Genomic DNA, 57,671 nt, shown 5'->3' on the forward strand with positions numbered 1-57,671 from the left:
GTAACATCATCATCATCGATAATCGTATTTGTTGCAGTAGTATTCGCTGGAGTCGGATCAAGTGTTGCTATACTTCCACTTACTCCAGTTAAATTAATAATTACAGTCTCATTCAATTCATTTAAAACATCTTCTAAAACAGGAATTGTAATTGTGGCTGAAGTAGCAGGAGCAATAATAGTAACGGTACCACTTAAAGCCGTAAAATCCACTCCAGATGTTGCAGTACCCGCTACTGAATAAGTGACAACTGTGTTTACAGCTGTTGGTAATGTTTGAGTTACTGTAAGTATTCCATCGGTAACTACACCTACTCCATTTTCTGAACCATTTGTTGTATTTGCTATACTAACAGCTTGTCCAAAACTACTAGCAAAACAGAGTATAAAAAAACTTAAGAACGAAAAGAGCCTAGCATTCTCAAATACTGCGGAGATTAGTCTGTTATTCCTCGTGTAGGGCATTGTTATTTTCTTGATTGTCAGAAAAATACTATTATTTTAAGCTTGGTCGTGGGGTCATCAATATTACTAAAAAATCATGGCTTTATTATTTATTAAAAGACTAAATCCATGATTGCTAGATAAACTACAATAATTAACAGTTTTAGAAACTATTCTACGATTCCCGAACTGGTCTCAACATCATTAACAATCTTCCTAACTAATCCTTGCAGTACTTTACCTGGACCAACTTCAACAAAACAATTTGCCCCATCCTTAGTCATATTTTGTATGCTTTGCGTCCATTTTACAGGAGCGGTTAGTTGTGAAATCAAGTTTTCTTTTATCTCTTTAGAAACAGAAACTGCGGTAGTGGTCACATTTTGATAAATTGGACAACTAGGCTCACTAAAATTTGTGTTCTCTATTGCCGCAGCCAATTCTTCCCTAGCTGGCTCCATTAATGGAGAATGAAAAGCTCCCCCAACAGGTAACAACAAGGCTCTTCTTGCTCCAGCTTCTTTAAGTTTTTCGCAAGCAATATTCACCGCTTCAACCTCTCCTGAAATAACTAATTGACCTGGACAGTTATAATTTGCGGGCACCACTATGCCTGATATTTCAGAACATATTTGTTCAACAACTTCATCATCCAATCCCAATACTGCTGCCATGGTACTTTCTTGCTGTTCGCATGCTTTCTGCATGGCCAGTGCACGTTGCGTAACCAATTTTAATCCATCTTCAAAATTCAAGGTTCCATTGGCAACCAAAGCAGAAAACTCACCAAGAGAATGCCCAGCAACCATATCCGGCGTAAAATTTTCTCCCATTGCTTTGCTCAATATTACAGAATGAAGAAAAATAGCAGGTTGGGTAACCTTGGTCTGTTTTAAATCTTCTGGAGTTCCTTCGAACATAATGTCCGTAATAGAGAATCCTAAAATTTCATTTGCTTGTTCAAAAAGTTCTTGGGCTACAGCATGGTTTTCATATAAGTCTAAACCCATACCTACAAATTGCGCACCTTGACCAGGGAAAATATAAGCGTTCATAGTGTTATCTTAAGTTGGCCAAAAATAAGGATTTATCTTATTCTTAATCAATGAATATCCCTAAAGAATCAGGCTGCTAATTATCATCCTTAAACCAACCAGAATACATAACATAAGCATTGGCAATCCTATCTATTTCACCAGAACTTAATTCTGGGCTTACTTCTTTTATTTTTTTTGCTGGCATTCCTGCGTAAATTGCACCAGAGGGAACATGGGTTCCTTTGGTAACCACCGCTCCTGCTGCTATTATGGAGTTGCTCTCCACAACACAATCGTCCATAATTATAGCCCCCATTCCTATTAGAACATTGTCCTTAATAGTACAACCATGAACAATGGCATTATGGCCAATGGAAACATTATTCCCAATAACAGTAGGTGACTTTTTATAGGTACAGTGAACAACGGCCCCATCCTGTACATTTACTTTATTGCCCATTTTGATAAAATGCACATCCCCTCTAATGACTGCATTAAACCAAATACTGCATTGCTCACCAATTGTAACTTCACCAACTATAGTAGCATTCTCTGCTATAAAGCAATCATCACCTATTTCTGGTGATTTTCCATTTACAGGTTTTATCAACATAGTATATTCTTCTATTTAAAATATGAGAGTAAATCTGACTTTTTAGAAGCTGAAACCGAAAGTTCTTTTCCGTTTGATAATATTACACTCCCCCCTTTACCCTTTTTATACTTTTCTACCTCGTTTACATTGACCAAATATGATTTGTGAATTCTGGCAAACGAGAATTGTTTTAAAGCTTCTTCAAAATATTTTAATGTCTTGCTCACTACAATTCTTTTTTCTTCCAAGTAAATCTCGGTATAATTATCATCTGCTTTACAGAAAAGAATATCATTGACGTCCAAAACCTGAAAACCATCCTGCTGCGGCAACGTAATCTTACCATCTGCTTTTTTAAGCTTGGTTTGTAGTACCTTACCCTCCAAAGCATTTTCTTTCTCTTTTATTTCAACTACATAATCCACAGCTTTTACCAATTCATCAATATTAATAGGCTTCATTAAATAGTATGCAGCATGATTATTTAACGCGTCAATAGCATATTGGTTATAAGCCGTCACGAAAACAGTCTCAAAATTTCGATTTGGAACTTGGTCCAACAAATCAAACGCATTTCCAAAGGGCATTTCTACATCCAAAAAAACCAAATCTGGCTTTTGCTTAGCAATTAATTCCAATCCTTCTTTGATTGTCGCTGCTTCTCCTCGAACCTCAACATTCTTACAATATTTATTTAGGTAATCTCTTAGAATTTCCCTACTATTTGCTTCGTCCTCTACTATAATTGCTTTTAATTGCATCAATCTTTTTTAAGCTTTAAAATTACTTTTGTACCGGTCTCATCTTCCAATAAATCTGAAATTGTTACATCAACCTTGTTTTTATACATATCATTAAGAATAGCTATACGTTTTCTAATATTTCCCATTCCCTTTGACTTCTGCTTTTTCTGATTTTCAGTCTTTAATTTTGCTGATTTTTTTCTCCCTATTCCGTTATCTAAAATCTCTATCTGAAGCAAGGTACTCGTCAACTGTTCTACATTAATTTTTAAAAAGCCCTTTTCTTCTTTATAGCGTAAGCCATGCCAAATGGCATTTTCAATATAGGGCTGCAATAGCATTGGTGGGATTTCAAAGGAATCCATATCTATAGCTTCTGCAATATTAACCTCATAATCAAACTTGTCGGGAAAACGCGAATGCTCCAGTTTTACATACAATTCTAAAAGTTCCAACTCTTTTGAAAGTGGAATAAAATCTTCTTCTGAATTCTCCAAAACCGTGCGCATAAGCACAGAGAAATCGCTCAAAAATCGATTTGCATTACGTTCATCACTCTTTGCTATATAATTATTGACCGAATTGAGTGCATTAAAAATAAAATGTGGATTCATCTGCGTTCTGAGCGATTTTAAAGCCAGCAAATTATTTGCTAGTTTTTGTTGTTTATTGCTCCTATAATAAAAGAACGCAGCTAAGGCAAACAATAGCATCGCGAGTAACAAAGAATAAATAATCCATTTTTGTCTTTTGTTACTTTCTTCAAACAATTGCTGCTCCGTTAAGGCCAAACTATACTTACTTTGGGACAGTTGTCTTTCTTGTTCTAAACTGGAAATTCTATTTTGTTTTGTAGCTATTTCACGATTTAAACGTGCTGCCCTAGATATCTCTTGCTCCTTTCTAACATATAAAGTATCCACCAAAGCCACATAATTTTGATACGTATTGTAAGCTTTTGCAAAATCCCCTTTATACTCATATACTTCCGAAAGCTTTCTAGTAGCGTCTTTTTGAACTATTAAATCGTCTTCCGTACCAGCTTCAACAATACTCCTTTGCAAATATGGTATAGCTTCATTCAACTTATCCTGTGCTATGTAAGCACTACCAATTTTATAATTTATCCGCTGAGAGGTTATGGAATCTGCATCAACAATTCCCTTTTTCTCTGCAACTGCTTTTTTGGGCAGTTGTTTTAACTCGTCCAAGCTCTTTTTTCGAAGCTGAATTTCATCTCCAAAACGATTTGAGCTATTATAAAAGTCTGCAACTTTTTCATTTTCTTGGATAGAACGAGCAGGAGTCTCCTTTTTGGCAAGTTTTAAGGAATTATCAAAATACCCTTGTGCTTCAATTTCCCTATCATCTAACGCATAAGCATCCGCAATTTTTGAGTTTAAATCAGTCACCTTAGGAGTGACTTGATTTTTTTGGGCAATAGTCAACCCCTCTTGGTAAAATTCCAACGCCTCAGCTGTATTGCCCAAGCCTTTATGTGCATCACCAAACTGCTCATATAGCTGTATTCTTTGATAAGGCACCATTTTCCTTATCCTCTGTAAAGGTTTTAATTCTTCCAAAGCATTTTCAAATGCCCCGGTCTTTATGTATGCAAGCGCAAGACTTAATGTAGTTTTAGTATTTTTTTGAGTTTTTTGGGCATCTTTAAAATTGGTTATCGCCAAATCGTATTGTTTGTGGTACAAATAGATTTCACCAAGTGTCCTAAGCGAATTCACCAACGCTGTTTTGTTTGCATTACTTCCTAATTCTGATATAGACTGCGCAACAAAATCAATACTCTTTTCAATATCTATCTTTTTATAATGGTTGGCAGAATCCAAAAACATACTATGATTGGACAGTGCTCTAGAGCTTCTACTTTTGTTTTTTGATGATGCTGAATAGTTTTCAACTTGCACCCCAATTTCTTCGTCTGAAGTTATACGATGACGAACTGTTTCAAATTCTGGGCTTTCAAAAATCAACAAGTCACCAATACTTGCTCTGATCTTAAATTCACCTAATGCATTGGTTATGGCAAAACTTCCTTTGTCTGTAGAAACTTGAACTCCAGATATAGGTGCAAAGTCTTCCTTGCCCCTCACATAACCTTCTAATTCAAATGTAGGAGCTTGGTTTCTTACTTGAGAAAAACCACTCAGGGAAACCATAAAAACAACTAATAGTATGTATGTTTTTTTAAACATTTATGAGAATACTTAAAGTAAACTTAGTTGATTTGAGTGGTATTAAAAAATGCCAAACTCATCAAAAGCACTCTATTCTCAGTAGAAATACACCCTTTACGAAACCGAAATCTGATTATACTCATTGAAACACCCTGTTTGCTCATTCCAGATTTTTCTTTAGGCATAACAATCCTAGTTTTATCCCAGAAATTTAAAAGAAAATCATCATGAAAAAATTAAATTACATATTAACGATTGGGTTCTTTGCACTATCAATAGGCTCAACCTACAGTTGCAATTTAAAAGTTAAGGAACCAAAAAATGAGACTTTAATTGCTAAGGCGGTACTACCTGAGGACAAAAAGCCTGCTAAGCAGCATGTAAAAATAGCTTTGCTTTTGGATACCAGTAATAGTATGGACGGACTTATTAATCAGGCTAAATCTCAATTATGGGATATTGTTAATGAATTCACCTATGCAAAATGTGGGAATGAAACTAGACCAGATCTTCAAATTGCGCTTTATGAGTATGGCAATGACAATCTCTCATCTAGAGAAGGCTACATAAGACAAGTAATTAGCTTTAGTAAGGATTTAGATGAAATTTCAAAGAAATTATTCTCTCTAACTACCAATGGTGGTGAAGAATATTGTGGACAAGTAATCAACAGTTCTTTAAAGCAGCTCGATTGGGGTAAAAATCCAGATGACCTAAAAATGATTTTTATAGCCGGCAATGAGCCATTTACCCAAGGCAAGCTTAATTATGCAGATGCAGCAGAACAAGCCAAAGAAAAAGATGTTATTGTAAATACTATTTTTTGTGGAAACTATGACCAAGGTGTTGGCAGCAAATGGAAAAATGGTGCTGAATTGACAGGTGGAGAATATATGGCCATAGACCACAACAGACAAGTTGTACATGTAGCTACCCCATATGATGATATAATCATTAGATTGAACTCCAAATTAAACAAGACTTATATCAGTTATGGGTCGCTTGGAGCATCAAAAGTTGCAACCCAAGCTCAGCAAGATTCTTATGCTTATGAAGTGGCCGAGGAAGTAGCAGTAAAAAGAGCAGTGAGCAAAAGCTCTAGACTATATAATAATTCCAGTTGGGATTTAGTAGATGCAGCTGAAGATAAAGAGTTTGAAGTCTCAAAACTAAAAAAAGAAGATTTGCCAAGCGAGCTAAAAGGCAAAACAAACAAGCAGATTGAAACATATATTGCTGAAAAAAAAGCGGAGCGACAAAAGGTTCAAAAAGAAATTCAAGAACTAAATGCTAAAAGAAAAGCGTATATCGCCAAAAATCAAAAAGAGGAAAAAGGTGAACTCGAAAATGCATTGCTAACAGCAATTAAAAATCAAGCTGCGAAGAAAAATTACAAATGGGAGAAATAATATAAAATTGAATATAAAAACCAAGCCTATCAGCAATGATGGGCTTTCTTTAGTTGTTAGCTGCAGGACAGTAACAATCATATCGTTTTTCGTTACTCTGACCCACATCATATCCTAAAGTAATTTGATGAAAGCCTCCACTATCAAAACGAATGTCACCCGACTGGTAGGAGTAATTGTAGGAGAACATAAAGTTCTTATAGTTAACCCCAATTATTGGGGTGAAAAGTTGTAATCTTTGTTCCCCAAAAGTTCCATTCTGTATAAATTGGGCACCATCAAAACTTCTACGGTAAGATAAACCTCCCCATATAGTGGTATCATCACCTAAATCACGGTATGCTTTTGCGTTTATGTCTACAGATTTCTCTTCGGTAAACTCTGTGAGTTGAAAAAGTACTGAGGGTTCAATTCTTGTTCTTCCTTTCCCAAAAACATATCCTGCGGAAATTAAATAACGTCTTAAATTATCAATTACTGGAACGTTATCAGGGTCTGCCCTACCAATTCTGTATAAATTTCGTTGAGACGCCAATACATTCTGAACAGTAAAATGAGTGTAAAACTCAAAATAATTATAAGATACTCCCAAATCAATATTAAAATAACTCGCCGTGTTTTTAACCCCTGTAACAGCTGGATCTGGGTTTACAGACCTAAATTCTGTTTCATCTAAACTACTCAGCAATATGGTACCACTCAATCCAAAAGACAATTGGTTTAAGGTCCTAAAATCTCCTCCAAGTTGTAAATGGTGCGCATAGGTTGCTTTAAAACCAGATTGTGAATGAAAGCCGTTGGCATCATTAAAAAGAATACCTCCAATTCCACTATTTTGTCCTACTCTGTAATGGGCGTTAAAAGTTTGCAATGCTGGTGCATTTTCTACATCAAACCACTGTTTACGGGCAGTTAACCTTAGTTTTCCTCCCTCGCCAATACCGGCCATGGATGGATAGACTAAATAATAGTTGTCCGATAAATAATCAAAATATACTGGGATACCTTCTTGTGCTTTGGATTCAGCACAAAAAAAAGATATAAAAAGTAAGAGCAGTAGCAGACGTTTCATAAAGTGTTTGGGGCTATATATTCAGTTGCTAGATGATTAATCATATAGATAACGGTATAAAAGCTACATTATTATATCTATTCTAAGTGGCTTTTACTTCGTATTTTTGCTCAAATTTTTGCAATGAAAGAATACCACATTACCGTAATTGAAACTAACAATCCAGCAATACTAAAGTTTGAAGCTAATCATTTTTTAGTGAAGCAGAATTATGAGTTCAAAAATATTGATGAAGCCAAAAACTCTCCATTGGCACAGCAATTGTTTTACTTACCTTTTATAAAGACAGTATATATATCAGGGAATTTTATTGCTCTAGAACGATTTGATATTGTCACTTGGGAAGATGTGAAAGATGAGGTTGCGCAACAACTGGTCGAATACTTAAATGCAAATGAACCTGTTGTTATTGAGGAAGAGGTATCAAAAAAGACTGCAATTACCATTTATGCTGAGGTTACCCCAAACCCAGCAGTAATGAAATATGTGGCAAACAAAGCTATTGTACCGACTATTTTTGAATTTAAAAACATTGATGAAGCTAAAGATTCCGAATTGGCAAAACAGCTCTTTCATTTTCCTTATATAAAAGAAGTTTTTATAGACAAAAATTATGTTTCTGTAACTAAATATGATTCCGCAGAATGGTCGGACATATCTATGGAAATACGTGAATTTATTCGTGAGTACTTAGCTGACGGTAAAGAAGTAGTTTCCGAGGGGGCTTTGGCAAAAGAGGCAGAAAAAAGTTCAGAAACTACCTCTAAAACCATCTATGATGATACTTCGCAACAAATAATCGATATTTTAGAAGAATATGTAAAGCCAGCAGTAGCCAGCGATGGTGGCAATATACTTTTTCAATCTTATGAAGAAGACAGTAAAACTGTTAACGTAGTTTTGCAAGGGGCTTGTAGCGGTTGTCCCTCTTCTACCTTTACCCTTAAAAATGGCATAGAAACCATGCTCAAAAATATGATGGGAGACAAGGTTAATGAAGTTGTCGCCTTGAACGGATGATTTTTGCTTTTCTTTAAGCTAGTTCTTCTCTTTTATTTATTAAATTGAGAAAAATTATAAAATCATTAACTATGGCAATTTTAAAAGTAATAGAGGTATTGGCCAATTCTGATAAGGGTTGGGAAGACGCAGCTGCTAAAGCGGTAGCACAGGCATCAAAATCAGTAAAAAATATTCGTTCTGTTTATTTAAATGAACAAAGCGCAACGGTGAAAGATGGTAAAATCGATGACTATCGCGTAAACGTAAAAATTACGTTTGAGGTAAAGTAAATAGCATTTAAATTAATCAGCGTCCTTTTTTGGGCGCTTTTTTTATGTTTAAAAATAAGTATGCAAAGATTTTCTTCCATAATATTAGTTTTAGTATTCCTATTGAATGGTTGTGCCCAAAAAAAAGAAAAAATGAGCCATAAATACACCAACGCTTTAATTAATGAAACTAGCCCCTATTTATTACAGCATGCCCATAACCCAGTTAATTGGGAAGCTTGGCATCCAGAAGTTTTAAAAAAGGCAGAGGAAGAAAACAAATTATTATTGATAAGTATTGGTTACGCAGCATGCCATTGGTGCCATGTGATGGAGCACGAATGTTTTGAAGATGAGGAAGTGGCCAAAATGATGAATGAGAATTTCATAAACATTAAAATTGATCGTGAAGAAAGACCCGATGTAGATCAAATATATATGGATGCTATCCAAATGATGACGGGCAATGGTGGTTGGCCCTTAAACATCGTGGCATTGCCAGATGGACGGCCATTTTGGGGAGCTACATACCTTCCAAAAGACAGCTGGGTTAAATCCCTGACCAAATTAATAGAGCTTTACTCGAATGATCCAGACAAAATTATTGGTTACGCCAGTAATTTGGAAAAGGGAATACAATCCATAAATCTTATTGAAAATAAAGAGAATTCAGACGATTATTCTCTTGAGCAACTTAATGGTGCGGTAGAAAACTGGTCAACTTACTTTGACACTTTTTTAGGGGGGTATAAACGAGCCCCAAAGTTCATGATGCCAAATAATATGGACTTTTTATTGCATTATGGTACTTCACAAAATGATGAAAAGGTTTTAGAATATGTGAATACTACATTAACAAGAATTGCATATGGTGGAATCTTTGACCATGTGGGTGGAGGTTTTTCGCGCTATTCCGTAGATACGAAATGGCATGTTCCACATTTTGAAAAAATGCTTTATGACAATGGGCAACTGGTAAGTCTATATTCCAAAGCTTATGCTGTTACCAAAAATAAGCTTTATAAAAAAGTTGTAGAAGAAACTATTGCATTTGTACTTGATGAATTAGCTGATGAAAATGGTGGGTTTTATTCTTCTTTAGATGCGGATAGTCTTGATGAAAATGGTGAGTTGGAAGAAGGCGCTTATTATGTTTGGACCAAAGAGGAACTTCAACGATTATTAAATGACGATTTTGAACTCTTTAAAGATTATTTTAATATCAACTCCTATGGGGAATGGGAAGAAAATTATGTTCTAATTCGTGATAAATCTGATGAAGAAATAGCTGAAAAATACAGTATAGGTGCAGATGAACTCAATAAAAAAATTAAGCTGAATCTTAAAACCTTAAAGGAAGAAAGAGCCAAACGCGAAAAACCTAGGTTGGATGATAAAATATTGACTTCTTGGAACGGATTAATGCTTAAAGGCCTTGTAGATGCTTATCGTTATCTTGAAAACGAATCCTATTTAAAATTAGCTTTAAAAAATGCAGCTTTCATTGAAAAAGAAATGAAGAAAGCTGATGGTGGGCTTTATAGAAATCACAAAAAGGGGGAAAGCAACATTAATGGGTTTTTAGAAGACTACGCGACTATTATTGAAGCCTATATTTCACTCTACGAAGTTACTTTTGATATTAAATGGCTTGAAAATGCTCAAAAACTAACCGACTACTGTACTCTTCATTTTCAAGACAATAAGAGTAAGTTATTTTATTTCACTTCGGAAGAAGATGACTCTTTAATTAGAAGAACTATAGAGACCAACGACAATGTCATCTCCGCTTCTAACTCTATTATGGGTAAGAATCTGCTAAAACTACATAAAGTTTATATGAATAAAGGGTATGGGGAATTAGCAAATCAAATGCTTAAAAACATTCAAAGTAATTTTGATGAGAGTGCCCAAGGGTACTCCAATTGGTTACATTTAGTTCTATATGAAAATCTTAATTTTTACGAAATAGCAATCGTAGGGGAAGATTATAAAAAGTTGGGCAAAGAGCTTTCAAAAAACTACTTACCAAACAGTATTTTAGTGGGTTCAAAAAAAGAAGGGGCTATTGATTTGCTTAAAAGCAGGTATAATGAAGGAGAAACTTTAATTTATGTTTGCATAGAAGGTACTTGTAAGCTTCCAGTGCAAACTACCGATGAAGTGTTAAAACAACTTTAAAATTAAGAGAAACATTAACCTAAGTTTAAATCTACTTTTTTGATTTAAGCTTTTACTTTTTCTAAGTTATCCCCATAACTATAAAACAAATATGAAAGAATTAACCAATTACCAAGAACATATTGATAAAGCGATAGATTGGATATGGAATATTATTCCAGATTTAATTCTGGCCACTATTTTATTTATTGTAGGATTATGGATAGTAAGATTTATAAATCGCATGGTCCGTAGATTTTTCAACAAGAAAGATTACGACCCAGCTTTAGAAACATTCCTACAGAGTTTTATAAATATTGCATTAAAAGTAATTTTAGCAATATTAGTTGTCACTCAACTTGGAGTAAAAACATCTTCGCTGGTAGCAATGTTAGGTGCTGCAGGTTTAGCAGTAGGACTAGCATTACAGGGTTCGCTTGCAAATTTTGCTGGTGGTGTGCTCATCCTGTTATTTAAACCATTCAAAATAGGAGATTTTATCTCTGCACAAGGAGTGGACGGTACTGTTAAGGAAATCTCTATTTTCCATACAAAGTTAAATACGTTTGGAAACCAAGTTGCAATATTACCAAATGGACAATTGTCTAATGGAAACGTTATTAACTATAATGCAGAACCCATAAGAAGGGAAAATTATACTGTAGGTATTGGTTATGGTTCCAATATTAAAACTGCAAAAGAAATATTGCTTAAAATCTGTGCTGATAATGAGCATATTTTAGAAGAACCTGCGCCGGAAGTTTATGTCGGTTCTTTAGGAGACAGTTCTGTAAACTTGTCGTTACGCTTCTGGGCTAAAAATGAGGATTTCTGGCCTGCTAAGTTTTTTGTACATGAGGAGTCCAAACTACGTTTTGATGATGCAGGGATTGAAATTCCATTCCCACAGCGGGTTATGCACAGTATAAAAAACTAAGCTTTTTTGGTCTGAAGGATAAAATCTTTTAGATAATAAGGTTCGAAGTAGGCTACATCTTCAAAGTCGTTTACTTCGAATTTTTTTTGCGATAGTTTTGCCATTTCTTTTGAAGATGGAATAACCTCCTTATGGAATTTAAAATTCGGATGGTCTAATAACGTCTCAATTTTTTCCGCTCCACTTCCTAAAAAATGAACTTTTTTGTAGCCAGAAAACTCCTCAAACGAATTTTCATCTATAACCTCAGCTTTAGTTTCTCTTATTTTATGGTGAGAATGATTAAAAACACAAGAATAAACTTCCATCCTTCTAGCATCAAGAACAGGAATAATAACTTCGTTAGGTTCCACTTTTATTTGATGGGACATACTCTCCAGTGTTGGAATAGAAATTAAAGGCAAATCCAATGAAAAACACAATCCTTTAGCTGCAGATACTCCTATTCTTAAGCCAGTATATGAACCTGGACCTTTGCTTACAGCTATGGCGTCAATATCTGCAAATGAAAAAGAAGCCTCTTCTAAGGCTTCTTTTATGAATATGTGTAATTGCTCTGAATGTGAATAATTAGGCGTATTTTCCTCTTTAACACTAACTAGCTTACCATCTACGGAAATGCTAACTGAGCAATTTGTTGTTGCAGTCTCTAAGTTTATTATTTTGGTCATAACGACCGCAAATATAACTTTAGTTCAGTGAAAGTGGAATACCAAAATAGAACTCCAATATTTTAAGTCTAAATATATAGTCATACTTAGTTCTCACAACACTAGCTTCTGCATTATCCAAACGGGATTGTGCTTGGCTAAAGTCAAAAGAGTTCATTAAACCAACGTCAAATCTTTCCTTAGCATAGTCATAAGCCAATCTTCTAGCCTCCAAGGTTTTTTCTGCCGCCTCATAAGCTTTTAGAAAAGTATTAACATCTACATATGCTTGTTGAATGTTAGTTTCCAATTCTAGCTTTTGTTGGTCTAATTGAATCTTTGAAATATCTACGTTAATTTTTGCACGCCTAACATTATTGCGCGCATTCCAACCGTTAAAAATAGGAACGTTCAATTGTGCTCCGTAAGAGATTCCATCAAAAATATATAACTGATCAAAAAAGCCACCTAAAGGAGTGTTCTGGTCAGAATATCTGGTATTGTAGTTAAAGAAACCTGTTATTGTAGGGTATCTTGCACCTTTAGCAATTTCTAAATCCTTTGAAGCTAAATCGACATTTGTTTCGGAGAACTTGATATCATTTCTAAAACCAAGTGCTTTATCAAAAATCACTTTCGGCGAATTGCTCAAAATATCAGAGACTGGAATATCAAAAGACTCTTCTGCAGTATCAAAGTTTTCATAATCCGTAATCTGCATTAACTGAGCTAAGTTGACTCTTGAAATTAAAACCAAGCTTTCATTATTAACAACTTGTTGTTCTTGGCTAGCAGCGGTAGCTTCAATTTCCAACAAATCCCCTCTTGGTGAAACTCCAGATTCCACCAATTCTTTCGTGCGCTTTAAATCTTGTTCAGTCACTGCATATTGTGCCTTAGAAACTTTTAAAGCTTCTTTATTGGATAGCACTTGTAAATATGCGTTTGCTACACTTAATCTGATATCATCTTTTATATCCTCCAAACGATATTGATTTGCTATACCATTTAACTTAGCTCTTTGAATTCGTTTAAAATTTCGAAGCCCATCAAACAAAGTTAAGTTGGAGCTTAACCCAGCACTTACATTAAAAATGGTGTTAGTCGTAGGTTCATTTGTTGCGGGGTTAAATGATAGTCCTGTATTTGAAGATACTGTTGTAGAACCATTCAAATTTGGTATTAATGCACCAAGAGCGTCGGATTCATCAATTTTTGCATTTTCCAAATCCAGTTCAGATTGCTCTACTGTTAAATTATTATCGACCGCATAGATTACACACTCTTCTAGTGTCCATTTTTTCATTTGCCCATTTACGGCAAAGAAGGTCCCTATGATTAGTAGTAAGGTTAACTTATGTCTCATTCGTTTTTTGATTTTTTGGTTTCTAAATTGGTTATTCAGTAGTATCTTCGGAATCATCACCTTCCTCATCATCTAAGCCCTTTTTAATGGGCTCGGTCTTATTCCATTGTTTTACTTCATCATTTTCTTCAAGACCGGATACTATCTCTACATTAACTCCATCCGAAATACCAATTTCGATATCCCTACGTTCAAACTGTTGTTCTCCAGTAGCTACTTCCACATAAGGTTTGTTGGTAGACCTATCAAATTGAAGTAACGCCTCGGATATAACTAGAATACTGTCTTTCTTTTCGAGTGTTAATGAAGCATTTGCACTATATCCAGCACGTACCATCACCGTTTCATCCACTTTAACATCACCTTCAATTTTAAACTGCACCGCACCAGCTTCTTCAATTCCTTTAGGCGCTATAAACTTGAGGTTGGCGTCGAACTTTTTGTCATCTATTGCACCTAAGCTTATTTCCAGAGGCATACCTACTTCCAATTTACCTACTTCACCTTCATCAACTTTTCCTTCGAAAATCATTTTTCCCAAGTCGGCAATTGAGGCAATGGTAGTTCCATCGTTAAAATTATTACTTTGAATAACCTGATCCCCTTCTTCTACTGGAATTTCTAAGATTGTACCATTAACCGTTGCACGGATATTTGTGTTGGCACTAGATGAGCCGCCAGCAGAACCACGCAAGATTATTTGGTAATCGTTTTGAGCATTTTGCAACTCTAATTTCGCCTGATTGTATGTAAGTTCAATATTCTGAAAATCTTGGGCAGATACAACTCCTTTATCAAAAAGCGTTTTATTTCTATTGAAATCAAGTTCAGCATTACTGAGATTTACTTTTGCATTATTAACCCGACCGCGAGCTTGATAAAGTGCTTGTTCATTAGGAACTACTTTAATGGTAGCTATTAACTCTCCAGCTTTTACCTTGGCACCTTCTTCCAGATATATCTTATCTATGATACCGGAAATTTGAGGTTTAATCTCAATTTCATCTTCTGGGATTACCTTGCCAGTAGCTACGGTTTTCTTCTCTATACTAGAGATGAAAGGTTTATGGGTCTCATATTCTACTGCTGACTTACTGTTGGACTTTACAAAAAAGGCTGCTGCCCATAAAGCTCCGAGTATCAATACTCCCAGTCCTACCCATTTTAAAATTTTCTTCATTTTATGTCAATTTAGTTTCTATAGTGGTTATTTATTTATTCTTCTCTTAGAGCATCTATCGGCCTTATACTAACTGCTCTTTGGGCAGGTATCAAACCTATTAAAACACCCAATAGTATCATTAGCAGAAGTGACCCAATTACATAAGGAATTGGCACAGTGGGATTAGCATATGGAAAATCTCCGCCTTGTGTTAAAGAGTCTATTATTTTTAAGGTCAATGCCCCAAATATAATTCCTATAATTCCTGCTAAAAGTGTTAACACCAAGGCTTCAATAATAATTTGGTTTCGTACTTCAGAAGGCGTTGCTCCCAAAGCTCGTCTAACTCCCAATTCTTTGGTTCGCTCTTTTACCGAAATCAACAAGATATTTCCAATTCCTATAATACCAGCTAAAATACAGGCGACACCGACTATGAGTGACAAGAATGTCATACCGCTTGAAAAGCCCATAATTTTATTAAAAATCTCCCCTAAGTTAAAAGAACCAAAAGCCCTCTCATCTTTAGGGTTTACATTATGAATTCCTCTTAAAGTTGATTTTATGTCTTCTTCTACTTTGATAACATCTGCATCGTCATAAGCGGCAATGGTTAACCAAGAAACATTGTTACCAGTATTATACAATTTTTGAAATGTAGCAAATGGAATATAAATATCACTGTCACTTTCAAAGCCACCTCCAGGTGTAAATTTATGTACACCTACTACTTGAAAATAAATATTATCAATTCTTATATATCCTCCAATAGGGTCTTCATCTTCTTCAAAAAGCTCTTTTTGCGTTCGCTCTCCAATGACACATACCTTTCTTGCCTGCTCAATGTCCTCATCGTTAATAAAGCGTCCTCCATCGTAAATTTTCTTAGTTGCTATTTCTGCAAAAGCTGGATAATCACCATAAACGGCATAGTTTCCAGACTTTAATCCTCGTGTTATAATACCAGGGCTGGATCCAAAAATTCCTTTTACGTTTCTTGGCGCTATTGTTTCTATTTCTGGAACCCTATTATACAATACTTCAACATCTCTAAGCTTTAACTGTATTTGGCGACCTGTCTTAAAGCCTGCATATGGCATGCTCGTACGTTGTCCCCAAGCAAAAAGACTATTTTTTGCTATGGTTTCAAATTGACGTTCAAAACCATTGTCCAATCCCTTTGAAGCTCCGGAAAGACCTATATAAATATAGATTCCGACAAAAACCCCAATCATAGTCAGAAAAGTTCTCAACTTATTCTTTCGAATAGATTGAAAAATTTCTTGCCAAGTATTTCCGTCAAAAAGCTGTCTCATCTTATTCGTCCCTTAGTGCTACAATAGGTTTAATTTTCGCTGCTCTTCTGGCCGGAAGGTAACCCGCTACCGCACCAATGACAATCAATAATATAGTTACGAAAATCGCATTCATAGTATTGATTTCTGGATTCGTGATAAAGTAGTCATCCTCAAGAGTTTTACCGCCTATGGACCTTAATACTGCAATACCTATTATCATACCTACAAATCCAGATATAGTAGTGATAAATATTGCCTCAAATATCACTCCATTTGTCACTCTTTTTGGAGTTGCTCCCAATGCTTTACGAATTCCGATTTCTTTAGTTCTTTCCTTGACCATAAACACCATGATGTTGCCAATACCAATCATACCGGAAATAATGACCGCAAAGGCTATTATAGAAACTATAGTTTGCAATACCCCTGCAAACTGTTGGTTTTGCTTAAATTGATCTGCAACGTTTCTAATAAATATTCCATTGGGGTCTTCTGGGCTTATTATTTTTTTATCCCTAATAAATTTGTCCAGTTTTCCTTCAAAAGCCATTGCCCCAGCGTAACCAATCTCCGGCTTAAAGGCAAGAATGATTTGGTCTATCTTATCATTGTTCTTTTCAATTAATTGTCGAGTAGTATATGGGATATAAATGTTACGCTCTTCATTATCACCACCATCATCTTGAAAAACCCCTATAACTTTAAACGCACTGCCAGCAACATCAATAAACTTTCCTATAGACTCCTCACCTTTAAATAAATCTCGTTCTACGAGTCGACCAATTACAGCGTATTTTGTTTTCTTAAGAACATCGGTTTCATTTATATACCGACCTTTCATCATTATAGTTTTTTCTGCAAATAGGTGTGCAGGTCCAACAGCTCTTGTTGTGTAATTATCATATTCTTCTTTATAGCTAACAATTGCCCCTCTAGATATTCTTGGTGTAATATACTCTAAGAACATTGGGAAATTTTCCGTAATGTCTTCTAAATCATCATTTTCAAATTCTATCTGTCTGTTTGCCTTATAGCCTTTAAAAGGTATGGTGGTTCGTCCAGGAAAAACGAAGAAAACATTTTGAGCATCATCATTAAAAAACTTTGCAAAAGTATTTTTTAATCCATTGCCCATTCCAAATAAAACCACATAGATAAAAATACCCAATGCAACCGTGAAACCTGTTAAAAAGGTACGCAGTTTATTCTTGCGAATAGTTTCAAATATTTCTTTCCAAGTATCCCTACTGAACATATTGTGCGGCTCTAACCTGTTTTACCTTTTTATCTTCGACAATCACTCCATCTTTTAGATGTACAATACGCTTACACATATGAGCAATGTCTTCCTCATGAGTCACAACCAAAATAGTGTTACCATCATCATTAATTTTTTGGATAAGATCCATTACCTCATAAGAGGTTGTACTATCCAATGCTCCAGTTGGCTCATCTGCCAATAATACTTTTGGTTCCGCTGCCATAGCACGAGCAATGGCAACACGTTGCTTTTGTCCCCCAGAAAGTTCACTTGGCAAATGTGATGCCCATTCTTTTAGTCCAACTTGCTCTAAATATTTTAAGGCTTTTTCTTGACGCTCTTTACGAGCAACCCTTTGATAGTATAATGGCAATGCTACATTCTCCATAGCGCTTTTATAATTTATCAAATTGAAAGATTGAAAAACAAAGCCCAAGAACTTATTACGATATTGAGCAGCTTTGGTCTCGCTTAAATTTTTAATTGGTACGTTGTCCAAACTATAAGAACCTTCATCCAACTCATCTAACATTCCTAAAATATTAAGTAAAGTAGATTTTCCAGAACCCGAAGACCCCATAATGGCTACTAATTCACCTGCTTCGCAAGAAAAATTGATTCCTTTTAGTACATGAAGGGAATTACTTCCCATTTTATAGGATTTGTGAAGATCTTTAATTTCTATCATGATTGGTTTGTTAGCTATCAGAATTTTGCAATCCTGTGTCAATAGGACTTACAAGTTGTTGATTTGTTACAAGAAAAGTTTAAAAATTTTGTTAAAAGGTTAGTTGTTGTCTTCTTCAGACTCTATGGCATTCCAAACCTTTATTTTATCGTCTGTAGAAATGCCAGATTTTACCTCTACATGGATACCGTCACTAATACCTAATTCGATATCCTTACGTTCAAACTGCTGGTCTCCATTTTCTATTTCTACAAAAGGTTTTTTGGTATCTTCATCAAACTGTACCAAAGCCTCTTTTACAGCTAAAACACTGTCCGCCCTTGCTAATATGATAGATGCATTTGCACTTAAGCCTGCTCTTATAAAAGTGGTATCTTGTTTTTTGAGTGTCCCCTTAATTTCAAATTGGATAGCACCATTTTCTTCTTTCCCTTTTGGTGCTATATAATCAAGAACCGCATCGAAAACCTGATTCTCTATAGCTCCCACCGTAATTTCAAGAGGTAAATCTTCTTTGATTTTTCCAACCTCAGATTCATCAACTTTACCCTCAAAAATCATTTTTTCGACATCTGCAATCGCTGCAATAGTGGTACCCTCGTTGAAATTATTACTTTCTATCACTTGATTTCCTACTTCAACAGGTACTTCTAATACCATTCCACTAACCGTTGCCTTTATCAGCGTATTTGCAGCGTTTCTATATCCACTTGTTGTTCCAGTTTTTACAATATCAAAACGCTTATTTGCCGCATTATAGGCCTGTTTGGCTTGATCATAAGTTAATTGTGCCCTATCCAAATCTGCTTGGGAAATAACTCCTTTATCAAAAATGGACAATTGCCTATCATAATTACGTTTTTCATTAGCAAGGCTGATTTTTGCATCCTCTATTGCGTTGCGAGCATCATTAAGCGCATTCAAATTAGGTACAACCTTAATTTTTGCCAGTAAATCACCAGATTTTACATAATCGCCCCCCTCAACATAGACCTCTTCAATCACTCCTGAAATATTAGGCTTTATCAATACTTCTTCCAAAGGCAAAATACTCCCGGTTGCTACCGTCTTTTTTATAATATTTTGTTTAGAAGCCTGTTCTGTTTCATAAACAACCGGATCTTCTGAATTCTTTTGATACAAATAGTACATAGCCCCTCCAAACCCGAGGATGATGACTAATAAGATGATAATGGTTACTGATTTTTTCATTCTTGATTGATTTAATTTGTGAGGAAAACCTCTAAAATTGTCCCCATAAGGAGAATTCTATAATTAGCTATACTTAGTTATTATTCTGTTCTTAATGCATCTATTGGCCTGACTTTAATTGCACTTTGGGCGGGAATAAACCCAGCCAACAAACCGGATAGTATTAAAATAAGCAAGGCAACTGTAACAACACCTACACTTACACTAGGGTTTAAAAACATATCCACTGGTCCTACATTGTCTAAAAGTGCATTAACGCCATAAATAAATAATGATCCCATAATAATCCCTGCCATTCCCGATATTATTGTTAAAAAAATAGACTCCATAAGAATCTGTTTTTTTATGGACCAAGGATCTTCACCCAACGCTCTACGAATCCCAATTTCCTTTGTACGTTCTTTAACCACAATCAACATAATATTACTGATGCCTATGACACCTGATATTAGTACTAAAGTGCCAACTATAATAGCAATCCAACGCATGGCACTGAAAAGTGTCTCAACTCGATTGTACTGTCTAAAAAGATCAAAAAAACCAATCGCCCTTTCATCATCTGGATGTACTTTTCTACTTTGTTTAACTGTGCTTATTATTTTATCAGTAAGATTGCTGATAGATTTTCCATCTTTAGCTGTGATAGCCATCCAACCCACGTTATCTGCCCTGTTGAATGCCTGGGAAAAAGAGGTAAAAGGTGCATATATTTGACGTTCACTATCTTGATTACCTCCATTGCTCGTCTTTTCTTTATAAGTGCCAACCACCATAAAATTAACCCCAGATATCTTAAGGTAGGTTCCCAAAACCTCTTCACCCTCTTCATATAAATCCTTTCTAATTCCATCTCCGATGACCACTACTTTACGCTTTTCTTTTATATCATTATGATTTATAAATCGTCCGTGTGCAACATACATAGGATTTTGCATAATTATTTCTGGATAATCTCCAAAAATTCGATATGAGCCTGTCTCCGTTCCATAAATTACATTATCAACTCCACTTGGTCCTCTTTGAGCATTTCTAGGTGAAATGATCTTAAGCTCTGGTACGTTTTGACGAAGCAATTCTACATCCTCCAATTTAAAGTTAAATCTTCTTCCTTCTGGAAGTCCTTGATATGCCATCGTGGTGTTCTGTGTCCACATGAACATAGTATTAGTGGCTACGCCGTTAAAGTCTTGTTTTATACCGTTTTCTAGACCTTTACCAGCTGCAAGGAGTATAATTAAAATAAGAATACCCCAAAAGACACCAAAAGCCGTAAGTATGGTCCTAAACCAATTACTGGTAAGGACTTCTATGATTTCTTTCCAACGGTCTTTATTAAACATAGTCTACTCGTCTCTTAATGCTTCTATTGTATGTATTTTGGCTGCATGCCAAGCTGGAAAAAACCCAGCAATAGCTCCTGCAACCACTAAAACTATAACTGTTGTAAATGCTACTGCAAAATTAACTGATGGGTTTACCACATAATCGATTTCTACATTAGGGCCTACAACCTCTAAAATTGCCATGCTAAAAATTAATCCTGTAAATCCAGAAATGGCCGTTACAAATACAGATTCCTGTAAAATCATAGCAACAATTCCCCAAGGTTTTGCCCCTAGAGCTTTTCTAATGCCAATTTCCCTGGTTCGTTCTTTAACCACAATAAGCATAATGTTACTTACACCAACAACACCTGCAATAATGGTACAAACCCCTACGAACCAAAAGAAAAACTTAATGTTGCCTGTGAGTCCGTAGTAACGCTTAGCTTCTTCAATCGGATTCCAAACACGGATAGCCCTGTCATCTTCTGGGGAAACGCCATGGTATTCGTTTAAATACGTTTTCATTTCCTTGATAAACCTATCAGTATTTGCAACAGTAGCATTAAGTGACCCTTGATCGGGCAACAGGTAATTCAGATTGTTAATTTTATCACTTCCATTAAAAGCAAGCTGAGCTGTTGTTATAGGTATAAAAATCCGTTCCTCTTCCCCCTCATCATCACCATATTCCCCAAAAACACCTACAATCTTAAATCCAGCCCCCGAAATTGTCAAATACTCACCAAGTGGTGAATCCAAATCTGCAAAAACTTCTCTCTTGATTTTATTACTAATAACAGCCACTTTGGCATTGTTACGAACATCTGCCTCATTTATGTAGCGCCCTTCAGATAGATATTCATTTTCTATGGGCTGCAAGTCACCTGTAGTACCAGCAACGTTATAGACCAGAAGATCATTGTTGTAAACTACTTTTACACCTCTGGGAAAGTAAAGTACAGAACCTTTATCATATTCTTCTCCCATTTGACTTGTTATAGCATCAAAATTTTCATTACGGAGTTGAATTCTTCTACCTGGATTAAGACCCTTGTATTCAATAGTTGTTCTCCCTGGCCACACCCATATACTAGTAGCGGCATCACCTTTGAATTCTGCTTCTATACCATTCTGCATGCCTTGGCCAAAGCCTAATAAAATAACAAGTATGAAAATTCCCGAAGCAACAGAAAGACCCGTGAGGAAAGTTCGCAATTTATTTTTGCGAATGGTGTCGAATATCTCTTGCCATCTTTCGATGTCAAACATTGGGTTGGTTTTTTGATGATTGATGAATACGTTACCGTACTTTTAATAAGACTGAAGTTAGTCTTATTTGTTACACTTTTTCTGTAAAAAAATGTTAAACTACTGTACTTCTGCTTTTTAACTTACGATAAATAAAGAAAAATAACCCTGCCACCAAGATATATGGTATTGCCATCAGGTAGACTATTCCATTATTAATACCTTCTGCTTGACTATTATCCGCTTCACTTTCCAAAGCAGCCCTACACATAGCACATTGTGCTTCTGCCCATTCTGGAAAAAGAGCAAACACAATAACTAATATTAATGCAATTTTTTTATTCATGGATAGTATGGTGAAATCATTATATATACAATGACACCTGTTATAGCAACGTAAAGCCATATAGGAAAAGTATATTTTGCCCATTTTCTATGTGCGATAAAATCCTTAAGATAATAAGACTTGCTATAGGTGATTAGAACCAACGGTATGATAATTATTGAAAGTACTATATGCGATAATAAAATAAAGAAATACAAATAACGGATTGCCCCTTCACCTCCAAAGGACGTAGATTCAGAAGTCATGTGATAAGCAACGTACATTACTAAAAAAGCAACAGAAAAAGTAATGCAGGTTGTCATCAAATTTTGATGTAGCCTTTGCTTTCCTTTCTTAATGGCCACGACGGCAGCAATTAAAAATATAGCTGTCAATCCATTTATGGTTGCATAAATAGGAGGAAGAAAACTAAGTGGTTTAGCATTTGGTATTTTATAGCCAAATAAAAGTGCTACAACCAAAGGAATAACAACTGATAAAATAGTTATCCAAACTTTTATCTTTTTTTCATCAACTACTTTCTTCTTCATCTATTCAATCAATAGTTTTTTTATGTCCTCTTTGAGCATGGTAATCTGTTGCGCCTCACCTTCATCATTAACTCCTTGCTTTTCTGTAATGGTACCTCTGTAGTAAATTAATGGGTTTCCAAAGCGATCATTTCTTGAGCGGATATATCCTTGTTTGTCGACCAAGGCAAACATTCCGGAATGCTCAAATCCTCCTGGAGCATCAACTGCTTCATTGGCCAAAATATAAAACCCTTCACGAGAAAGCTTATATATTTCATCTTGTTCACCTGTCATTAAATGCCAATCCATATCCGTAACACCATACTTTTCGGCATATTTTTTTAATATGGTTGGAGTATCGTATCTGGGGTTAATTGTAAAAGATGCAACACCAAAAGCATCATTTTCTTTAAATGTTTCTTGAAGTTCCACTAAATTTTTTGTCATAATGGGGCAAATAGTTGGACATGTAGTAAAGAAAAAGTCCACCACATAAACTTTACCCAAATAATCTTCATTGGAAACCAAAAGACTATCCTGATTTAAAAAGGAAAAAGCTGGGACCTTTCTTTTTTTTCCATTATTGACAATAAATGAAAGGTCACTTATGGTATTAGTATCCGCTAATCTATGTTTTTGGACTACAGATTTATTTTTTAAGCGATTCACAATCCTTGGGATAAAAATTATACCAAATACCAGTATCACTAATGACACCCATACATAAGTATACTTTTTGCTATTATTTACTCCTGTCGGCATTGTTCTTTTTTAATGCTAGTCTATATTCTGCAAGGATTATTTTCACATCATCCTCCATCTTATTATTTAATTCTGCAACAGATATGGTATTGAAACCATACTTAATTCCGTCTTCCTCATCATCATCCCTGCCTCTTAAATTTCTCTCTTTATCGATTATGAAAACACTTGGGTTCCCTAAATTTTCATCAAGCTTCAAATCTGTTTTTAAACCTTTAAACAGCATCTTTATTTCTTCTGGATTTGCAAAAACAAAATTCCATTTTTTAGTATCCGTGAACTGCCCTAATTCTTTTTTTAACCCTTCGACCATATTTTCTGCTCCTAAGGGAACTATCATAACCATTTGAAAGTCATTAAACTCATGAAAACGTTTATAGATTTTCTGGTTAAGATTGAATACATTGCCCTTTACCTGCTCAATATCACTGCCTAAAAAACCTAAAATTGTAATCTTATCTTCTAGCGTATGATTTTTTGATATTGAAGAAATATCTTGTATTGATTCTGTTAAAATTGGCAGCTTTCCAAAGTTATTTACCCCAGAGGCAAAGAATATATAAGCCACAAGTGGGAGGATAAATAACACTATTAAAACGAAAGCCTTTTTCATATTTAGAAAGCTATACAAAAATAAAAAAGACGGCTTTAATAACCGTCTTTAAACTTTAATTAATCACTTAAGTTTTTAGAAATCCCAAGCCATAAAACCACTTTTGAATACATCATAAATATAAGTGGCTTCAAAAAGCAAAATTGTTATCAAATAGACTACCAAGAAGATTGGAGTCCATACAATGGCTCTTCGTAAAGAACTTTTTTCATCCCTTAAGTGCATAAAATCCCAAGCTATGTAGTATGCCTTGACCAAAGTAAGAATAATAAATATCCAGTTAAGCAATTTCATCTCTAAGAAATACGTCTTAGTCAAAAAATCTGGCTTAATAATACCCAGAACGACTTCTATGGTGGTTACTAGGGTAAGAAATGCCAATACTCCCCAAATCTTTTGAGTGTTTGACTTAAACTTCCACAGACCTCTAAAAATTTCTAATTTATGTTCGTGCGCCATGTCGCGTAATCTTTATAAAGACTTCCATTTACACGGAAGTGAAATTTAAAATTTATACCAAATAAAAGAATGTAAATACAAATACCCACACCAAATCTACAAAGTGCCAGTACAGACCAACTTTTTCAACCATCTCATAGTGACCCCGTTTCTCATAAGTCCCTATTATCACATTAAAAAAGATAATGATATTGATAACTACACCTGAAAAAACGTGGAAACCGTGAAACCCAGTAATAAAGAAAAAGAAGTCTGCAAACAAGCGGCTACCATATTCGTTGCGAACTAAATTTGCTCCTTCAACAACTCGCACTGCATCGTTTAACTTTAGCAAAGATTCCTCTCTGTTCAGAAGGGTTTTTTCACCTTCTTCACTTATTTTTTCTGTACGTATTAAAATATTTGGATTGGCTTTAAACCCAGTTATAACCTCATTTAAGGAAAGTGATGTGAGTGTACTTTCATCAGCATTAAACCAGATACCTTTATCTCTTGTGTTTGCAACCCTGTCCTCTTCCAACACAGTTGCAAAGTCAGCAATTGCAGCTCTTTCGCCTGTTTCTGCATTAACGAACTGTAGTACACGACCTCCTTTTGTCTCTAATGCCCCAAAATCACCTTTAATGAACGTTGCCCATTCCCATGCTTGGGAACCAACGAAAATAGCCCCTCCAATAATGGTCAAAAACATGTAAAGGACTACCTTTTTCTGTTTCATATGGTGACCCGCATCAACAGCCAATACCATAGTAACCGAAGACATAATTAGGATAAATGTCATAAAGGCAACATAAATCATGGGGTAGTTTCCATGAAAAAACGGAACGTGGGTAAATACCTCATCGGCTATTGGCCAAGTTTCAATAAACTTAAATCTTGAAAATCCATAGGCTGCCAAAAAGCCAGAGAATGTTAAAGCATCAGAAACAATGAAAAACCACATCATCATTTTACCGTAGCTTGCTCCTAGAGGTTTATTTCCTCCCCCCCAAACGTTTTCTTCAGTACCGGTCGTTGCCGTTGTGTCCATAAAAAAGTCGTTTTAATAAAACTTTAGCAAATTTACATCTTTTGCTGTATTGAAAAAGATAATCTGGATTGAAAACTTTCCTAAAGGCGATTTATTTTACAAAAAACATAAATAGTATCAAATACACCCAAAGAATATCTAGAAAATGCCAAAAAGTGGCCCCTAATTCCAATCCTAACATGTTTTCAGGTGAATATTTTTTTCTTAACTGCTGTGTTATTACAACTAGTAATGATATTAGACCGGCCACTACATGTAAAATATGTACAAATGCGATAAGAAATATGTAGGACATTTTAATATTACTTGTTGGGCCAGTAAAATAATAACCGCTTTCCAGCATTTGGGAAAAACCAACAAACTGGAAAACAATAAAGCTTATTCCCAAAAGCAATGTAACAAGAAGGTAATTGGTCACTTGCTTTTGATTATTTTTCTTAGCCGCCCTTTTCGCAAGAATATAACTTAAACTACTTAAGATAATTAGGACTGTACTAATTAAAAAAGCTTGTGGGAGCTCAATATTATCTAGCCAGTCTTCACGCTTACTGCTAACAATGTAAGCACTGGTCCATCCCGCAAAGCCCATAATTAAACTCACAATACCAAACCACAGCATCATCTTTTTTGATCTGTCCTGTTTTTCTTTTGGTGTCCCTTGGGTTAAATCCATATAAAAACTAAATAAATTTATCTATAACATAAACTACTTGCATAAGAGTAATATAACTTACACTTGCTAACATTAGGTTTCTTGCTGATTTATTATCTCTTTTTTCATAAAGCTTAAAAGCAAAGATAAGCATCGTTATACCCATAAAAAGAATTAAAATTCCAGCTGGAATAGACAAGTTTAATCTTCCAGTAAAACCAAAAACAGGCATTATAGAAATTACTATCATCCAAATGGTATACAATATTATCTGCAATGCTGTACCTGAATCTTTTTTACCGGTAGGCAACATCTTAAACCCCCCTCTTTTATAATCTTCATCCAACATCCAACCTAAAGCCCAAAAATGTGGAAACTGCCAAAAAAACTGAATCATAAATAAGGTGCCAGGCTCAATACCAAAATCATCTGTCGCAGCTACCCAACCCAACATAAAAGGAATGGCACCTGGGATGGCACCTACAAAAACCGCAAGTGGTGTTTTAGTCTTTAAGGGGGTGTAGGCGCTGGTATACAGAAAAATTGAAATAGCGCCAAACATAGCTGTCTTTGGACTTAAAATATATAAAGACAATACTCCCAAAATTGTTAAGACTATTGCAATAGTCATAGCCATTTGCACAGACATTCTTCCTGCTGGGATTGGTCTGTTTTGTGTACGCTTCATCAGCGCATCTAAATCCTTCTCTATGATTTGATTATATGCATTTGAAGCACCTACCATACAATAACCCCCAAAAGCCAAAAGTAAAATGGCAGACCATTCCAATGTATACGCTCCTAGAAAATAACCTGCTATTGAAGAGAACACAACACTTACCGCCAACCTGACCTTAGTGATTTCTTTAAAATCAGTAAGAATTAATGTTAAACTGGAGTTTTTGACAGTGCCTGTGGCAGACTTCATTCTCATATAGATATTGGCATGCAAAGATACAGCCAGACACCTTCTTTTGCAACGAATTATAAGTCTTTATGTTATTTTTGGATTGATTGGACGTCTAAGTCGAAAACCACCTACAATGAAAAAAAATACTTTCATCCTATTCTTATCCATTCTTTTATCATTTGTATCTAAAGTTCAAGCGCAAAACAAGGAAGTCACTATTTCCATTGATACACTATCCAATAAAATCTTCATGTTAACTGGTCGCGGTGGAAATATTGGAATTTTTGTCGGGCAAAAAAACGTTTATATGATTGATGACCAATTCGCTAATATTAGCGAAAAAATAAAAGCATCAATAAAAACACTCACCAATAAACCAATTTCATATTTGGTCAATACGCACATGCATGGCGACCATACCGGAGGTAATGTAAATTTTAATTCTGAGAATACAACCTTGGTAGCCCATGAAAATGTAAGGAAACGCTTGAACAAAAAAGGAAAGGAACACCTAGATGCAAAAAAATAAGTCTAGAAGATTTTAATAAAACTTTACCTGAAGTAACCTTTTCTGAAGACCTTACCTTTTTTGAAGGTGATGAGACCATTATGTTATTTCATGTTCATAATGCACATACTGATGGAGACACCATGGTTTATTTTGTAAATGAAAATGTGCTCCATATGGGCGATACTTATTTTTCTGGTCGTTATCCATATATAGATTTAAAAAGTGGTGGCAGTATAGAAGGGTATATACAAGCCCATAAAAAGGCATTATTGGTAATTGGTGAAGAAACTAAAATTATTCCAGGTCATGGACGGCCTTCAAATAAAAAAGAACTACAGTCTTATGTTAAGATGTTGGAAGAAATTACAGAAAATATGCAAGTCGCCGTAGATTCTGGAAAATCATTAGAAGATGTAAAAGTTGATGTCAATTTAACTTCTAAATACGACGGTACTCATGGAAGTGGATATATTAATCCAGAGCGTATGAGAGAAACTTTGTATAAAAGTTTATCTAAAAAGTAATTAATCTTCTAAAACCAGAGCATTAAAAAACCCTTATAGAAATAAGGGTTTTTAATTTGTATATGTAATAAAATACTTTTATTGTAATTTGAAGGTAATAGGAATACTGAATGGCACCTTTACCGCTCTACCCCTTTGTTTACCTGGGGTCATTTTTGGAAGCTTTTTGATAATACGCATTGCTTCAGCTTCTAGATTTTTATCTGGACCACGCATTCTAATATTTCCAATACTACCGTCTTTCTGTATAACAAAAACAACACTTACTCTTCCTTGGACACCCATTTCTTGAGCAATCTCTGGATAGCGGAAGTTTTTACGAATGTGCTTTTGCATCATCTCTTGGAAACAAGCCTTCTTGTTACTTGACCCTTCACAACCTGGAAAAACAGGTACGTCTTCAATAACGGCAAAGGGTACAGAAATATCTTCTTCAACCTCTTCCATCTCAACATCCTCAACTTCCATAACTTCTTCTTCTTGACTGGTTTCAGTAGACTCTATTACAGTTTCTTCTACCTCTTCCTCGTCTTCTACAACCTCGATTACTTCAGGTGCAGCTGGTGGCGGTGGCGGTGGCGGAGTTTTTATTTGTTCAGTCATAGGAACTTCTTCATCTAACTGGTCTTCTACATTTAAACTAATATCATAACCCCCATCATCATCGTAGTTTTTATATTCTAAAGCTCCATACACCAACAACATAACCGCAGCAAGCCCAATTACGAAATAAAGACTGCTATTTCGACCTACATCAGCTTTTGGATTCTTTTTTGGTTCCATATCTTTTTGATTTTAGTGTTTGCTAATTTAAATATTAATTCTATAAAATGACAATTATAATGAGTCATTTTAACTTCTTGATGAGTGAAAGATAGCTTTTGATGAGTAAACCACCAAAAATTGCCCCTGCACTATTTGCCAATACATCAAAAAATTCAGCTGCACGGTCAAATGGCATTATATATTGTAAACCTTCAATTAATATGCCATAAATAATCGCAACAACCATTATTTTATATGTTGTTTTCAAAGGTTTAAAAGAAGGTTTGACTCTTCTTTCTTGAAGAAAGAAAAAACCCAATACCACAAAAACGAAGTAAAAAATAAAGTGTGCTATTTTATCTGCATAAGGTATTCGTATCCCTGTGTCATTATCTAACTCTGGAAAAGAAAATAAGCTAAGCGATGTAATGAACATCACCCAGCTTATAAATAAAATTGTATAAGCATGCTTTTTAAGCACCCACTAATTCTTTGTAATCTGTATCACTTATCAGCTCTTCCACTTCTGATGAATCCCCAATTTTAATTTTAATCATCCAGCCATCACCATATGGATCAGAATTTACTTTTTCCGGTTCATCTTCTAGAGATTCGTTAAACTCAATTATTTCGCCAGAAAGAGGTAAAAACAAATCTGAAACAGTTTTAACTGCCTCCACGGTTCCAAAGACTTCATCTTTATCCAAGGTTTCATCTAAAGTTTCCACCTCAACATAAACAATATCGCCAAGCTCTCCCTGGGCAAAATCGGTAATTCCAACAGTTGCTACGTCACCATCTATCTTAACCCATTCATGGTCTTTTGTATACTTTAATTCTGAAGGTATATTCATTTGAATGCTATTTTGATATGCAAACAAATGTAGGGGAATAAATACTAGTTTTCAAAAGAATTCCAAATGCTTTTTCAAAGGAAAATCAACGTTCTAATTTCCAAAATTATAGCGTAAAGTAAAGCCAGTATTTATAGTGGTTTGTGGAAAAGCGGTTGAAACGGCAAACTTTGAAAAGGAATGATCGTAGAAAAACAATGCGTTAAGGTTTTTGCTCAATGCATAATCTGCGGTAAACTTGATTGACCATAGGTTTTGACCAGAAGTAATTTGGTTATTGTCAATGTCCAAGTTTCTAATTATAGTAATGTTGTCACGAAGTGATAAATCTGCTTTTAAATTCAAGTCTCCTTTTAAACGGGTTTTTTGGCCTCCAATATTTGTTACAAACTTAACATCCTTAAAGCGATAACCAAGTCCAACAGTATATTCTTTTCCATTAATCTCAGTCAAAAGGTTATTATCAAAACTTAAAGAAAGTGTACGGTCTGTTCTTACTTCAGCCAAAACGCTTAAAGAGTTCTTCATTTCAAAATCCACTCGCATCAATGGACTAAACTCATCATTTAAAATCACATTATTTATAATGTTCTCTGGTAAAAAATCCCCATTCTCTGCGGTTGTTTTATTTTGACGCTCTAAATTGGTTTGAAAAGAATTTATGCTATAAGCTGCACGATATCCATGACTAATGGAAAAGCGTTTGAACTTCTTCTTAAACCCTTTAAGCTTCATCAATCCTGTATACTTAATATTCCAGTTGGGAATAGGAATCTCTCTAAAAGCATCTAAATTCACGCGTTTAGCATCCTGACCTGAGTATGCGGCAAAAAATGCTGGCAGTAGCACTTCTTGCTGTGTATTCCCATAACCATTTGGAAACTCTCCAGTCGCAGGGTTACCTGGAGCAACTCCACGTTCTTGCGCAATCCTATTCGCGATTGTAATCCTATTTGCCTTAAATTCTTCAAAAGTCTTGGAATCAAACTCATCACTTTTTCCAAAAGCGGTTCCAATCATCATTGTGGAAATACTAAAGTTTCCAAAGTTATTGCCTAACAAGTTTTCGTATTCAAATTGACCAAATCCTAAATCATTTACTTGAAAATTTTCCTGATAATTAGTACTCAAACGTCTGTCGGCCGTTAAATCTATTGTTAATTCTTGAGTTGGTTGGGCTGTAGCAACTATACTTAATTGTTTATTTGTGTTTTCTAAATATTGGGAGTTGAATTCGGGAAAAGTTGTTAGCCATCCATTCCTTGCAGCTTCAAAGCGTACATCAGCTTGACTACCAAAAACAAAACCTAAAGAGGGCCTTCTTGTACCAATAAATCCAATGGATTGTGTGTAACCAGGTAGTACCTTCCCGTTGTTTTCACTATAGTTTACATTAATACGTTTTACCATCGTTAAAATATCCACCAGAGTGTTAAAAGCTTTGCTTGACTTCTTTTTGGGTTTTTCATCCTTTTGTTTAGATGATGGATTACCGGCCTTATCAGTTCTAATCAGTGGATTGGACCTAGCAGGAGCAATTTTACCGTCACGCTTTTTCAACCCTATCATATCATAGAAACCTTGCATTTGCATATTCATGATAAGATTATGCGTATTTGCATTTTGTACGGTATTGATGTCTTCACCTGCTACTTCTCTTAACGCATCCCCGCCACGTTGCCAATCAAAATTACTGGTATAGGAATATTCAGAATCTATAAAGCTTAAGAAAGGGATTTTATCAAAAGGCAGTTTATAGTTCAACTGCATTTGCTGCGCATGCCTGTTTGGTTCACCAATGTCAAAAAAACCATCCCATAAATCTAAATCTTGATTTATCCCAGAATCTGGGTCTTCATCTATATTAAAATAGTTGCGTACAATATTATTATTGGATGCTGTTAAGTTTATTCTAAGTGATTTGGTCAAGCTATAGTTTAAAGCATATTGCCAATTGAATAAATAATTTCTTTGCTGTAGCAAAGGCAAATCCAATGCATCGACACCTGGTTCTAAAACATCCCTAAAACGTTGTTGATTAAAAGAACGATTATAATTTGCATTTACCGAAACACTTGTGGGCAATAGATTTAAGTTCAATTCTTTTAACCATTTCCAGTATTTTCCCGTAAATAGTGAATCTTTTTTGGCAAATGGTGCTAATGGAGCAGGTTTAAAATTATGGTTGTACACAAAACCAGTGGTTACATTTTGATCTTGCAAATCTGCTACCTCAAAGTCACGATGATTTGTTTCGTTATAGGAATAGTTAAAAGTAAAGTTCTCGATATCATAAAAATTCTCCTCAGCTTCCTCCCCTCTATTTTTACGAACACCAATAAGATTAATGCTTGTTCGTTTTGTATAATCTTCCGCTTGTTCCTTAATGGTCTCTGCCTCTTCGGCTATCTGCGCAGCAGCAATCCTATCGTCTAATTTTAAATCATCATAAACTGGATCAAACTCTGGAGTAATTAAGGTTTCCGCAATCCCGTAATTGAACGGTATCTGTAGCCCCCACTTTTTTGGAAATAATTGTCCCACATTCACATTAGTGACCACATCATATGCCATGGCATCTTCTCTAAGTCTCTCATTTGGCATTTGGTCTATAGAACCAAAACCTGAAGTACTAGTGCTACCTGTTGCAGAAACATTCGCAAAATCTGCCATGTTAGCATCCAGAGCTGCTACAGCTGCCCAACCACCATTGTTGTCCAAGCCAGCCAAACGAAGCTCATTGAACCAAACCTCACCCCGAGCTGGTAAATCATCGTCATTTTTTACCCCAATCATCATACTACGGATACTACCCAATGAAGGGTTCCCTCTTATACCTATTCTATTCCTTCCCAAGGTTCTTGGTGCAAACTCGTCTACCGGTACTACCTCTCCATCAATTACCTCATAATAATTGATATCATTCAAAGTTTGATTGGCAATACCCAAGGATTTTACTTTGTTCAAATCTGACAAATCTATACTCAACTCATTTACATCTGGCCAAATATCCTCTGCTGTTCCAGAGCCAAACGGTGTAAACTGTAATGGCAATTCTATCTGATAGAAATTCTCCGAAAAATCTGTTCCAATTCGTAAAAAACCAACTAAAGGAGTATCATCATTGGAATAATCACTATCCACAATTTTCTCGGCATGCATAAACATTTTTATACGCTCATACTGCCTTACATCAATATTCACATTTTTAAAAACCCCTCTCGAATCTTGAGATTCTAAATTTTCAACAACAAATGATAGAGATTGCTCATTTTGATTGATAATAGTGTTATTGTTATTTAATTGTTCTCTAACTACTCCAGGAGGGAGCACATACGGAATTGGTGTTCTTTGCTCATTTTCTTCAATATTCACTGCATTTACATCAGTAATAGTACCATCATCCTCGGGGATATCATCTATGCCAGGCTGCAAGGTGTTTGTATATGAACGCCAATCGCCCCTTACCAAATCTAAAGTCGCAAAACGCAGCACAACATCATCTGTAAAACCAGTTAAATACATCCGCATAAAACTTATGGAACGAAAATCTGTTATACCTCCTACAGCATCTGTAAAATCACTTAACGGAATTTTGTATTGAATCCATCTTCTATTCAATTGTGTTCCGTTTGGAAGTTCTGGAGTCACACCTTCCCTTATGTCCGTAACATATTGATTATTAATAGTTGTGTTGGGCCGTATCTGTATGCGATATTCATAATAGCTATTTACCGTGTTCATGGTTAAATCACGGTCAATATCCTCAACATCTGGCAAGGTTGTAGAACCTCGGTTAGTATTTGTTACGGCTACAGGAGAATTTCCATCTGGGTTATTAAAATCAATATATCGCTCTAGAATACTTCCTTCTCTGTTCAAATAGTATTGATAGTCATCCAATGCTGGGTCTTCCGCAGGTCCATTGTAAATAGTGGCTTCTTCCGCATTTGCTAACCCATCATAACCTAAATCCTGTAAACTTCTATTAGTCTCGTCCGCATCAAAAGCATACACCAGTGATTGTGTGGCCGGTACTTCTCCCCAAGAGGTTGGAGCTACCAAATCATTACTACCAACTCCTGGAAGACCATTTTCATATTGCTTTTTACCATCTTTTAAAATATCTTCAGAGATGTTACCCAAATTCAAGACTAACTCTCCCGCATTAGTTGGTGGAGTTACACCATCCACATAAGGGTCTAATACCCAAAACTGCACAAATTCCACATTGGATTGCTCAAAGTTAGTACTACTTAAGGAGCGCATTAAACCTCCCCATTTCTCGTTTGGTTGCTCGGCCCCAAAATTTGGATTTGCATTATATGGTCCTTTTTGATTTGGATAATAAGCAATATCCAAAGTACCCTGTACAGTTGTCTGTCCTTGCGCAATGTTTACTTGAGGAAAAACCTCATCTATAAAAACCCTTCGTGTGGGGTTTAATGAAATATCATTATCAGAAACCCCATCTGGTCGTTGATTTGTATAAAAAATTGGATCGATAGTATACCAAGCCATTTTGGCCCTACCATAACCATTTAATAGGTTATTTGGGTCTTCAGGAGAACTGCCTTCCAGTTGACCCCCTGGTAAAAATTCCAGTGGTGGACTAGCCAGCGACCAACCCAAAGAAGAGCGAATATCTATTAAAGCTTGTGCACCTTCAAAATCGTCTAGGTATGTTGTAGTTTCTCCTTGAAAATCTGCATTTTTTGGAGAATTTGGCTGTAAAACCGCTACTTCTCCCCTTATAGAAAGGTTAGAGGCAACATCCGTATCAATATTTGGAAGCCTGTTTGCCAATCTCGTTAAGAAAGGAACCTCAGTACTAAAATTGCCGTTTAAACCAAAAACAGTGTTGTTTACTGGCTCTACCCCAAAATTTGCTTTTTGAGTGAGAGGCCTTTCATTTAGGTTCAAAAGTGTTCCTCCTAGAACAAAATTCTCATTGAATTTATGTTCTACATTAATTCCCGTAAACCTTCTGGTTTGCTGTCCGAATACTGCGTTATTTTCTACGGATATATTGATAGGAGTATTTGAAGCCTCCAAACTTGGATCTAAAAGTTGGACTGTACCCGCTTGATAATTCACTGTATAATCGATTCCTTCTTGTAATTGGCGACCGCCTGCCGTAACCCTTACGGAACCTCTAGGCACATTAAAAGCTCCTATAGGGATACCATTATTACCTTGGGATTTGTATCGTCCTTTTAATTGGAATCTGTTTTTTTCAGCATCCTGTAATGAGGCCGCCTTTGTCTTGGCATACATATTTCTAAATACATAGCGCTGTTGATTTACATTATACCCTTGGTCATTTTCAACATCGTAAGTACCTCCACCTAACTCATTAAAAAGAAATTCTCCAAAGGGTTCTACCTTGGTAAAAATGATACGTCCACTTTGTGTATCAACAGTTATACCAGGAACATAATCAAAAAAGCCATCCCCGCCAGCTTGTACATCATTGTAGATATTCAATCTATCCAGATTAAAAATGTTAATCAATATTCGGTCTTCAAACCCAACTGGCCATCCAGCATTTGGGTCTACAGGAGTGATATAATTTCGTGGTGTTGGGTCTGAATAAAGGATATTAAGTTTAAAATCTTCTTGACTCAATTGAAAAGCACCCGTTGCATAAATGTTTTTCATCATCAAATCCCAAATAGGATCTTCTACATTGGTAATGTTACTCTTGAGTAATTTTAATACCAAAGTGTTATTTTCAACTATAGGGTTAACACCCCCAGAAACTGTTGTGGCATCTATACCTCCATTTGCAAATTCCCCAACTTGAAATACTTGTCCATTAAAAGTATACTGGAAAGCAACGCCTAAAACCTCATCATTACTTAAACGCTGATTTAATGAAATATATCCTAATTGTTGGTCAAATTGATAATCACGACCTTGTTCCAACTTTCTTGCATTTTCTAAAATAGCATAATCAAATCCTTGATTAACTACATAGCCAGGAACATTGAATCCAGCATCAACTGTGGCAATATCCCTAATGGATTGAGTTAAAGCACCACCTGCCCCTATTAAATCTGGGTCAAAATCATTGGCATTGTTCTGTGGCAGCCCATTTGCCGAAGAAGCATTAAAAAAACCTGCTGGAGCCCCCCCTTGCTGTCCAATCCTAGTTTGCTCTGAAACAGCTTCCCCCAAATCTTGAATAGCAACAACGTTTCTTACATTTAGTGTTTGTTGATTTCTATTGGTCACCCATACCTCTAATCTGGTAATTTGAACTTGACTTTGGATGAAAGGGTAGTTAGTTAAGGCAGCATCATAATTATCCCTGAAATATTGAGCCAAGAAGAAATGCTTATCCTCGTCATAATCTAGAGCTGTGAGGGCGAATTCATTTAATGTACCGCCCCCTTGCGCAACAACAGTGTTGTTTTGTGAGCGTTGCTCAGAAAAAACTGCAGTAACCGTAGTTTTACCAAACTGTAACTGTGTTTTTACACCAAATAAACTTTGCGCTCCTGTTATTAAAGAGCTATTTAAAGGCATGTTTACATTACCAATTTCAATTTTTTGAAGGATATCATCCTCAGTCGGTGTATAATCCAGTTTAACAAGGTTCTGAAAATCAAAAGTAGCTTCAGTATCATAATTGGCAGTAACCTGCAATCTTTCACCAACCTTTCCAAGCATACTTAAACTTATTCGCTGGTCAAAATCAAAAGATAAGTTTGTTCTATTTCTAGGTGAAAGCGCAGGATTATCGTTTTTCTGCCAGATAATCCCTAAATCCATGGCTACCGAACCTTGAGGTATTACCTCAATGGTATTTCCACCAAAAATAGATTCAAAGAAGTTATTGTTTACATAGAAATTTGGTAGTAAGTTTTTACGAGCTTCCTCTGAACCTTCTTTTCTACCAGTAAAAGCATCTATTTTCTCTTTAAAATAAGATTTCATTGACTCCTTTTTAACCAATTCAAAATATTGGTCTGGAGTCAAGTATAGTGGATAGTTAACGTTAAAATCCCCTACTGTTACATTATAAACGTAGCGGTCAATTTTTGAATCATACACATATTTTGAAACTATACTGTCAGGGTTTTCCAATAAGATTTTTCCAGTTTCAAATCCTGTTTTAACAGAATCAACCTGTTGCTCATTGTTATCTTGTGCCATCGTAAGATTTACGACACCAAGAAGCATTATGCAAAAGAAAAGTTGCTTAAATCTTTTAGATTTAAGAGATGATTTTACCCCTATCTTCAAACTACTTATAAATTTTTAAGCGCGGACTTAATAATGTCCTCAACGCTCAGCGAGGAATCCTGAGAAAGTATTCTTTCCACAACTTTTTCAGACTGTCTTCTTGTATAACCAAGAACCTCTAAAGCAGATAACGCTTCTTCTTTGGTTGTATTGTTTGATTGTAGTGAAACTTCATCAATATCGTAGACTTTTAAAATCTTGTCCTTAAGGTCTAAAATAACTCGTTGTGCAGTCTTTGCGCCAATGCCCTTTATTGCTTGTATTGTCGCAACATCTCCACTTGCAATTGCGTCCCTAACTTGGGTAGGGTCTAAAGAGGATAACATGGTTCTTGCCGTACTTGCTCCAATACCGGAAACCGACAACAATAACCTGAAAATTTCCCGTTCAGATTTGTCCGAAAAGCCAAAAAGCGTATGGGAATCTTCTTTTACCTGCAGATGGGTATATAATTGAACGCTTTCATCTGATGGGAGAAGTGAAAAGGTATGCAAAGAAATATTTAAAAAATATCCAACTCCATTACATTCAACCACAACATAGGTTGGGTTCTTTTCAACTAATTTTCCTTTTAAATGGGTAATCATATAGTTTGGTATCGGTTCTAAATTCTAAATGGGATTATTTACCCATTTTAGCTTTCTTCCTTTTTTCACGTTCTTGGGCATCAATCACTGCGACAGCAGCCATATTTACCATCTCATCCACACTCGCCCCCAATTGTAAAATATGGGCAGATTTTTTAAGTCCAATCATTATAGGTCCTATGGAATCGGCATTATTGAGACCTTTTAGTAATTTGTAATTGATATTGGCGGAATCAAGATTTGGAAAAATCAATGTATTCACCTTTCTGCCCGCTAACTTTGAAAACGGAAAGTTATTATGACATAATTCTTGGCTTAAAGCAAAATCCGTTTGAATTTCTCCATCGACTACCAAACTTGGATTTCTGTCATGAAGAATTTTAACTGCATCCCTAACTTTTTGGGCCTGCTTATGGTTGGATGAGCCAAAATTAGTGTAGGACAGCATAGCTACGACCGGATCAAATCCAAAAGTAGAAGCTACATTAGCGGTCATTTGAGCTATTTCTGCTAATTCTTCTGCGTTGGGATCAATATTTATAGAGGTATCCGCTAAGAACAATGGTCCCCTTTCCGTAATCATAATATTGACTGTTGATGCTTTGGTAACACCACTAGCCCTTCCTAGAACTTCAAAAACAGGCTTTAGAACCTTAGGATAAGCTCTTGAGTAGCCAGAAATCATACCATCTGCATCTCCTTCAACCAACATCATTGAACCAAAATAGTTACGCTTACCCATGTTCACTTTTGCACTATATCTTGTTTCGCCTTTACGCTTTCGCATTTGCCACAACTTGTCTGCATACATTGTCCTAACCGTTTTGGACTCTTCAGAACGTGGGTCAATTATGGTAACATCAGCATCAAACTCTAATTCTTTTTTATGTTTGTTGATGATATCTTTATCCCCTAAAAGAATTGGAACAGCGATACCTTCTTCGTGAACTATTTGTGCGGCTTTTAAAACGTCCATCAACTCAGCTTCGGCAAAAACAATGCGCTTTGGGTTCACCTTAGCTCGGTTATGAAGCATTCTAACCACTTTATTATCATTTCCAGATCGCAACAGTAATTCTTCTTCGTATTTCTCCCAATCTGCAATTGGGTTTTTTGCAACCCCACTTTCCATTGCAGCTTTGGCCACAGCAGGTGGTATTTTGGCTATTAATCTGGGGTCAAATGGTTTAGGGATTATATAATCTTTCCCAAAGGTTAATCTTGTGGTATCATAGGTGATGTTAACCTGTTCCGGCACAGGTTCTTTGGTTAAATCTGCCAAAGCACGCACTGCAGCCATTTTCATCTCCTCATTAATTTTAGTGGCCCTAACGTCAAGTGCTCCGCGAAAAATAAAAGGAAAGCCAAGAACATTATTTACCTGATTAGGATGGTCAGAGCGTCCAGTGGCCATGATTATATCATCCCTAGTTTTGCAGGCAACACTATATTCAATCTCTGGGTCCGGATTGGCCATTGCAAATACAATCGGCTTTTTTGCCATTGATTTTAGCATATTTGGAGAGACGATATCCGCCATGGATAGACCTATAAAAACATCGGCATCCTTCATTGCCTCTTCAAGGGTATTTATATTTCTATCTGATGCAAACTCGGCCTTTTGAGAAGTGAGGTTATCCCTATCTTTTCTGATAACACCTTTGCTGTCCAACATTACAATATTCTCAGCCTTAGCTCCAAAGGCCTTATATAGTCTAGTACAAGATATTGCTGCTGCTCCTGCTCCGCTAACAACAATTTTAACCTTTTCCATTTTTTTCCCCGTAAGCTCTATAGCATTTAAAAGAGCAGCAGCAGAAATTATTGCCGTACCATGCTGATCATCATGCATAACAGGGATATCCAATTCCTCTTTCAGCCTTCGCTCAATTTCAAAAGCCTCAGGTGCTTTGATATCTTCAAGATTGATACCTCCAAAAGTTGGTGCAATAGTCTTTACAGTCTCCACGAACTTATCTACATCCTCTGTATCCAACTCGATATCTATTCCATCAATATCAGCAAAAATCTTGAAGAGCAAACTTTTTCCCTCCATTACTGGTTTAGAAGCTTCAGGACCAATATTTCCCAAACCCAAAACTGCTGTACCATTGGAGATTACGGCAACTACGTTGCCTTTTGCAGTGTATTTGTAAACATCATCTTTATTTTTTTCTATCTCTAGACAAGGTTCGGCTACCCCAGGAGAGTAAGCAAGAGCTAAATCACGTTGCGTAGCGTAAGGCTTTGTAGGTACTACCTTTATTTTTCCTGGTTTAGGCTTAGCATGATAAACCAATGCTTCGCGACGCTGCTTTTCTTTACTCATAATTTAAGTTTGGAGTGGGTAAATTTAAGTGTATTCTACATAAATTGTCCATAAAATTTGAAAGGAAAATTTTTAAATGCCTAGAATATCGTAAACGTATCCAAAAGTTAGTCACTTGTCTTTGTAACATTCAGTCGTGTTGCTAAAATTGCCGAAATCACAAAGAATACTCCTGCAAAAAGAATGGCATTTACGGCATTACCCCCTAGCAAATACTTATAAATGGGTCCAAAGGTCAATGTCTCTATTCCCATAGGTATTACAATCATCATATTCAATATGCCCATATACACACCTCTTCTTTCCTGCGGAACAACTTTGGAGACCATAGTGTAGGGAATACCCATCATAGCTGCCCAACCAATACCAAATAACACCATAGGCGCCAGTACTAGCCAAGTATCATCAATAAAAGGAATAGCAAATAATGCCAATGCCGTGCCAACTAGGCTTATAGCATACACTTTTTTACCTCCATATTTAAGGGTCAAAGGCACTAGAGCCAATGCAACTACCATTGTAACGACATTATATGTAGTGCTCATCTTGGCAGATTGGGCTGCAGCTTCCGATGTGGAAAAGTCCATTGTCAGCTTAAAAAGCGGTGTGATGTATTGCCAATAAATAAACAGGGCATACCATTGAAATAAATATACAGCTCCTATCTTCCACATAAATTTTGGCATCTCCTTAATAGCTTTTCCTATCTCGGCAAACGGCTTGCCTATTCTTTTTCCCAATGGCAAGCTTTTATCATGGTTTATTTCTGCCAATTCTTCTTCTGAAGGTGGTATTTCCGGTGTTTTTAATACCGACCAAAGTATTGTGGTAATAGACAGGATTCCTCCTATGTAGAAGGAGTAATACAACCATTGCGGTATTGATCCAGCAGTTTCTACAGAATCATCACCAAATAGGTATTGAAAAAGAATGATTGAGCCGTTGGCCAACAGAATACCAGCTCCAACGAAAAGGCTTTGCATTTGGTACCCAAGGCTTAACTGCTTTTCTGGTAGTTTATCCCCAACAAAAGCCCTATAAGGTTCCATGGCCATGTTATTACCAACATCCAAAATCCAAAGTAGACCAACAGCAAACCATAATACGGGACTTGTGGGAAACGCAAATAAACATAGACTACCTAGAATTGCACCGATTAAAAAGTAAGGTTTACGTCTTCCCCAACGAGGAGACCAGGTCTTGTCCGACATAGCCCCTATTATTGGTTGTACAACCAGACCAGTTACTGGCCCTGCTATATTTAAAATAGGCAACATTTCTTCTGGAGCCCCAAGATATAGGAATATAGGGTTTATCGCCGTTTGTTGTAAGCCAAAACTATATTGAATTCCTAAAAATCCAACATTCATATTGAATATCTGCCAGAAGCTTAATTGTGGTTTGTTAATTTTCATAGTTGGTCTGGATTAAATATAAAATAGAGGACTACTATCCTTTATCAATATATCCTTTGAATATACTACAATCTTTAAAGTTTTGATAGATTTTTATTTTGAAAAAAGAGAATTTGACAACGAAAACGTTTTCGAAAGACAGCGATTATTTTAAAAAATCAATATTTCGCTTTAGACCTTGAAACTTAGTACGTTTAACCGCCGATTTTTTAAATACTTTTTTAAAAACATCCTCTGTAATCTCTTCCCAATCTTTTTTTGTCATAGAGACTAATTCTGGATGCGGATTAAATAAGGGTTCTTGATGAGGTTTTGAAAAACGGTTCCAAGGGCATACATCTTGGCACACATCACAACCAAAAGCCCAATCATCAAATTTTCCTTTGAATTCGGTTGGGATTTCATTTTTAAGTTCAATGGTAAAATAAGAAATACATTTACTACCATCTACCACATATGGTTCCACAATAGCTTCAGTTGGGCAAGCATCAATACACGCGGTACAGGTACCGCAATGGTCGGTTACCGGGCTATCATATTCCAGTTCCAAATCAACAATCAATTCAGCAATAAAATAAAATGACCCTACTTGTTGGGTCAACAAATTACTATGCTTCCCAATCCATCCTAATCCGCTTTTAGCAGCCCATGTCTTATCCAAAACCGGTGCGGAATCTACAAAGGCCCTACCATTAATCTCACCAATCTCCTCTTGAATAAAATACAATAAGCTTTTTAGCTTGTCTTTTATTACAAAATGATAATCAGTACCATAAGCGTATTTTGAGATTTTATAGGACTCAGGGTTTTGCTTTTCAGATGGATAATAATTCAGCAAAAGGGAAATAACCGATTTTGAACCTTCTACTAGTTTGGTGGGATTTAAGCGTTTATCAAAATGGTTTTCCATATACCCCATCTCGCCATGCATATTTTTATTGAGCCATTTTTCCAATCTTGGAGCCTCCTCTTCCAAAAATTCTGCTTTGGAAATTCCACAAGACAAAAAACCGAGGCGCTTGGCTTCGGTTTTAATAAGTTCTGTATTTTTTTGTTTTGAGTTCAATTAAAACAGTCCTCCTTGCGTGTTTCCTTTTATTCTTCCCAAATGTTTATACGCCAGTTCGGTTACTTCTCGACCCCGTGGAGTACGCATAATAAAACCTTGCTGAATTAAAAAAGGCTCATAAACCTCTTCTATGGTTTCCGCACTTTCAGAAACAGCTGTTGCTAAAGTGGTAATTCCAACAGGTCCACCTTTAAATTTATCTATGATTGTAGTCAAAATTTTATTGTCCATTTCATCCAACCCATGGGCATCTACATTCAATGCTTTCAGACTAAACTTAGAAATATCCATGTCGATACTTCCATTGCCTTTAATTTGCGCAAAGTCCCGCACTCTACGTAAAAGTGCATTACATATTCTTGGCGTTCCCCTACTTCTCCCCGCTATTTCAATTGCTGCTTCGTTTGTAATTGGCACTCGTAAAATATCTGCGCTGCGTTCCACAATTGTAGACAACAATTCTGTATCGTAGTATTGTAATCTACTTTGGATACCAAAACGGGCACGCATAGGTGCCGTTAACAGACCTGAACGAGTTGTGGCTCCAATCAATGTAAACGGACTTAAATTAATCTGAACCGTGCGGGCATTTGGTCCAGTTTCAATCATAATATCAATCTTATAGTCTTCCATAGCAGAATACAGGTACTCCTCTACTATTGGACTTAATCGATGGATTTCATCAATAAAAAGGACATCACGCTCTTCTAAATTGGTCAATAATCCAGCTAAATCCCCCGGTTTATCTAAAACTGGTCCTGATGTAATCTTTATTCCAACCCCTAATTCATTGGCCAAAATATGCGCTAGGGTAGTTTTACCCAAACCTGGTGGACCGTGAAAGAGGGTATGATCCAATGCCTCATCACGTTGATTGGCAGCTTGCACAAAAATCTTTAAGTTTTCCAGCACCTGTTCTTGACCTGTAAAATCATCAAAAGTGATTGGCCGCAATGCCCGTTCTATATCTAGTTCCTCTTGGGAAAAATTATTGGATGTAGGATCAAGATTATCATTCATACCTAACAAATATAAAGCAATTACATTATAAGATTTTCAAATACAAAACCAATTAGTGCTATGACTAATTATTGTATTTTCATACTATGGATACAGCTAACTACAGTAATGGTATTTTACCTTACATTCCTTTCTTTTATGTGATTTGGTCAGATGATTTATTATCAGCTTCTGAAATTGAAGTGGTAAAAACAGCTATAGCCAAAGATGGGAGTTTAGAAGAATCAGATAAAAAGAAACTCTCTTTTTGGTTAGATAAAACGAATCCTCCAGAAGATTCCGAAATAAAAAAATGGCAGCATTTGATAACAACAAGTAATGCCAAGCTTATAGAAAGTGAAGCGTTTCCACTGGAAGGCTTTTCCAGAAGAGTAGCCAATTTCTATTGTGATGCTTGCAGTGCCAATGAGCAATTAAAGGCCATTGAACTTAACTTAGGCATACAGCCTAATCATTACAACCATCTTTTTAATGTTGAAGTTATCCAACAACCTTATTCCAATTATTATGATGGAAAAGAAATTGACTCTTTATTAAATGAAAAGTTCAAAAAAGAAATAGGAGAATTTAGAGGTTTTTTAAAGAACGATTTGTTCAAATTTGAAGCTGAGCGAAATAAAGAAAAACATCGCGATAAAGTATTACAGCAAGTAAAATTTTTAGCATCCAAAGGTCATGGTGCGCTCGCATATCCCAAAAACTATGGAGGTGTCGGTAGTATTGAGAATTATGCTTCAATTTTTGAACACCTAATGTTCGTGGATGGGAGTCTTGCCGTAAAGTTTGGGGTGCAATTTGGTCTCTTTGGGGGCAGTATTCATAGCTTGGGCAGTAAACGGCATCATGACCAATATTTAAAGCAAACGGGAGAAGCTAATTTGTTGGGTTGTTTTGCCATGACAGAAACTGGGCATGGCAGCAATGTGCGTGGTATTAAAACAACCGCCACTTATGTTCATAAAGACAAAAGCCTAGTTATTCACACACCTGGGAAGAATGATAATAAAGAATACATTGGTAATGCACTACATTCAAAAATGGCCAGTGTTTTCGCGCAGCTAATTGTTGGTGGCAAGAACAGGGGTGTGCATGCAGTTTTAGTTCCCTTACGAGATGAAAATCATAAAGAACTGGAAGGAATAACCATAGAAGATAATGGATATAAATTGGGGCTCAATGGTGTGGACAATGGGAAAATTTGGTTCAATCAAGTTAAAGTTCCTGTAGAAAACTTATTGGACAAATATGGAAGGATTGACTCTGATGGCAACTATAAATCTGAAATCAAAAATCCTAACAAACGTTTTTTCACTATGCTGGGAACTTTGGTCGGTGGCCGTATTTGTGTTGCCAAAGGGGCTCTTGCTGGGGCTAAAATGGCACTAGCTATAGCTATAAAACATGCATTACAGCGAAGACAGTTTAATGATTCTCTCAAGGTCCAAGAAGATTTATTGATGGATTATCCAACTCATCAACTACGATTAATTCCTAAGATTGCGACAAGCTATGTCTATCATATTGTTTTGCAACGCGCTATGGAAAATTATGCTCAGAACACCTCAGATGATAAACGCAAAATCGAAACTCAAGTAGCTGGATTAAAAGCTTGTATAACTTGGTTTGCTACTGAAGCCATACAGGAATGTAGGGAAGCTTGCGGTGGTAAAGGCTATTTATTGGAAAACAGAATTGCGGACTTAAAGAACGATGTCGATATTTTCACCACTTTTGAAGGGGACAATACTGTGCTTCTTCAATTAGCAGCAAAAGGAGTGCTATCAGATTTTAAATCTGAACTTAATGCAGGCGGTTTTGTAAGTGTTCTCAAATTATTACGAACTCGTTTTTCAGATAAATTGGCCACAATAAATCCAGCCTATTCAAACAAGGTTGATAAAGCTCATCTATATAATCCAAAGTTTCATCTTCACGCTTTAGATTTTAGATTAAGAAGGCTTACCGATACTGCAGCAATGCGCATTAGAGGATATATTAAAAAAGGAGTCCCAAGTTATCAGGCTTTCTTAAAAGTACAGACCCATTTATTAGAAGTTGGTAAAGCCTATAGTGAAGTTTTGGCGATAAAATGGTACTATGAGTTTGTAGCACAACTTCCAGAAGGAAAATACAAAGACCTTATGCATAAACTTGGAGCGTTGCATGGCTTAAGCAAAATTAGAGAGAGTGCAACATGGTACTTGGAGCAAGGTTATTTAAGCGGTACAAAATCAAAAGCAATAAGACAACGGATTGAAAGGCTCAGTACTGAGCTAAGACCTCATACGAATTCCCTTGTTGATGGCTTTGGAATTCCAGAACATATACTTACTGCACCAATAGCTAATTAATTTTCCTTTTTGATAAGTTGCGAGGTATCCAAAAATTCTAGAATTGTAATTTTTGGTTCTCCGTAAAGATATGTTTTAGAGTTATCCCTAGACTTAAGCTCCAATTCCCTAAAGGCATTTATGCGAACACTTGCAGATTCCTCTACTTGAATTTTTGCCGTGCCAGCTTCTAATCTCTGACCAACAAACTTGGTGTTATTATACATTTTCAAGCTTAGCGTATCTGTTGTTCCTTCAATATCTAGCGAAGCCGTGTTAAGTAGCTCTATACTTTTGGCACTGCTAACAGAATAGATACTTGCATCTGACCTATGCTTTAAGCTCACATTCAAAGAATCTACATCTAAGTTAAAATCACCTTCACTCGTATCTTCCATATTTAAATTTGCTATAAAAGCACTTGCCTTTAAATTCAGTTTAGATGGACCAAAAGTATTCACATAAAGATTGTCAGTGGATAGTACATCCATTACCATAATTTTACCATCTCGCTGTGTTATGGCCTTTAGCTCATTGTAGTTAACTGTAATTTCTAATTTCTTTTTGGAGGTGATGTCATAGAAAGTGGAAATAACTAATGTGCTATCCTCTACCTTAAATTTTAGAACATCTATTAAATTATCGTCAGCAGTAATCTCATAACCTTCTCCAAAAGACTTTTTTAATTGAATGTCCAGATTATCATTTAACTCAACTGCATTAAATGCAGGAAGGTCTTCCCTGACCTCAGTGACAGACCGGTTACCTTTAATTTTTGGTTTGCGTTGTGCAATAGATAAAAATGGAATACAAAGGATAAATAGGAAAATTAATTTTTTCATCTTTTGAATTTTTTATAAAATTTTTTCTTGTTATAGAAAGAAAAATCTATGCCAAATTAACTAAATAAAAAACCCAACTCTAAAAAGTTGGGTTTTTTATGATATTTCTGTGTAGAAGAGGATTAATGATTCATCTCTTCTTCACCGTCTTGTAATGGGATATGTTGCGGCACAAAGTCTTGCCCCTCTATAATGTATTCACCATTTTCATAAGTTTTACTGTAGTCATAGGCCCATCTATGTACTTCAGGAATTGGACCGTCCCAGTTACCGTGTATGTGCTCCACTTCAGCTGTCCATTCCAAAGTGTTTGAATTCCAAGGATTCTTTGGTCCTTTCTTTCCATAGAATATACTTCTAACAAAATTGTAAACGAATACTAACTGGGCTGCACCTGCAATCAGCGCAAATACGGTCATTAAAACTTGAACATCTGTTAGCTCATCAAACATAGGGAATGCCGTATTCTCATAATATCTACGTGGGACACCAGCCATACCAACAAAGTGCATTGGGAAGAAAACCCCATAAGCACATATTGCAGTTACCCAAAAGTGCACATATCCTAAATTTTTATTCATCATGCGTCCTTGGAACATTTTAGGGAACCAATGGTAAACACCAGCAAAGAGTCCGTATAATGCGGAAATACCCATCACTAAATGGAAGTGAGCTACCACAAAGTAGGTATCATGAACATTTATGTCCAAAGCACTATCCCCAAGAATAATACCTGTTAATCCACCAGTAATGAACGTAGACACCAACGCGATAGAAAACAGCATTGCCGGATTGAGCTGTAAGTTACCTTTCCAGAGCGTAGTTATATAATTAAATGCCTTTACCGCAGATGGTATTGCAATCAATAGCGTTGTAAATGTAAATACCGAACCTAAGAATGGATTCATACCAGAAATAAACATATGGTGACCCCAAACGATAGTTGATAAAAATGCAATTGCCAGTATTGAAGCAACCATGGCACGATAACCGAAAATTGGTTTTCTAGCATTAGTTGACATTACTTCAGAAGTAATACCTAAAGCAGGTAACAAAACAATATAAACTTCGGGGTGTCCCAAGAACCAAAATAAATGTTCAAAAAGTACTGGAGAACCTCCTTGGTAATGTAAAACTTCACCTTGAATAAAGATATCCGATAAGAAGAATGAAGTACCAAAACTTCTATCCATTATCAACAATAAAGCCGCAGATAATAATACCGGGAATGATATTACCCCAATAATAGCTGTTACAAAAAATGCCCATATCGTCAATGGAAGTCTTGTCATTGACATCCCTTTAGTTCGCAAGTTGATTACGGTAACTATATAATTTAATGATCCTAAAAGTGATGATGCAATAAAAATTGCCATTGAGACCAACCATAAAGTCATACCCATACCTGATCCTGGTTGCGCCATGGGTAAGGCACTTAACGGTGGATAAATAGTCCAACCTGCTGCTGCTGGTCCTGCTTCTACAAATAAAGAGATGACCATAATTACGGCAGATACAAAGAACATCCAAAAAGAAAGCATGTTCAAGAAACCGGAAGCCATATCACGTGCACCAATCTGTAGTGGAATAAGTAAATTACTAAAAGTACCACTTAAGCCTGCTGTTAGCACGAAGAATACCATAATGGTACCATGCATAGTAATTAATGCCAAATAAACATCAGCATCCATAACACCTTCAGGAGCCCATTTACCTAGTAGCGCCTCAAATACTGAGAAAGATTCCCCAGGCCATGCCAATTGCATTCTAAATAACAAAGACATTGCAATACCGATGAAGCCCATAATCAAAACACCAGTGATAAGATATTGCTTAGCAATCATCTTATGGTCTTGACTAAAGATATATTTAGTTATGAAAGTCTCTTTATGATGATGTCCATGATCATCGTGACCGTGATCGTCAACATGTGCGTTTGCTACTGCAGACATAATCGAATAATTTTTAATTTATAAATTTCTTTTTCTAGCCTTTCTATTGTACCGGTAAAACGGTTTCTGCAAATGTTTTTTGACCTTCCATCCATGCATTGTATTCCTCTTCGGTCTCAACAATAATCTTCATCTGCATATTATAATGTGATGTGCCACATATCTTATTACAAAGTAAAATGTAATCAAACTCCCATGGGTCAGAATTAGGCTCCCCGGCAGCAGCTTTTTCCGCTCTTATTACATTTGTCCTTTTAACTTTATCAACCACCTCAGGATTTAATCTCATTTGTTCCGTAGTAATTGTTGGTGTAAACGAAAACTCAGTTATCATTCCTGGAACACAGTTCATCTGTGCTCTAAAATGAGGCATATAAGCTGAATGCAACACATCCTGTGAACGCATCTTAAAGTTTACTTTACGACCAATAGGTAAATGCAATTCTTTAACAATGATATCATCCGTGGCATTAGGGTCTGCCTCATCCAGACCTAATACATTAGCCCTGTCAATATCAATTAAGCGAACACTGGCATCTCCCAAAACATTATCCTCACCACCATACCTTGCCGTCCAATTAAATTGTTGTGCATATAGCTCTACAATCAAGGGGTCGTCTTCATCATTTACTTCCATTATGGTTGTCCATGAATACAGCCCCCATATAATTAATCCTGCCAAAACAATTACAGGAATAATTGTCCATATAAATTCCAATCTGTCATTATCTGCATAGAACAGTGCTTTTTTACCTTCCTCACCTCTATACTTGTATCCAAAATAATGAAGTAATGCTTGTGTAATAGTTTGTACAAAAAAGATTACCGCAAAAGATACCCACATTAAATTATCATAGCCTTGTCCGTGTGCAGATGCCGCTTCAGGCAATAAAAACTTAGAGTATTTAGCAAAGCTAAAAATGGTAATGCCATAAATGAAAATCAAAAATCCAAAAAGCAGATAACCTTGATTTTTATTATCAGTATCATTCGCTATCTGAGCTGTTGAAGCATCAGCTCTCAACTGTGACAATTCAAAGATTTTACCCATTTGCCAGATTGCAATGGCAACTAAAACTAGAACTGTTAATATTAATAATGTTGTCATTCTTTAATTACTTTCTCTTTCGATTTTTAGTAATGGAAATGTCTACTTTCCTCTATAAATGGATTACTTTTTGGTGTCAATTCCTCTTTGGTCAAAGCATTGAAAACCCAGAAAATAAATAATCCAGCAAAAAATAATATCCCTCCAATCTCAGGAACACCTAGATGCCAGTTTTCACCAACAGTTGCAGGCATCACCATATTGAATACATCCATATAATGTCCAAATAGGATTATTATACCGGCCATAACAACAAACCAGTTAACCCTTTTATAATCGCTATTCATTAAGACTAACAATGGAAATATAAAATTCATTGCCAGCATACCAAAGAATGGTAATTTATAGTCTTCGATACGCGTCACAAAATAGGTGACTTCTTCAGGGATGTTAGCATACCATATCAGCATAAACTGACTAAACCATAAATAGGTCCAGAAAATACTGATTCCAAACATGAATTTTGCTAAATCATGGATATGACTATCATTTACTTCTGGCAAATACCCTTTAGATTTAAGGTAAATAGTAATTAATGCGATAGTGGTTATTCCCGAAACGAACATACTAGCAAAAACGTACCACCCAAATAAAGTACTAAACCAATGTGGGTCCAAACTCATAATCCAATCCCAAGACATCATAGATTCTGAGATAAGATAGAATACCAAGAATGCTGCTGATATTCTAAAATTCAGCTTGAATTTAGAGTTGTCTGTAGCTGTGTCTTGCTCCAGTGATAATTTTCTAGAATACTGTCTGTAAGCAATCCAACCACCTAAAAAGATAGCAGCCCTAATCAAAAAGAAAGTAGGGTTCAAATATCCTTTTTTACCTTGTAATAATTTATCATGCTCAACCACACTAGCATCCATCCATGTAAACATATGGTTCATATGCAATGTAGACAGTACCAATATTACAAATACTATAATTCCGCCTGGTACAATATAAGCGGTGATTCCTTCCATCACCCTAAACAAAAGTGGTGACCACCCAGCTTGTGCAGCTCTTTGGATTGCATAAAAGGCCAGTACTCCCAATGAAATCATAAAGAAAAAGAATGCAGCTACATATAATGCAGACCATGGTCTGTTCTGTAATTGGTGCAATAAATGTTCATCATGTGAAGCATCATGCCCTTCTTCATGAGCTTCTGCAGTACTATGACTATCCGTTTTAGCCGTATGACCTGATTTTTCCATATAATCAGCTTCGTGCTCGGTACCATGGGAAGCTACTTCTCCATGGCCACCATGACCATCTCCGTGAGCAGCAGCCATCATTTCTTTTGCTTCTTCAACTGTGCTCGGTGCACTCAAAAATCCTGAGGCCAAACAAATAAAGCCAACTACCATTAATACAATGGAACCAATTTTTAATCTATTTGAAAACGTGTACTTCATTATAGTTTTCTTATTTTGAAAGGTCTCCTTTTAATTTCATAACGTATTCAGCCACTTGCCAAAGTTCTTTTTCACTACTTATCTGTGAAGCATAAGAACCCATAGAATTTAAGCCATAATACATTGTATGATAGGTACTCCCTACAGTGATATTTCTTGCCACATCATCATAACTAGGAACACCTAATATTTTTTCTTGTTTAACCAACCAACCTTGTCCATCACCTTTGACTCCATGGCATATTGCGCAATAAATAGCGTATAATTCCGCTCCTTTTGCCATATTCTCTCCTGTATTTAGAGAATCTAAAGGACTTGCCATTGCCCTGGCCAATTCTTTGCCTTCAGGTGAATTGTCATATTCGAAAGGCAACCAGTTTCTTGAAATTGTATTAGCTGGTGGAAGCATTGCTTCTGTCCCTTCTGGAAACAAGCCGTTTTCAACTCCAGCATAAGTCTCATATCCTACAGCCTCATACATATTTGGCATATATTGATAATTAGGTGAATTCTTGTCTGCACAAGAAGCCACACCAGCGACTAGTAGTATTGCAAAAACTATTTTTACGAATTGCTTCATGCTATTCATCCTTTTCTGTAACCGTTACTTCAATTGCTCCAGTGTTAAGCAATAAATCTTTTAATTCTTTTTCGTTGTTGTGAACCCCAACTTCCATCAAAAAATGTGCATCTGTTGTCCTTTTATCTGGGTTTTCCGCTTTTTTGAAAGGCCACATTCTACTTCTTAAATAAAATGTGATCACCATTAAGTGCGCAGCAAAAAACACGGTCAACTCAAACATGATAGGCACAAAAGCTGGCATGTTTTCCAAATAACTAAAACTTGGCTTACCACCAATATCTTGTGGCCAATCTTGAATCATAATATAATTCATCATCACAATGGCAACCGTTAGGCCCAAACAACCATACATAAATGAAGTAATGGCAATGCGTGTATCTTCTAAGCCCATAGCCTTGTCTAGACCATGTACTGGGAATGGCGTATATACTTCTTCTATATGATGATGAGCTGCACGAACTTCTTTGACAGCATGCATCAATATGTCATCGTCATTGTAAACTGCGTGTATAACTTTTGATGCCATAATTATTTTTTATCGTTTAATAGTCTAGCCTGTCCAGCCCAATCGTCTCGTTGCGCACGACCTGGGAATTTTTCAGTGATAGAATCTAATAAATTATACTCTTTTTCTGTCATTCTCCCTACCTGAGCAAAAGTAAATATGCCAATACCATTTAGAACGCGTTCCATTTCAGGACCTACTCCTTTTATTTTCTTTAAATCATCTGCAGATTCTTTGGTGGCATCAAAAGTGCCTATAGAACCTAGTAGTTCGTTAACTCCTGTCTTGTCACCAACTGTAGGAACCACTTCACCCATCAATACATCATCGGTTATAGGTTCTTTCTCTATCGTTTTTCCTCTTTTTGGCATTTCATATAAAGGCTTTCCAGCTTCCCTCAATTTCTTATATTTAGAACCGGAAGATTTTAAGATTGATTTTACTTCAGCCTGTGCAATAACAGGAAACGTTCTAGAGTATAGCAAAAACAATACAAAGAAGAACCCTATCGTACCTATGAATATTCCAATATCTACAAATGTTGGTGAGAACATGGTCCATGAAGATGGAAGGTAATCTCTATGCAAAGAGGTTACGATAATTACAAAGCGCTCAAACCACATTCCAATGTTTACCACAATAGAAATGAAAAACGAGAACATAATACTTGTTCGTAATTTCTTGAACCACATAAACTGTGGGGAGAACACATTACAGGTCATCATTGCCCAGTATGCCCACCAGTAAGGACCTGTCGCACGATTTAAGAATGCATATTGTTCATATTCAACTCCAGAATACCATGCCACAAAAAGCTCAGTTATGTAAGCACAACCTACGATAGAGCCTGTAATCATGATTACAATATTCATTAGCTCAATATGCTGTACTGTAATATAGTCTTCTAAACTACATACTTTACGCATGATGATTAGAAGTGTATTCACCATGGCAAAACCAGAAAAAATCGCACCAGCAACAAAATAGGGTGGGAAAATAGTGGTATGCCAACCTGGAATTACGGAAGTTGCGAAGTCAAATGACACAATTGTGTGAACTGAAAGTACCAATGGCGTAGCCAATCCAGCCAAAACCAAGGAAACTTCTTCAAAACGCTGCCAATCTTTTGCACGCCCTGTCCAACCAAAACTTAATAGACTATATATTTTCTTTTGGAATGGTTTTATCGCTCTATCCCTAATCATTGCAAAATCAGGAAGCAATCCTGTCCACCAGAATACCAATGAAACCGATAGATACGTTGAAATTGCAAATACATCCCAAAGCAAAGGTGAGTTAAAGTTTACCCACAATGAACCAAACTGGTTTGGAATTGGTAATACCCAATACGCCAACCATGGTCTACCCATGTGGATAATAGGGAAAAGCCCTGCTTGGATTACAGAGAAAATCGTCATCGCCTCAGCAGAACGGTTAATCGCCATTCTCCATTTTTGACGGAATAATAGTAGTACTGCTGAAATCAAGGTCCCCGCGTGACCAATACCTACCCACCAAACAAAGTTGGTAATATCCCAAGCCCAGTTTACAGTTCGGTTTAATCCCCAAACTCCAATACCGGTAGAAATGGTATAAATGATACAACCGATACCCCAAAGAAACGCCACTAACGCAATGGAAAAAACAATCCACCACTGTTTATTGGCTTTTCCCTCCACTGGGCGAGCAATATCAACAGATACATCGTGATAGCTTTTATCGCCAAGTACTAGGGGTTTTCGTATAGGTGCTTCATAATGCGACGCCATAATCTCTATTCTAGTTTCTTGCTTATTCTTTGGTTATGCTTCGTTGTTGTTTCTCACTTTTACATGATAGAACACATTTGGTTTTGTCCCCACATGCTCTAACAAGTGATACATTCTATCATCTTCTTTCAACTCGGCTACTTTACTTTCTTTATTGTTGATGTCCCCAAATACGATTGCCCCACTACTACATGCAGAAGAACAAGCGGTCTGGAACTCGTTATCTTTAACTTCTCGCCCATCCCGTTTGGCATCCAAAATAGTCTTCTGTGTCATTTGGATACACATAGAACATTTCTCCATCACCCCTCTAGAACGTACGTTGACATCAGGATTAATTACCATCTTTCCTAAATCGTTATTCATATGGTAATCAAACTCATCATTATTGTTATATAAGAACCAATTAAATCGTCTTACTTTGTAAGGGCAGTTGTTTGCACAATATCTCGTACCCACACATCTGTTATATGCCATATGATTTTGGCCTTGACGGCTGTGCGCCGTTGCAGCTACTGGACAAACAGTCTCACATGGAGCATGATTACAGTGCTGGCACATTACAGGTTGGAATGCCACCTGCGGATTTGCTGATGGATTCTCCATCTCTCCAAAACCACCCAAAGAACCATTATCTCCCCAAAGTCCGTCCAGATTATCTTTCTTCTCATTATCCCCTTCAAAAGTTTCCTCTGAAGAATAATACCTGTCTATTCGCAACCAGTGCATATCACGTGAGCGACGAACTTCTTCTTTACCAACTACAGGCACATTATTCTCTGCATGGCATGCTATTACACAAGCACCACAACCGGTACAGGCATTTAAATCTATTGACAAATTGAAATGATGCCCAATAGAACGGTCAAATTCTGCCCATAAATCCACGGAAGTAGCTGGTACTTCTTGGTGGTCCAAAGAAACTTCTGGTACTGGATTCCACTCATGATGGTCTTTTGTATTGAATATCTCTAAAGTAGTCTCTTTGATAATGTCTCCACGACCCATTAAGGTATTGTGCAACTGAACACAAGCAAACTCGTGAGTACCTTCAGCCTTAGAAATTGAAACAGATTGTACGTTATTAAAATCCTTATATAATTGAAATGCATTGACACCGGTCTGCATTTCTTCCTTCATTCCAGCACTCTTTCCATAACCAAAAGACAATCCTACGGTTCCTTTTGCTTGACCTGGTTGAATAATTACAGGTACATTTTCTACAACGATTCCATCTACAGTAACATTTGCGTAACCACCATCCAATCCACCATTTGCTACATTGTAATTCTCCAATTGCAATGCCTCAGCATCAGCTTTGGAAACGGTAAGATAGTTATCCCAAGAAACCCTTGAAATTGGATCAGGAAACTCTTGCAACCACGGGTTATTAGATTGTTTACCATCACCCATTCCCACTTTGGAATATAATAACAACTCCATATCGTCAGAAGTGGTATTTGCCAAACTTCTGATTGCAGATGCAATTGGAACAATGTTAGAAGTGTTTTCATCTTCTTCAACTGAGGGAGCAGCAACAACTACATTCTCTTCAACCTCAGAAACCATTTTTGGCATAGAGAAAACACCATCTTGCAATGTTTTATTCCAGCTGGCTCCGTTCAAAATTGAACCGGTCCAGTTCTCCTTAATATAATCGTAATACGTTTTATCACTACCCATCCATGTCAATAAACAAGACTGAAATTGTCTAGTATCAAACAATTCGCGAATGGTAGGCTGCATTAAAGCAAAATGTCCTTTTTTCATTTCAAGGTCACCCCAAGATTCTAAATAATGAGACGCTGCAGCTACATTACCAACAGCTTGCGCAGTTTCATCATTGTTAAAAGAACAACTGACTGTTAACGACACTTTAGCCAATCCTTCTACAAAATCAGAGGAGTTTGGTAGAGAATAAACTGGGTTCACCCCATCAATAAGTACAGCTCCAACACGACCCGCTTTCATATCAGCTATCAATCTATTGACTTTGGCTGTACTTCCTTGACGAATATATTTTGGGCTTTCTGTATCGAAAGCCTCACTTTGTAATAATTTATTGATGGCCAAAACTACAGTTTGGGCATTTTCATCATTCAAACCACAAACCACAACGGCCTTACTACCTGCTTTTCTTACCTCTTTTGCAATTTGAGCAACAACAGCATCTATATCTGAACTTCCTCCGGCAACATTGCTACCATTAAGCTTTCCATATAGTTTTGCCAAAGCCACTTTTACCTCAGATGGTTTCATGGGCACACGTCTGTCTGCATTTGCTCCTGTCAAAGACATATTTGACTCCAAATGTATGTGACGGGACATTTTACCGTGATGTGGCACTTTCATTTTAGCATAGCCAGAGTCATAGCCGCCTCCTTGCCAATCTGCAAGAAAATCTGCAGCAAAAGAAACAATAAGCTCCGCTTTCTCAAAGTGATAATCAGCTAAAGCTCTTTCCCCGTAAGCTGCTTCAAAAGCATTTAGCGCTGCATCTTCAGATATGGCATCATAGACTACATGGTTTACGTTACCATATGCAGCAGTAAATTCTTCGATTATTTTTTTTGTTGAAGGACTTGCATAGGTCTGAGTCAATAAGGCAATTTGCTTTCCTGAATTCTTGGCAGCAGTAAGGCCTCCTTTAACCCTATTGTCTAAATCTTCCCAAGAAATATCTTCTCCATTTGCACTAGGTCCTTGAACACGAGTACTATCATATAAAGACAAAACGGAAGCATTAACCCTCGCGTTTGCTCCACCGTTTGTTTTAGCTCTGTCGTTATTTTCAATCTTGATTGGGCGACCTTCACGTGTTTTAACCAAAATACTGGCAAAATCAAACCCGTCCGCAATGGCAGTAGCATAATAATTAGCAACGCCAGGAACAATGTTTTCCGGCTGCACTACATATGGGAGTGACTTGTGCACTGGTCCTTCACAAGCAGCTAACGAAGCTGCCGCTGTACTAAAGCCCACATATTTTAAGAAATCCCTTCTATTGGTAGATGTTCCAGACAATGTTTCTTTATCGCCCAAAAACTCATCAACAGGAATTTGCTCTGTAAATTCGTTCTGTTTTAGCGTCTCAACAATGGAATCGTTCGGATTCAACTCCGCTTCACTTTTCCAATATTTCTTGTTTGATGCCATATGCTTTATGAAATAACTTCTTTTTATTAATAGTGGCACTTACCACATTCTAAACCACCCATTTGAGCTGCCGTCAATTTCTCAACACCATATTTCTTTGAAAGCTCTTCATGGATTTTGGAATAATATTCGTTGTCAGCTATCTGAACCTCAGTCTCTCTATGACAGTTGATACACCAACCCATTGTTAACGGTGAATACTGATACATAATTTCCATCTCCTCAACTGGTCCATGACAAGTCTGACATTCTATTTTACCAACCATTACGTGTTGCGAGTGGTTGAAATAAGCGAAATCAGGCAGATTATGAATCCTAACCCATTCCACTGGCTGTGAT

49 protein-coding genes (1 of these 49 running past the window's edge) are annotated in these 57,671 nt (G+C 36.3%); 8 read left to right on the plus strand and 41 right to left on the minus strand.

Annotation, left to right across the window (positions count from 1 at the left end; all coding sequences use genetic code 11):
* The 5 genes from AACP56_RS16530 to AACP56_RS16550 form a co-directional block, all read right to left on the minus strand.
* Positions 1-464, minus strand: a 464-nt coding sequence (locus AACP56_RS16530) for a Calx-beta domain-containing protein (RefSeq protein WP_339338520.1), incomplete at its 3' end; no start/stop codon positions are given.
* Positions 465-613: 149 nt separating this feature from the next.
* Positions 614-1,498 (minus strand): ACP S-malonyltransferase, encoded by an 885-nt coding sequence (gene fabD, locus AACP56_RS16535; RefSeq protein WP_339338522.1) that lies wholly within the window; start codon positions 1,496-1,498, stop codon positions 614-616.
* Positions 1,499-1,574: 76 nt separating this feature from the next.
* Entirely contained in the window at positions 1,575-2,093 is a 519-nt protein-coding gene (locus AACP56_RS16540) for a gamma carbonic anhydrase family protein (RefSeq protein WP_339338524.1), read from the minus strand.
* Between the two features lie 11 nt (positions 2,094-2,104).
* Entirely contained in the window at positions 2,105-2,836 is a 732-nt protein-coding gene (locus AACP56_RS16545) for a LytR/AlgR family response regulator transcription factor (RefSeq protein ID WP_339338526.1), read from the minus strand.
* Complete coding sequence (locus AACP56_RS16550; protein ID WP_339338528.1) at positions 2,836-5,031, minus strand: tetratricopeptide repeat-containing sensor histidine kinase; 2,196 nt, start codon at positions 5,029-5,031, stop codon at positions 2,836-2,838. Before AACP56_RS16550 ends, AACP56_RS16545 begins: the two co-directional genes overlap by 1 nt.
* 209 nt (positions 5,032-5,240) lie before the next feature.
* Here AACP56_RS16550 and AACP56_RS16555 point away from each other — a divergent pair, with 209 nt between their 5' ends.
* Entirely contained in the window at positions 5,241-6,422 is a 1,182-nt protein-coding gene (locus tag AACP56_RS16555) for a vWA domain-containing protein (RefSeq protein ID WP_339338530.1), read from the plus strand.
* A 49-nt stretch (positions 6,423-6,471) separates the two neighbouring features.
* Here the strand turns inward: AACP56_RS16555 and AACP56_RS16560 are convergent, their stop codons facing one another.
* Entirely contained in the window at positions 6,472-7,494 is a 1,023-nt protein-coding gene (locus AACP56_RS16560; protein ID WP_339338532.1) for a PorP/SprF family type IX secretion system membrane protein, read from the minus strand.
* A 123-nt stretch (positions 7,495-7,617) separates the two neighbouring features.
* Between AACP56_RS16560 and AACP56_RS16565 the strand changes: the two genes are divergently transcribed.
* The 4 genes from AACP56_RS16565 to AACP56_RS16580 all read left to right on the plus strand — a co-directional run bounded on the left by AACP56_RS16565 (position 7,618) and on the right by AACP56_RS16580 (position 11,862).
* Positions 7,618-8,514 (plus strand): NifU family protein, encoded by an 897-nt coding sequence (locus AACP56_RS16565; protein ID WP_339338534.1) that lies wholly within the window; start codon positions 7,618-7,620, stop codon positions 8,512-8,514.
* 71 nt (positions 8,515-8,585) lie between these two features.
* The gene (locus tag AACP56_RS16570; protein ID WP_339338536.1) at positions 8,586-8,786 is read left to right on the plus strand and encodes a dodecin family protein; all 201 of its coding nucleotides are present in this window, start codon (positions 8,586-8,588) and stop codon (positions 8,784-8,786) included.
* A 132-nt stretch (positions 8,787-8,918) separates the two neighbouring features.
* Positions 8,919-10,946 carry a thioredoxin domain-containing protein gene (locus AACP56_RS16575; protein WP_339338539.1) on the plus strand — a complete coding sequence of 676 codons (2,028 nt, stop codon included), beginning with the start codon at positions 8,919-8,921 and terminating at the stop codon, positions 10,944-10,946.
* A gap of 91 nt (positions 10,947-11,037) precedes the next feature.
* Entirely contained in the window at positions 11,038-11,862 is an 825-nt protein-coding gene (locus tag AACP56_RS16580) for a mechanosensitive ion channel family protein (protein ID WP_339338541.1), read from the plus strand.
* Here AACP56_RS16580 and tsaB read toward each other — a convergent pair.
* The 17 genes from tsaB to cyoE all read right to left on the minus strand — a co-directional run bounded on the left by tsaB (position 11,859) and on the right by cyoE (position 27,374).
* Positions 11,859-12,533: a tRNA (adenosine(37)-N6)-threonylcarbamoyltransferase complex dimerization subunit type 1 TsaB gene (gene tsaB, locus AACP56_RS16585; RefSeq protein ID WP_339338543.1), complete on the minus strand. Its 675-nt coding sequence runs from the start codon at positions 12,531-12,533 to the stop codon at positions 11,859-11,861. The two genes, AACP56_RS16580 and tsaB, sit on opposite strands and share 4 nt — an antisense overlap.
* A 19-nt stretch (positions 12,534-12,552) precedes the next feature.
* Positions 12,553-13,878: a TolC family protein gene (locus AACP56_RS16590; protein WP_339338545.1), complete on the minus strand. Its 1,326-nt coding sequence runs from the start codon at positions 13,876-13,878 to the stop codon at positions 12,553-12,555.
* A gap of 31 nt (positions 13,879-13,909) precedes the next feature.
* Entirely contained in the window at positions 13,910-15,058 is a 1,149-nt protein-coding gene (locus tag AACP56_RS16595) for an efflux RND transporter periplasmic adaptor subunit (protein WP_339338547.1), read from the minus strand.
* A gap of 35 nt (positions 15,059-15,093) precedes the next feature.
* Positions 15,094-16,356 carry an ABC transporter permease gene (locus tag AACP56_RS16600; protein ID WP_339338549.1) on the minus strand — a complete coding sequence of 421 codons (1,263 nt, stop codon included), beginning with the start codon at positions 16,354-16,356 and terminating at the stop codon, positions 15,094-15,096.
* A gap of 1 nt (position 16,357) precedes the next feature.
* Entirely contained in the window at positions 16,358-17,593 is a 1,236-nt protein-coding gene (locus AACP56_RS16605) for an ABC transporter permease (protein WP_339338551.1), read from the minus strand.
* Complete coding sequence (locus AACP56_RS16610) at positions 17,583-18,287, minus strand: ABC transporter ATP-binding protein (protein WP_339338553.1); 705 nt, start codon at positions 18,285-18,287, stop codon at positions 17,583-17,585. The genes AACP56_RS16605 and AACP56_RS16610 overlap by 11 nt, the downstream gene beginning before the upstream one ends.
* Positions 18,288-18,386: 99 nt before the next feature.
* Positions 18,387-19,499 carry an efflux RND transporter periplasmic adaptor subunit gene (locus tag AACP56_RS16615; RefSeq protein ID WP_339338555.1) on the minus strand — a complete coding sequence of 371 codons (1,113 nt, stop codon included), beginning with the start codon at positions 19,497-19,499 and terminating at the stop codon, positions 18,387-18,389.
* Positions 19,500-19,579: 80 nt separating this feature from the next.
* On the minus strand, positions 19,580-20,839 hold the full coding sequence (locus AACP56_RS16620) for an ABC transporter permease (RefSeq protein WP_339338557.1): 1,260 nt from the start codon (positions 20,837-20,839) through the stop codon (positions 19,580-19,582).
* A 3-nt stretch (positions 20,840-20,842) separates the two neighbouring features.
* Positions 20,843-22,093 carry an ABC transporter permease gene (locus AACP56_RS16625; RefSeq protein WP_339338559.1) on the minus strand — a complete coding sequence of 417 codons (1,251 nt, stop codon included), beginning with the start codon at positions 22,091-22,093 and terminating at the stop codon, positions 20,843-20,845.
* Between the two features lie 94 nt (positions 22,094-22,187).
* Positions 22,188-22,418: a hypothetical protein gene (locus AACP56_RS16630; RefSeq protein ID WP_339338561.1), complete on the minus strand. Its 231-nt coding sequence runs from the start codon at positions 22,416-22,418 to the stop codon at positions 22,188-22,190.
* Positions 22,415-22,948, minus strand: a complete 534-nt coding sequence (locus AACP56_RS16635) for a DUF420 domain-containing protein (protein ID WP_339338563.1) — start codon at positions 22,946-22,948, stop codon at positions 22,415-22,417. The genes AACP56_RS16630 and AACP56_RS16635 overlap by 4 nt, the downstream gene beginning before the upstream one ends.
* Entirely contained in the window at positions 22,949-23,692 is a 744-nt protein-coding gene (locus AACP56_RS16640; RefSeq protein WP_339338565.1) for an SCO family protein, read from the minus strand.
* The gene (locus AACP56_RS16645) at positions 23,673-24,305 is read right to left on the minus strand and encodes a hypothetical protein (RefSeq protein WP_339338567.1); all 633 of its coding nucleotides are present in this window, start codon (positions 24,303-24,305) and stop codon (positions 23,673-23,675) included. The genes AACP56_RS16640 and AACP56_RS16645 overlap by 20 nt, the downstream gene beginning before the upstream one ends.
* 75 nt (positions 24,306-24,380) lie before the next feature.
* Positions 24,381-24,764 (minus strand): cytochrome C oxidase subunit IV family protein, encoded by a 384-nt coding sequence (locus tag AACP56_RS16650; RefSeq protein WP_339338569.1) that lies wholly within the window; start codon positions 24,762-24,764, stop codon positions 24,381-24,383.
* Positions 24,765-24,816: 52 nt separating this feature from the next.
* Positions 24,817-25,794 (minus strand): cytochrome c oxidase subunit 3, encoded by a 978-nt coding sequence (locus AACP56_RS16655; protein ID WP_339338571.1) that lies wholly within the window; start codon positions 25,792-25,794, stop codon positions 24,817-24,819.
* A gap of 91 nt (positions 25,795-25,885) precedes the next feature.
* Positions 25,886-26,467 (minus strand): cytochrome c oxidase subunit 3, encoded by a 582-nt coding sequence (locus AACP56_RS16660; protein ID WP_339338573.1) that lies wholly within the window; start codon positions 26,465-26,467, stop codon positions 25,886-25,888.
* Positions 26,468-26,474: 7 nt separating this feature from the next.
* Positions 26,475-27,374 carry a heme o synthase gene (gene cyoE, locus AACP56_RS16665; protein ID WP_339338575.1) on the minus strand — a complete coding sequence of 300 codons (900 nt, stop codon included), beginning with the start codon at positions 27,372-27,374 and terminating at the stop codon, positions 26,475-26,477.
* Between the two features lie 115 nt (positions 27,375-27,489).
* On the opposite strand from cyoE, the gene AACP56_RS16670 reads away from it, so the two are divergent.
* Positions 27,490-27,885 carry an MBL fold metallo-hydrolase gene (locus tag AACP56_RS16670; protein WP_339338577.1) on the plus strand — a complete coding sequence of 132 codons (396 nt, stop codon included), beginning with the start codon at positions 27,490-27,492 and terminating at the stop codon, positions 27,883-27,885.
* 80 nt (positions 27,886-27,965) lie between these two features.
* A complete protein-coding gene (locus AACP56_RS16675; RefSeq protein ID WP_339338579.1) occupies positions 27,966-28,391 on the plus strand; it encodes a hypothetical protein in 426 nt (141 codons plus the stop codon).
* Positions 28,392-28,469: 78 nt separating this feature from the next.
* Here the strand turns inward: AACP56_RS16675 and AACP56_RS16680 are convergent, their stop codons facing one another.
* The 9 genes from AACP56_RS16680 to ruvB form a co-directional block, all read right to left on the minus strand.
* Positions 28,470-29,174, minus strand: coding sequence for an energy transducer TonB (locus AACP56_RS16680; RefSeq protein ID WP_339338581.1), 705 nt, complete (start codon positions 29,172-29,174; stop codon positions 28,470-28,472).
* A 64-nt stretch (positions 29,175-29,238) separates the two neighbouring features.
* The gene (locus AACP56_RS16685) at positions 29,239-29,637 is read right to left on the minus strand and encodes a VanZ family protein (protein WP_339338583.1); all 399 of its coding nucleotides are present in this window, start codon (positions 29,635-29,637) and stop codon (positions 29,239-29,241) included.
* The gene (gene gcvH / locus AACP56_RS16690; RefSeq protein WP_339338585.1) at positions 29,630-30,010 is read right to left on the minus strand and encodes a glycine cleavage system protein GcvH; all 381 of its coding nucleotides are present in this window, start codon (positions 30,008-30,010) and stop codon (positions 29,630-29,632) included. Before gcvH ends, AACP56_RS16685 begins: the two co-directional genes overlap by 8 nt.
* A 93-nt stretch (positions 30,011-30,103) precedes the next feature.
* Positions 30,104-37,261, minus strand: coding sequence for a T9SS outer membrane translocon Sov/SprA (gene sov / locus AACP56_RS16695; RefSeq protein WP_445227711.1), 7,158 nt, complete (start codon positions 37,259-37,261; stop codon positions 30,104-30,106).
* A gap of 5 nt (positions 37,262-37,266) precedes the next feature.
* Positions 37,267-37,848, minus strand: coding sequence for a Holliday junction branch migration protein RuvA (gene ruvA / locus AACP56_RS16700; protein WP_339338589.1), 582 nt, complete (start codon positions 37,846-37,848; stop codon positions 37,267-37,269).
* A gap of 34 nt (positions 37,849-37,882) precedes the next feature.
* Positions 37,883-40,177 carry an NADP-dependent malic enzyme gene (locus AACP56_RS16705; protein ID WP_339338591.1) on the minus strand — a complete coding sequence of 765 codons (2,295 nt, stop codon included), beginning with the start codon at positions 40,175-40,177 and terminating at the stop codon, positions 37,883-37,885.
* Positions 40,178-40,284: 107 nt separating this feature from the next.
* Positions 40,285-41,592, minus strand: a complete 1,308-nt coding sequence (locus tag AACP56_RS16710) for an MFS transporter (protein ID WP_339338593.1) — start codon at positions 41,590-41,592, stop codon at positions 40,285-40,287.
* A gap of 145 nt (positions 41,593-41,737) precedes the next feature.
* Complete coding sequence (gene queG / locus AACP56_RS16715) at positions 41,738-42,658, minus strand: tRNA epoxyqueuosine(34) reductase QueG (RefSeq protein ID WP_339338595.1); 921 nt, start codon at positions 42,656-42,658, stop codon at positions 41,738-41,740.
* Positions 42,659-43,681, minus strand: a complete 1,023-nt coding sequence (gene ruvB / locus AACP56_RS16720; RefSeq protein ID WP_339338597.1) for a Holliday junction branch migration DNA helicase RuvB — start codon at positions 43,679-43,681, stop codon at positions 42,659-42,661.
* Positions 43,682-43,767: 86 nt separating this feature from the next.
* Here ruvB and AACP56_RS16725 point away from each other — a divergent pair, with 86 nt between their 5' ends.
* Complete coding sequence (locus AACP56_RS16725) at positions 43,768-46,032, plus strand: acyl-CoA dehydrogenase family protein (RefSeq protein WP_339338599.1); 2,265 nt, start codon at positions 43,768-43,770, stop codon at positions 46,030-46,032.
* Here the strand turns inward: AACP56_RS16725 and AACP56_RS16730 are convergent.
* The 9 genes from AACP56_RS16730 to AACP56_RS16770 all read right to left on the minus strand — a co-directional run.
* On the minus strand, positions 46,029-46,853 hold the full coding sequence (locus AACP56_RS16730; RefSeq protein WP_339338601.1) for a GIN domain-containing protein: 825 nt from the start codon (positions 46,851-46,853) through the stop codon (positions 46,029-46,031). The genes AACP56_RS16725 and AACP56_RS16730 overlap by 4 nt on opposite strands.
* Positions 46,854-46,975: 122 nt before the next feature.
* Positions 46,976-48,805, minus strand: a complete 1,830-nt coding sequence (locus tag AACP56_RS16735) for a cytochrome c oxidase subunit I (RefSeq protein ID WP_339338603.1) — start codon at positions 48,803-48,805, stop codon at positions 46,976-46,978.
* 43 nt (positions 48,806-48,848) lie between these two features.
* Complete coding sequence (locus tag AACP56_RS16740; protein ID WP_339338605.1) at positions 48,849-49,913, minus strand: cytochrome c oxidase subunit II; 1,065 nt, start codon at positions 49,911-49,913, stop codon at positions 48,849-48,851.
* A 26-nt stretch (positions 49,914-49,939) separates the two neighbouring features.
* Positions 49,940-51,319: a quinol:cytochrome C oxidoreductase gene (locus tag AACP56_RS16745; protein ID WP_339338607.1), complete on the minus strand. Its 1,380-nt coding sequence runs from the start codon at positions 51,317-51,319 to the stop codon at positions 49,940-49,942.
* Positions 51,320-51,329: 10 nt separating this feature from the next.
* The gene (locus AACP56_RS16750) at positions 51,330-51,899 is read right to left on the minus strand and encodes a c-type cytochrome (RefSeq protein WP_339338609.1); all 570 of its coding nucleotides are present in this window, start codon (positions 51,897-51,899) and stop codon (positions 51,330-51,332) included.
* 1 nt (position 51,900) lies between these two features.
* Positions 51,901-52,428 carry a DUF3341 domain-containing protein gene (locus AACP56_RS16755; protein WP_339338611.1) on the minus strand — a complete coding sequence of 176 codons (528 nt, stop codon included), beginning with the start codon at positions 52,426-52,428 and terminating at the stop codon, positions 51,901-51,903.
* Positions 52,429-52,430: 2 nt separating this feature from the next.
* Positions 52,431-54,176: an NrfD/PsrC family molybdoenzyme membrane anchor subunit gene (gene nrfD / locus AACP56_RS16760; RefSeq protein WP_339338613.1), complete on the minus strand. Its 1,746-nt coding sequence runs from the start codon at positions 54,174-54,176 to the stop codon at positions 52,431-52,433.
* Positions 54,177-54,209: 33 nt separating this feature from the next.
* Positions 54,210-57,332, minus strand: coding sequence for a TAT-variant-translocated molybdopterin oxidoreductase (locus AACP56_RS16765; protein ID WP_339338615.1), 3,123 nt, complete (start codon positions 57,330-57,332; stop codon positions 54,210-54,212).
* 26 nt (positions 57,333-57,358) lie between these two features.
* Positions 57,359-57,671: the 3' end of a c-type cytochrome gene (locus AACP56_RS16770; RefSeq protein WP_339338617.1), read on the minus strand. The gene runs 1,061 nt beyond the window's last position; only the last 313 of its 1,374 coding nucleotides appear in the window; the start codon falls outside the window, past its right edge — the gene reads right to left on this strand; the stop codon is at positions 57,359-57,361.

The organism is Croceitalea sp. MTPC6 (genome assembly GCF_036985525.1).
Lineage (GTDB): Bacteria > Bacteroidota > Bacteroidia > Flavobacteriales > Flavobacteriaceae > Croceitalea.

Excerpts from the sequence above, each read along its gene's own strand:
- fabD (WP_339338522.1), bottom strand. The coding sequence starts at position 1,498 with ATGAACGCTTATATTTTCCCTGGTCAAGGTGCGCAATTTGTAGGTATG.
- AACP56_RS16540 (WP_339338524.1), bottom strand. The coding sequence starts at position 2,093 with ATGTTGATAAAACCTGTAAATGGAAAATCACCAGAAATAGGTGATGAT.
- AACP56_RS16545 (WP_339338526.1), bottom strand. The coding sequence starts at position 2,836 with ATGCAATTAAAAGCAATTATAGTAGAGGACGAAGCAAATAGTAGGGAA.
- AACP56_RS16550 (WP_339338528.1), bottom strand. The coding sequence starts at position 5,031 with ATGTTTAAAAAAACATACATACTATTAGTTGTTTTTATGGTTTCCCTG.
- AACP56_RS16555 (WP_339338530.1), top strand. The coding sequence starts at position 5,241 with ATGAAAAAATTAAATTACATATTAACGATTGGGTTCTTTGCACTATCA.
- AACP56_RS16560 (WP_339338532.1), bottom strand. The coding sequence starts at position 7,494 with ATGAAACGTCTGCTACTGCTCTTACTTTTTATATCTTTTTTTTGTGCT.
- AACP56_RS16565 (WP_339338534.1), top strand. The coding sequence starts at position 7,618 with ATGAAAGAATACCACATTACCGTAATTGAAACTAACAATCCAGCAATA.
- AACP56_RS16570 (WP_339338536.1), top strand. The coding sequence starts at position 8,586 with ATGGCAATTTTAAAAGTAATAGAGGTATTGGCCAATTCTGATAAGGGT.
- AACP56_RS16575 (WP_339338539.1), top strand. The coding sequence starts at position 8,919 with ATGAGCCATAAATACACCAACGCTTTAATTAATGAAACTAGCCCCTAT.
- AACP56_RS16580 (WP_339338541.1), top strand. The coding sequence starts at position 11,038 with ATGAAAGAATTAACCAATTACCAAGAACATATTGATAAAGCGATAGAT.
- tsaB (WP_339338543.1), bottom strand. The coding sequence starts at position 12,533 with ATGACCAAAATAATAAACTTAGAGACTGCAACAACAAATTGCTCAGTT.
- AACP56_RS16590 (WP_339338545.1), bottom strand. The coding sequence starts at position 13,878 with ATGAGACATAAGTTAACCTTACTACTAATCATAGGGACCTTCTTTGCC.
- AACP56_RS16595 (WP_339338547.1), bottom strand. The coding sequence starts at position 15,058 with ATGAAGAAAATTTTAAAATGGGTAGGACTGGGAGTATTGATACTCGGA.
- AACP56_RS16600 (WP_339338549.1), bottom strand. The coding sequence starts at position 16,356 with ATGAGACAGCTTTTTGACGGAAATACTTGGCAAGAAATTTTTCAATCT.
- AACP56_RS16605 (WP_339338551.1), bottom strand. The coding sequence starts at position 17,593 with ATGTTCAGTAGGGATACTTGGAAAGAAATATTTGAAACTATTCGCAAG.
- AACP56_RS16610 (WP_339338553.1), bottom strand. The coding sequence starts at position 18,287 with ATGATAGAAATTAAAGATCTTCACAAATCCTATAAAATGGGAAGTAAT.
- AACP56_RS16615 (WP_339338555.1), bottom strand. The coding sequence starts at position 19,499 with ATGAAAAAATCAGTAACCATTATCATCTTATTAGTCATCATCCTCGGG.
- AACP56_RS16620 (WP_339338557.1), bottom strand. The coding sequence starts at position 20,839 with ATGTTTAATAAAGACCGTTGGAAAGAAATCATAGAAGTCCTTACCAGT.
- AACP56_RS16625 (WP_339338559.1), bottom strand. The coding sequence starts at position 22,093 with ATGTTTGACATCGAAAGATGGCAAGAGATATTCGACACCATTCGCAAA.
- AACP56_RS16630 (WP_339338561.1), bottom strand. The coding sequence starts at position 22,418 with ATGAATAAAAAAATTGCATTAATATTAGTTATTGTGTTTGCTCTTTTT.
- AACP56_RS16635 (WP_339338563.1), bottom strand. The coding sequence starts at position 22,948 with ATGAAGAAGAAAGTAGTTGATGAAAAAAAGATAAAAGTTTGGATAACT.
- AACP56_RS16640 (WP_339338565.1), bottom strand. The coding sequence starts at position 23,692 with ATGCCGACAGGAGTAAATAATAGCAAAAAGTATACTTATGTATGGGTG.
- AACP56_RS16645 (WP_339338567.1), bottom strand. The coding sequence starts at position 24,305 with ATGAAAAAGGCTTTCGTTTTAATAGTGTTATTTATCCTCCCACTTGTG.
- AACP56_RS16650 (WP_339338569.1), bottom strand. The coding sequence starts at position 24,764 with ATGGCGCACGAACATAAATTAGAAATTTTTAGAGGTCTGTGGAAGTTT.
- AACP56_RS16655 (WP_339338571.1), bottom strand. The coding sequence starts at position 25,794 with ATGGACACAACGGCAACGACCGGTACTGAAGAAAACGTTTGGGGGGGA.
- AACP56_RS16660 (WP_339338573.1), bottom strand. The coding sequence starts at position 26,467 with ATGGATTTAACCCAAGGGACACCAAAAGAAAAACAGGACAGATCAAAA.
- cyoE (WP_339338575.1), bottom strand. The coding sequence starts at position 27,374 with ATGAAGTCTGCCACAGGCACTGTCAAAAACTCCAGTTTAACATTAATT.
- AACP56_RS16670 (WP_339338577.1), top strand. The coding sequence starts at position 27,490 with ATGAAAAAAAATACTTTCATCCTATTCTTATCCATTCTTTTATCATTT.
- AACP56_RS16675 (WP_339338579.1), top strand. The coding sequence starts at position 27,966 with ATGTTATTTCATGTTCATAATGCACATACTGATGGAGACACCATGGTT.
- AACP56_RS16680 (WP_339338581.1), bottom strand. The coding sequence starts at position 29,174 with ATGGAACCAAAAAAGAATCCAAAAGCTGATGTAGGTCGAAATAGCAGT.
- gcvH (WP_339338585.1), bottom strand. The coding sequence starts at position 30,010 with ATGAATATACCTTCAGAATTAAAGTATACAAAAGACCATGAATGGGTT.
- ruvA (WP_339338589.1), bottom strand. The coding sequence starts at position 37,848 with ATGATTACCCATTTAAAAGGAAAATTAGTTGAAAAGAACCCAACCTAT.
- AACP56_RS16705 (WP_339338591.1), bottom strand. The coding sequence starts at position 40,177 with ATGAGTAAAGAAAAGCAGCGTCGCGAAGCATTGGTTTATCATGCTAAG.
- AACP56_RS16710 (WP_339338593.1), bottom strand. The coding sequence starts at position 41,592 with ATGAAAATTAACAAACCACAATTAAGCTTCTGGCAGATATTCAATATG.
- ruvB (WP_339338597.1), bottom strand. The coding sequence starts at position 43,681 with ATGAATGATAATCTTGATCCTACATCCAATAATTTTTCCCAAGAGGAA.
- AACP56_RS16725 (WP_339338599.1), top strand. The coding sequence starts at position 43,768 with ATGGATACAGCTAACTACAGTAATGGTATTTTACCTTACATTCCTTTC.
- AACP56_RS16730 (WP_339338601.1), bottom strand. The coding sequence starts at position 46,853 with ATGAAAAAATTAATTTTCCTATTTATCCTTTGTATTCCATTTTTATCT.
- AACP56_RS16735 (WP_339338603.1), bottom strand. The coding sequence starts at position 48,805 with ATGTCTGCAGTAGCAAACGCACATGTTGACGATCACGGTCACGATGAT.
- AACP56_RS16740 (WP_339338605.1), bottom strand. The coding sequence starts at position 49,913 with ATGACAACATTATTAATATTAACAGTTCTAGTTTTAGTTGCCATTGCA.
- AACP56_RS16745 (WP_339338607.1), bottom strand. The coding sequence starts at position 51,319 with ATGAAGTACACGTTTTCAAATAGATTAAAAATTGGTTCCATTGTATTA.
- AACP56_RS16750 (WP_339338609.1), bottom strand. The coding sequence starts at position 51,899 with ATGAAGCAATTCGTAAAAATAGTTTTTGCAATACTACTAGTCGCTGGT.
- AACP56_RS16755 (WP_339338611.1), bottom strand. The coding sequence starts at position 52,428 with ATGGCATCAAAAGTTATACACGCAGTTTACAATGACGATGACATATTG.
- nrfD (WP_339338613.1), bottom strand. The coding sequence starts at position 54,176 with ATGGCGTCGCATTATGAAGCACCTATACGAAAACCCCTAGTACTTGGC.
- AACP56_RS16765 (WP_339338615.1), bottom strand. The coding sequence starts at position 57,332 with ATGGCATCAAACAAGAAATATTGGAAAAGTGAAGCGGAGTTGAATCCG.